Annotated in this window: 42 protein-coding genes (1 of these 42 running past the window's edge); 16 read left to right on the top strand and 26 right to left on the bottom strand. The window is 41.8% G+C overall.

The annotated features are described in order from the left end of the window. Together MHN79_RS15355 and MHN79_RS15360 are read right to left on the bottom strand one after the other, a co-directional pair. A protein-coding gene (locus tag MHN79_RS15355; protein WP_239173600.1) for a cation diffusion facilitator family transporter crosses the window boundary here: on the bottom strand, positions 1–232 show its beginning. The gene continues 662 nt to the left of window position 1, outside the view; the window shows 232 of its 894 coding nt (coding positions 1–232); its start codon is at positions 230–232; its stop codon lies off the left edge, out of view. Between the two features lie 244 nt (positions 233–476). Further along, positions 477–1,355 carry a LysR family transcriptional regulator gene (locus MHN79_RS15360; protein ID WP_239173601.1) on the bottom strand — a complete coding sequence of 293 codons (879 nt, stop codon included), beginning with the start codon at positions 1,353–1,355 and terminating at the stop codon, positions 477–479. A gap of 151 nt (positions 1,356–1,506) precedes the next feature. Between MHN79_RS15360 and MHN79_RS15365 the strand changes: the two genes are divergently transcribed. After that, positions 1,507–2,085: a methyltransferase domain-containing protein gene (locus MHN79_RS15365; RefSeq protein ID WP_239173638.1), complete on the top strand. Its 579-nt coding sequence runs from the start codon at positions 1,507–1,509 to the stop codon at positions 2,083–2,085. Between the two features lie 50 nt (positions 2,086–2,135). Here MHN79_RS15365 and MHN79_RS15370 read toward each other — a convergent pair whose 3' ends face one another. Further along, a complete protein-coding gene (locus tag MHN79_RS15370) occupies positions 2,136–4,136 on the bottom strand; it encodes an acetoacetate--CoA ligase (RefSeq protein WP_239173602.1) in 2,001 nt (666 codons plus the stop codon). Positions 4,137–4,364: 228 nt separating this feature from the next. Here MHN79_RS15370 and phhA point away from each other — a divergent pair, with 228 nt between their 5' ends. Beyond that, complete coding sequence (gene phhA / locus MHN79_RS15375) at positions 4,365–5,156, top strand: phenylalanine 4-monooxygenase (protein ID WP_239173603.1); 792 nt, start codon at positions 4,365–4,367, stop codon at positions 5,154–5,156. Further along, a complete protein-coding gene (locus MHN79_RS15380) occupies positions 5,149–5,478 on the top strand; it encodes a 4a-hydroxytetrahydrobiopterin dehydratase (protein ID WP_114783627.1) in 330 nt (109 codons plus the stop codon). The genes phhA and MHN79_RS15380 overlap by 8 nt, the downstream gene beginning before the upstream one ends. Positions 5,479–5,553: 75 nt before the next feature. On the opposite strand, the gene MHN79_RS15385 is transcribed toward MHN79_RS15380, so the two are convergent. The 3 genes from MHN79_RS15385 to MHN79_RS15395 form a co-directional block, all read right to left on the bottom strand. Continuing rightward, positions 5,554–6,726, bottom strand: coding sequence for a hypothetical protein (locus MHN79_RS15385; protein ID WP_239173604.1), 1,173 nt, complete (start codon positions 6,724–6,726; stop codon positions 5,554–5,556). A 253-nt stretch (positions 6,727–6,979) separates the two neighbouring features. Beyond that, positions 6,980–8,185, bottom strand: a complete 1,206-nt coding sequence (locus tag MHN79_RS15390) for a hypothetical protein (RefSeq protein WP_239173605.1) — start codon at positions 8,183–8,185, stop codon at positions 6,980–6,982. Positions 8,186–8,398: 213 nt separating this feature from the next. Next, the gene (locus tag MHN79_RS15395; RefSeq protein WP_239173606.1) at positions 8,399–8,890 is read right to left on the bottom strand and encodes a hypothetical protein; all 492 of its coding nucleotides are present in this window, start codon (positions 8,888–8,890) and stop codon (positions 8,399–8,401) included. A 113-nt stretch (positions 8,891–9,003) separates the two neighbouring features. Here MHN79_RS15395 and MHN79_RS15400 point away from each other — a divergent pair, with 113 nt between their 5' ends. From MHN79_RS15400 to secF, 4 genes are all read left to right on the top strand, one after another. Beyond that, positions 9,004–9,672, top strand: coding sequence for a hypothetical protein (locus MHN79_RS15400; protein ID WP_239173607.1), 669 nt, complete (start codon positions 9,004–9,006; stop codon positions 9,670–9,672). 146 nt (positions 9,673–9,818) lie between these two features. Continuing rightward, entirely contained in the window at positions 9,819–10,292 is a 474-nt protein-coding gene (locus MHN79_RS15405; RefSeq protein ID WP_239173608.1) for a hypothetical protein, read from the top strand. Positions 10,293–10,479: 187 nt separating this feature from the next. After that, positions 10,480–12,318: a protein translocase subunit SecD gene (gene secD / locus MHN79_RS15410; protein ID WP_239173609.1), complete on the top strand. Its 1,839-nt coding sequence runs from the start codon at positions 10,480–10,482 to the stop codon at positions 12,316–12,318. A gap of 2 nt (positions 12,319–12,320) precedes the next feature. After that, positions 12,321–13,223, top strand: coding sequence for a protein translocase subunit SecF (gene secF, locus MHN79_RS15415; protein ID WP_239173610.1), 903 nt, complete (start codon positions 12,321–12,323; stop codon positions 13,221–13,223). A gap of 45 nt (positions 13,224–13,268) precedes the next feature. On the opposite strand, the gene MHN79_RS15420 is transcribed toward secF, so the two are convergent. Together MHN79_RS15420 and MHN79_RS15425 are read right to left on the bottom strand one after the other, a co-directional pair. Beyond that, positions 13,269–14,003 (bottom strand): dienelactone hydrolase family protein, encoded by a 735-nt coding sequence (locus tag MHN79_RS15420; RefSeq protein WP_239173611.1) that lies wholly within the window; start codon positions 14,001–14,003, stop codon positions 13,269–13,271. Positions 14,004–14,092: 89 nt separating this feature from the next. Continuing rightward, positions 14,093–15,007: a 2-dehydropantoate 2-reductase N-terminal domain-containing protein gene (locus MHN79_RS15425; protein WP_239173612.1), complete on the bottom strand. Its 915-nt coding sequence runs from the start codon at positions 15,005–15,007 to the stop codon at positions 14,093–14,095. A 200-nt stretch (positions 15,008–15,207) separates the two neighbouring features. Between MHN79_RS15425 and MHN79_RS15430 the strand changes: the two genes are divergently transcribed. After that, on the top strand, positions 15,208–15,693 hold the full coding sequence (locus MHN79_RS15430) for a hypothetical protein (RefSeq protein WP_239173613.1): 486 nt from the start codon (positions 15,208–15,210) through the stop codon (positions 15,691–15,693). Between the two features lie 83 nt (positions 15,694–15,776). Here MHN79_RS15430 and elbB read toward each other — a convergent pair whose 3' ends face one another. Both elbB and MHN79_RS15440 read right to left on the bottom strand, forming a co-directional pair. Beyond that, on the bottom strand, positions 15,777–16,427 hold the full coding sequence (gene elbB / locus MHN79_RS15435; RefSeq protein WP_239173614.1) for an isoprenoid biosynthesis glyoxalase ElbB: 651 nt from the start codon (positions 16,425–16,427) through the stop codon (positions 15,777–15,779). Positions 16,428–16,570: 143 nt separating this feature from the next. Further along, entirely contained in the window at positions 16,571–17,491 is a 921-nt protein-coding gene (locus MHN79_RS15440) for a LysR family transcriptional regulator (RefSeq protein WP_239173639.1), read from the bottom strand. 96 nt (positions 17,492–17,587) lie between these two features. Between MHN79_RS15440 and yjjG the strand changes: the two genes are divergently transcribed. Beyond that, positions 17,588–18,262 carry a pyrimidine 5'-nucleotidase gene (yjjG, locus tag MHN79_RS15445; RefSeq protein WP_239173615.1) on the top strand — a complete coding sequence of 225 codons (675 nt, stop codon included), beginning with the start codon at positions 17,588–17,590 and terminating at the stop codon, positions 18,260–18,262. A gap of 293 nt (positions 18,263–18,555) precedes the next feature. Here the strand turns inward: yjjG and MHN79_RS15450 are convergent, their stop codons facing one another. From MHN79_RS15450 to MHN79_RS15460, 3 genes are all read right to left on the bottom strand, one after another. After that, the gene (locus MHN79_RS15450) at positions 18,556–19,236 is read right to left on the bottom strand and encodes a YafY family protein (protein WP_239173616.1); all 681 of its coding nucleotides are present in this window, start codon (positions 19,234–19,236) and stop codon (positions 18,556–18,558) included. A gap of 249 nt (positions 19,237–19,485) precedes the next feature. Further along, complete coding sequence (locus MHN79_RS15455; protein WP_239173617.1) at positions 19,486–20,856, bottom strand: L-serine ammonia-lyase; 1,371 nt, start codon at positions 20,854–20,856, stop codon at positions 19,486–19,488. A 172-nt stretch (positions 20,857–21,028) separates the two neighbouring features. Then, the gene (locus MHN79_RS15460; RefSeq protein ID WP_239173618.1) at positions 21,029–21,700 is read right to left on the bottom strand and encodes a hypothetical protein; all 672 of its coding nucleotides are present in this window, start codon (positions 21,698–21,700) and stop codon (positions 21,029–21,031) included. Positions 21,701–21,990: 290 nt separating this feature from the next. Here MHN79_RS15460 and MHN79_RS15465 point away from each other — a divergent pair, with 290 nt between their 5' ends. Further along, positions 21,991–22,923: an exopolyphosphatase gene (locus MHN79_RS15465; RefSeq protein ID WP_239173619.1), complete on the top strand. Its 933-nt coding sequence runs from the start codon at positions 21,991–21,993 to the stop codon at positions 22,921–22,923. A 43-nt stretch (positions 22,924–22,966) separates the two neighbouring features. Here MHN79_RS15465 and MHN79_RS15470 read toward each other — a convergent pair whose 3' ends face one another. From MHN79_RS15470 to MHN79_RS15480, 3 genes are all read right to left on the bottom strand, one after another. Next, positions 22,967–23,971, bottom strand: coding sequence for a hypothetical protein (locus MHN79_RS15470; protein WP_239173620.1), 1,005 nt, complete (start codon positions 23,969–23,971; stop codon positions 22,967–22,969). Between the two features lie 322 nt (positions 23,972–24,293). Next, positions 24,294–25,310 (bottom strand): GGDEF domain-containing protein, encoded by a 1,017-nt coding sequence (locus MHN79_RS15475; RefSeq protein WP_160928190.1) that lies wholly within the window; start codon positions 25,308–25,310, stop codon positions 24,294–24,296. Between the two features lie 138 nt (positions 25,311–25,448). Next, positions 25,449–26,384, bottom strand: a complete 936-nt coding sequence (locus MHN79_RS15480) for a chemotaxis protein (RefSeq protein ID WP_239173621.1) — start codon at positions 26,382–26,384, stop codon at positions 25,449–25,451. Between the two features lie 192 nt (positions 26,385–26,576). Between MHN79_RS15480 and MHN79_RS15485 the strand changes: the two genes are divergently transcribed. Next, on the top strand, positions 26,577–26,855 hold the full coding sequence (locus MHN79_RS15485; protein ID WP_239173622.1) for a peptidylprolyl isomerase: 279 nt from the start codon (positions 26,577–26,579) through the stop codon (positions 26,853–26,855). Between the two features lie 99 nt (positions 26,856–26,954). Here MHN79_RS15485 and MHN79_RS15490 read toward each other — a convergent pair whose 3' ends face one another. The 3 genes from MHN79_RS15490 to MHN79_RS15500 form a co-directional block, all read right to left on the bottom strand. After that, positions 26,955–29,672: a glycosyl hydrolase family 18 protein gene (locus MHN79_RS15490; protein WP_239173623.1), complete on the bottom strand. Its 2,718-nt coding sequence runs from the start codon at positions 29,670–29,672 to the stop codon at positions 26,955–26,957. A 774-nt stretch (positions 29,673–30,446) separates the two neighbouring features. Next, positions 30,447–31,454: a low-specificity L-threonine aldolase gene (gene ltaE, locus MHN79_RS15495; protein ID WP_239173624.1), complete on the bottom strand. Its 1,008-nt coding sequence runs from the start codon at positions 31,452–31,454 to the stop codon at positions 30,447–30,449. Between the two features lie 10 nt (positions 31,455–31,464). Beyond that, on the bottom strand, positions 31,465–31,989 hold the full coding sequence (locus MHN79_RS15500; protein ID WP_239173625.1) for an NUDIX hydrolase: 525 nt from the start codon (positions 31,987–31,989) through the stop codon (positions 31,465–31,467). 271 nt (positions 31,990–32,260) lie between these two features. On the opposite strand from MHN79_RS15500, the gene MHN79_RS15505 reads away from it, so the two are divergent. Both MHN79_RS15505 and viaA read left to right on the top strand, forming a co-directional pair. Then, entirely contained in the window at positions 32,261–33,919 is a 1,659-nt protein-coding gene (locus MHN79_RS15505) for an ATPase RavA domain-containing protein (protein WP_239173626.1), read from the top strand. A 12-nt stretch (positions 33,920–33,931) separates the two neighbouring features. Beyond that, the gene (gene viaA, locus MHN79_RS15510) at positions 33,932–35,377 is read left to right on the top strand and encodes an ATPase RavA stimulator ViaA (RefSeq protein WP_239173627.1); all 1,446 of its coding nucleotides are present in this window, start codon (positions 33,932–33,934) and stop codon (positions 35,375–35,377) included. 2 nt (positions 35,378–35,379) lie between these two features. Here viaA and emrD read toward each other — a convergent pair whose 3' ends face one another. The 4 genes from emrD to MHN79_RS15530 form a co-directional block, all read right to left on the bottom strand. Continuing rightward, a complete protein-coding gene (gene emrD, locus MHN79_RS15515; protein ID WP_239173628.1) occupies positions 35,380–36,585 on the bottom strand; it encodes a multidrug efflux MFS transporter EmrD in 1,206 nt (401 codons plus the stop codon). A 187-nt stretch (positions 36,586–36,772) separates the two neighbouring features. After that, entirely contained in the window at positions 36,773–37,081 is a 309-nt protein-coding gene (locus MHN79_RS15520; RefSeq protein WP_239173629.1) for a cysteine-rich CWC family protein, read from the bottom strand. Positions 37,082–37,229: 148 nt separating this feature from the next. Continuing rightward, positions 37,230–38,276: a GGDEF domain-containing protein gene (locus tag MHN79_RS15525; protein ID WP_239173630.1), complete on the bottom strand. Its 1,047-nt coding sequence runs from the start codon at positions 38,274–38,276 to the stop codon at positions 37,230–37,232. A 74-nt stretch (positions 38,277–38,350) separates the two neighbouring features. Beyond that, positions 38,351–38,827 carry a MarR family transcriptional regulator gene (locus MHN79_RS15530; RefSeq protein WP_239173631.1) on the bottom strand — a complete coding sequence of 159 codons (477 nt, stop codon included), beginning with the start codon at positions 38,825–38,827 and terminating at the stop codon, positions 38,351–38,353. A gap of 412 nt (positions 38,828–39,239) precedes the next feature. On the opposite strand from MHN79_RS15530, the gene MHN79_RS15535 reads away from it, so the two are divergent. Both MHN79_RS15535 and MHN79_RS15540 read left to right on the top strand, forming a co-directional pair. Then, on the top strand, positions 39,240–40,811 hold the full coding sequence (locus tag MHN79_RS15535) for a BCCT family transporter (protein WP_160928168.1): 1,572 nt from the start codon (positions 39,240–39,242) through the stop codon (positions 40,809–40,811). A 267-nt stretch (positions 40,812–41,078) separates the two neighbouring features. Next, on the top strand, positions 41,079–42,404 hold the full coding sequence (locus tag MHN79_RS15540; RefSeq protein ID WP_239173632.1) for a hypothetical protein: 1,326 nt from the start codon (positions 41,079–41,081) through the stop codon (positions 42,402–42,404). A 37-nt stretch (positions 42,405–42,441) separates the two neighbouring features. Here the strand turns inward: MHN79_RS15540 and MHN79_RS15545 are convergent, their stop codons facing one another. From MHN79_RS15545 to cueR, 3 genes are all read right to left on the bottom strand, one after another. Continuing rightward, positions 42,442–43,161: a 3'-5' exonuclease gene (locus MHN79_RS15545; protein WP_239173633.1), complete on the bottom strand. Its 720-nt coding sequence runs from the start codon at positions 43,159–43,161 to the stop codon at positions 42,442–42,444. 6 nt (positions 43,162–43,167) lie between these two features. Continuing rightward, on the bottom strand, positions 43,168–45,057 hold the full coding sequence (locus MHN79_RS15550) for a DUF294 nucleotidyltransferase-like domain-containing protein (RefSeq protein ID WP_239173634.1): 1,890 nt from the start codon (positions 45,055–45,057) through the stop codon (positions 43,168–43,170). A gap of 104 nt (positions 45,058–45,161) precedes the next feature. Then, positions 45,162–45,548 (bottom strand): Cu(I)-responsive transcriptional regulator, encoded by a 387-nt coding sequence (cueR, locus tag MHN79_RS15555; RefSeq protein WP_239173635.1) that lies wholly within the window; start codon positions 45,546–45,548, stop codon positions 45,162–45,164. A gap of 263 nt (positions 45,549–45,811) precedes the next feature. On the opposite strand from cueR, the gene MHN79_RS15560 reads away from it, so the two are divergent. Next, entirely contained in the window at positions 45,812–47,005 is a 1,194-nt protein-coding gene (locus MHN79_RS15560; RefSeq protein WP_239173636.1) for an acetate/propionate family kinase, read from the top strand. Positions 47,006–47,038: the final 33 nt, after the last annotated feature.

Here is a 47,038-nt window from a genome sequence, read left to right on the forward strand (position 1 = left end):
GAACCGCTTTCCCGAATGGAAAATGTTGGCGAGATGGATTTTGAATATATTTTGATACCGCGAGCGACAATAAAGTTAGCACCAAACTGACAGAAGAATAGACACCATCAAACACTATCACAAGAGACCCAACAAGCACCCCAAGAATGAGTCCACCCATGGCAAAGCCTGACGCTAAAAGCGCTGAAAAAATCAGAATGCGTTTTTCGTTCAAGCTTGTTTTGACACACATAGAGTGATCTCGGTTATATTCACTCTATTATTTTTCTCACTAAAGCTCGATTTTACAAATGTTATTTGTGTTAATAACGCCCAGTTATCGGCCGGCCTAGTTTTTTTGTAATAAAATTCAATGATATAAAACAAATTTCTAGTGTCAATTTTTTTGACTATGAGTGTCTGGTTTGTGATTTGTGCATCAATTGTGGGTGAATGCTGTACTAGTAAAGCCTTATTTTGTTGCGCTAGGAGAATGGCTAGAAATCAAATAAGTATTCATTCAGTCTATCAGCTAGCCATGACATACCAGGGTGCTCAGTCATACCAGCAGCCGTAAACATACAATAATCTTCTTGGGTCAATCCATAGGTATGTTTGATAACCGCTAGCTCTTGTTTACGGAGATAATGACGTATAAGTGGTTCTGGCAGCACGCCCCAAGCATCTTCAGTCAGAATTGTGCTTAATATGTTATCAAAGCTTGAAAACCCTATGTGTCGCAGGGAAAAAGGCTGAAGTTCCGGGTTATCTTTCTCATTGAGATAAACCATGACGGCTTGCATTGCGTGGCGTAATTGCTCGTCTGATACGCGACGCATTTTACTGAGCTGGTGATCAGCTTTACATACAGACATTAGGCGAATCTTGCCTAATGGGTGATAGCTAATCAAAGGATCATCAACTCTCTCGTAGTCGACACCAAATGCAAAGTCGACCTGTTGAGTGGCGACTAAATTTGTCAGATCTCCGCTCGATGCTAGCACAATATTAAAGGAGGTAGCAGGAAACATATTATTGAGTTTGTGTGAGAACTCTTGCCACATGTCGTCAGGAAGTGAATCATCTCTCGCTATCCACACCTCTGCATTAAACTCTCCTGAGACCTGAGCACAAGTTTGTCTTATTCGCGACAGCGTAACCAATAGGCTCTGACAATCTTTATAAATTGCCTTGCCAGCTTCAGATAAAGTGAGATGATTACCAGTACGGTTAAATAACTCAATTTGGAGCTCTTTCTCTAGTGCTTTTATCGACATACTAAGCTTGGTACGATTGCAGTTTAGCTGTCTGGCGGCTCCTGAAACTGAACCCGTATCCGCGACCATGCAAAAAGCTTCAATTTGAGATTGGTTCATCTTGATCCGTCACTTCTCTGGTGAGTATTCATATCTATGTTACTAGGATACACAAATCTTACGTATTTTATGAAGCGAAAAGCTATGAATTTAATGTAGTTTTGGTAATCTTGTTCAGCGCCAAATTGAATGAAGTTATAGGGAGATCATGATGGCTAAGAGCTGGGACGAATACGCAGCAGACTGGGATAATGAACCTTCTGCATTATTGTATGCGGATAAAGCCTTTGAATCTCTTCAAAAAATTGTTGATATTCAAGATTTAAGAGTTCTGGATTTTGGTTGTGGTACTGGTTTGCTAAGTCAAAAGTTGTCTCCACTTGTGAAGGATATTGTGGCACTAGACAGTTCAGAAGCAATGATTGAACAACTTGATGGCAAGCAGCTCCATAACGTAGAACCGGTTGTCGATATTTTAACTCGCGGATTAGTAGCTATGCACCCTGCGTTTCGCCATCAATTTGATTTGGTCGTCGCGTCATCAGTATGCAGCTTTTTACCAAATTATTCAGACGTGGCTGATATTGTCTTTAGCTTACTGGACAAAGGGAAGTATTTCGTCCACTGGGATTGGTTTGCTGAGCACAATGAAGCCGGTGCAATGACCCCGACACATGTCTTGCAAGTTCTGAGTAGCGTCGGTTTTGATGAAGTTGAAGTAACGACACCATTCAGTATTGAGACGCCGAGAGGCAAATCAACAGTGTTAATGGCGGTTGCCAAAAAATAAATCCTATTGAAAAGATTTAGGGCCCGAGTTGTTTCACTCGGGCTTCAGAGCTATATCGTCGTTTGGATAGAGTATTGCGCAATTTCTTCAAGCACCTCAGGATTCGCTATTGCTCCTTTATTTTTGACTTCTTTGCCATGCAGTACTTGTTTTACGGCCAGCTCGACAAGCTTTCCTGACTTAGTTTTGGGGATGTCGCTGATGGCATATATCTCAGCGGGAACATGTCTAGGCGAGCATTTGGTCTTAAGCTGTAATTTGATGTTTGCAATAAGATCTTCATCAAGTTCAACATTACCAATTAATTGAACGAATAAGACCACCTTTTCATCACCATCTACGACTCGACCCACAGCAATAGAATCTTTTACCTTGGTAAGTTGGTTGACTTGCTGATAGATTTCAGCCGTTCCTATTCTCACTCCTCCGGGGTTGAGAGTAGCGTCACTCCTACCGTAAAATATCATTCCACCGCAGGTTGTTTTCTCGACATCGTCACCATGATGCCAGGCGTTTGGATATTTGTCCCAATAGGCGTTATGGTAACGCTCGCCATTATCTTTCCAAAAACCGATAGGTTGATTGGGAAAACTGTTTAGGCAAACCAGTTCACCGCGCTGTTTGACAACAGTTTGGCCTTGTTCATTAAATACTTGTACATTCAAAGCAAGAGCTGGTGCCTGACATTCGCCGCGATATACTGGTGCAATGGGATTTCCTAATACAAAGCAGCCACATATATCGGTACCACCAGAAATAGAAGCTAAATGTAGATCTGTTTTTATTTGCTTGTATACATAATCAAATTGACTCGGATACAAGACTGATCCTGTAGAGCATAAGGTTTTAAGGTGACTCAAGTTATGCTGTTGAATAGGTGAATACTGAGCCTTTTCAAGTGCTTCCAAATATTTGGCTGAAGTTCCGAACAAGGAAACATTATATTTTTCAGCTATGTCCCAAAGAGCACTTTCAGATGGGTACATTGGACTACCATCAAAAATAACTAGGGTTGCGCCGCTAGCCAATGCCGAGACGTGCCAATTCCACATCATCCAACCACAGGTGGTGTAATAAAATATCCGGTCGCGTGGCTGCACATCGCAATGCAGTTGATGCTCTTTTAGATGGTTTAATGTTGTTCCTCCAACTGAGTGAACAATACACTTTGGTTTTCCTGTCGTTCCCGAAGAGTAGAGAATGAAAAGAGGTTCGTTAAACCCGATACGTTGATACTCGATAGGCTGCGGAATGAAGCTGGAAACCAGAGACTCCCAGTCAATGACTCGATCATTTCCGACATAGTTATCATTGGTTTTTTTCAGGTAATTGATACAGCACACATGTTGGATACTCGTTATATGATCAGTAATCTGAGTATTTTTATCTTCCATATGAAAGACTTTTCCATTGAAGCTGTAGCCATTGCAGCAAAACAACACTTTTGGCTGCACTTGACCGAAACGTTCTTTGACACTTTCTGCGCCAAAGTCTGGAGAAGTTGAGGTCCAAATAGCACCAAGACTGGTTGTAGCCAGCATAGCGATAACGGCTTCGGGCATATGAGGTAAGTAACCTGCAACCACATCACCAGATCCGACCCCAGATTGTTTTAGCCACTGTTGCACAAGAGACACTTCATCACACAGTTGTTGCCAAGTGATTTCGGTTTCTTCACCCAGCTCGTTACTAAATAATATAGCGACGGCGTTCGGCTCCTTAAAAGCGTAGGCGAGCAGGTTTTCAGCATAATTCATTCTGGCTTGTGGAAACCATATGGTATCCCGGCTTGGCAAGAGTTGGTTCCATTTCGGCACGCCTTCACCATAAATGCAGTCACCCTTGAAGCCGATAACATCGCAGAATTGCCATAGGTTTGCCCAAAATTGCTTTGGATTTTCTATTGACCATTGATGCAAGTCAGAATAGGACTCTAAAGCTTCACCCTGCATGTTGATATGCTTTATAAACTGATGCAGATTGGATGCCTCTATACGCTGACTAGTGGGTACCCAGATAGGGGCAGGTATGGTGATATCTTGAATAGACATGACTTCCTCGTCTCAAGTAGTTTCCTTTCAAACATGGCTAAGTCTTGTGTTAAAAGCGTCTAAAGTCAAACAAACAGCAAACAATCATATGATTGATAATTAAGAAGAAAGTTTATCTTTGTAAAGAAAATGTTACACAACTCTGTATGGAGGATCTATGAGCGCCGATTGTCACCGATTTAGTCAGGCGATAGGCTTTATGTAAAGGACTTGTTAAAGAGCGTTGCCATGAGTGATTACGTTTCTAAACCTATTAATAATCAAGGGCTTGTGGATTGGAGCCGAGAAGAAGACCAGATTTGGCATGACTTAGTTTCACGCCAACTATCGCTGGTAACTGATAGCGCCTGTAAAGAATATTTACGTGGCTTGGAGTTGTTGGACTTACCTGTCGATAGAGTTCCTCAATTGCCGGAAATTAATCGTGTTTTACAAAGAGAGACAGGATGGGCAGTCGAACCTGTCCCAGCTCTAATTAACTTTGACCGCTTTTTTTCTTTGCTTGCAGACAAAAAGTTCCCCGTCGCGACTTTCTTACGCTCAAGAGAAGAGTTTGACTATCTACAGGAGCCTGACTTCTTTCATGAAATATTTGGCCATTGTGCGATGTTGACTAATCCTGAGTTCGCTCGTTTTACTCAGACCTATGGTCAATTGGGGCGTGATGCTGACAGCAAAGAGCGAGTTTATCTAGCTAGGCTCTACTGGTTTACTGTTGAATTTGGCTTGGTTAAGGAAGGTGAAGATTTTAAAATCTATGGTGGAGGTATTCTATCCTCGCCTGGAGAAACAGTATATGCGCTGAATGACCAGAGACCGGTAAGAGAAATATTTGATATTCATACCGTGCTACGTACACCTTATCGTATTGATATTATGCAGCCAGCATACTTCTATCTGAACAACATCGAACAGCTTTACCAACTCAGCCAAGAGGACTTAATGTCTCACGTCCATAGGGCTATGAAGGCTGGATTACTGTCCCCACTATTTGAACCAAAGGAAAAACAACATGCTTAATGAATTGCGCTGTGAAGCGTGCAGCCCCGAGTCGATCGCATTAACACAAGAAGAACAAAGACTTCTGCTGACGGAGCTGGATAACTGGCAAATTATCATTCGTGATGATATTCCTCAGTTAGAAAAAGTATATAAATTCAAGAACTTTCAACTTGCATGGGATTTTTCAAACAATATTGCTCAGCTTGCTGAAGATGAATTCCACCACCCAGCGATACTTTTAGAGTGGGGTAAAGTGACAGTAACATGGTGGAGTCATGCCATAAAAGGACTGCATCGTAACGATTTTATTTGTGCTGCTAAATGTGACAGCCTAAGTTAATTTTTAACGGCCTGAAGCGACACTTCCCCCAGTACTTCAGGCCTTTTTTATTCCGATTTATCCAATTAGTTTTTCTTAACTAATATTTCGGGCAATGGACATTTGTTCATCACGGCATATTTGAAGCCAGTATTTTAGCGTTTGTTGCAACATTTTTACTTGGTCACCGATTCGGTTAATTTCCTCAATATCTTCGTCGGTTAGGTCTCTTGGTTTGAAGTTGGTATACAGGTCGACCAAATCATTATTGTCTATACCATCGCCTTTCCAATCAATCTGGGTAGTTTTGCCATCTGGGTAATTATACCCTGTTTGGATTTGCCAAGTGGTGTTATCGCACAAGAACTCAAGTGCGGTGCCAGAGCCGAACGTCTTTTTAATTAGATTATCAATTTCAGTTAAGGATCCCGTTAATATCAGCTCAACATCCTCTTGCGACATTTTAGGGTTGTTGGATAACACTTCACTAAGAAGAAATAAGCGTAGCATAGGGCTTAGATCGTCAGCTGTACCCTCTGTCCACCAACCATAGTCATCATAATAGTGGTCGTTGATTTGTGAATATAAGGCATCCGAACCACCTGCATCTTCTAATGCTGACATCACCTCATACAGTAAAGAGCCTTCAGGGATAGTTGCGTTATTCATAATGCCTTCATATAGGCTTTTGGTGACCTCAGCAAGTTCTTCTGGCGTATCATAATCTGATTCATGCAAACCGTGGCTGCCGCTTCCAGTGCTTTCAAGAATATGGCTGATGTCTTCTTTGTTCGCTGCGTACCAGTTTTCCAACCCGTACTTTTCTGGATGAATCATTATTTCTAGTAGTGCGATCTGAAAAAGATCTTCCAGCTCTTCTGGTTGGACACCATCTGCTTCAATGCCTTCTAACATTAGCCACAAAGCCGACTCAAACATTTCTACACCGCCATTTGTCCAACCGTAGATTATTTCTAACTGTTGGCTGTAAGCCTCAATACTAGAGGCTAATGCGAGAGCAATCGCATCCTCGGGATTACTACTCACCATAGACTGGACAACTTGTTTTTGGTGGGCTGCCACCATGGCCAGAACTTCGGAATCTACGGGTTGTTTGTCGAGTAACGCGATGGCGGGGTCTATTTTCTCAAGGTCTCTTTGGGCTTTCTCAATGGTTGCAAGATAGGCTTCAACGTTTTCTGGTGCGACCTTTGGGGTTGTATGCTCAATGCTGCCAAGAAGCGTATTAGTAATTTTGTTGGTTATCATTCCAAAAATTCCTGAAGTAGTGAGGTAAAGTAGGACGACTTAGAGCAATTATAAAGTTGTATTCTAAGTAGTTAGACGGATTTAACCTGAGTTTTTGTGAATCTATGAATGACTTGGGTTGGAGAATCTCAGCATGAGAGCTATAAGTGCTGTGATTTGATGGTTGTCGAAAAATTCAATGCTTTTGACGATCTGTTAAGCTAGATAGAGAGTCAGAAAAGAAAATCCTGACTCTCTATCAAAGATTTAATAATTAGATGTTACGAGCGATAGCCATTTGCTCATCACGACATATCTGTAACCAGTATTTAAGAGTCTGTTGCAGCATTTTTACCTGATCGCCGATTCGGTTCACTTCTTCTAACTCTTCGTCGGTGAGTTGTCTATCTGGGAAGTTTAGAAACAGATTAAAAAAGTAGTCTGAGGGCACTCCATTACCTTGTATATCCCAGCCAAGATCAGGGTTATCATTGAAGCTATCATCTGTTGCCACAAGATACTCAAATACGTCGTCATAAGCACCACTTGTGGTTTCGCTGATAACATTATCAATTTTACTCATATCGCCTGAAAGGACGGCTTCCCAGCTCTCAGGGTCTAGTTCACTATTGATCGCCAGATTGGCTAAGACTGTTAAAGTAAGAAAAGGAGATAAATGCGTAGCGGTGTCAGTGAGTGTAGGGTAATTGCCATTTTGGTTTTGGGGCCAGTTTACAAAACCATCCGGATCTGTATAGTATTCATCCAACTCCATAGAGTCTACTAAGCGATCAATTCCACCGTTGTCATCAATAATACTAAAAACATTAGCGGCTAAACTGTTTGGTGGGATAGTGACATTGTCACTGATTTTTTGCCAGATGACACGATAGGAGTCTCCGACTTGAGTTGTATCACCGCCATATTTTCCTGGATGTTTATGGGCGCCACTACCCGTGAATTCAAATATATCACCACACGCTTCTAAAAAAGCTGGATCAGACAACAAACTGTCCATACCCGGGTATTCATCTGGGTTAGTCATCATATCTATCAGAGCAACTTGAAAGAGATCTTGAAGTAAGCAGTCTGTTAATGGTTGATTGGACATTATACTATCAAACATAATGTCCAACGCTGGCCCAATCACGGCGGCTCCCCCCTCAGTCCATGCTTGTATGTCCTCCAACTGTTTACCATAAGCTTCAATACTTGCAGCAAGAGTCAACGCAATCGCATCTTCAGGATTGCTACTCACCATAGATTGGACCACTTGTTTTTGGTGGGCGGCAACCATGGCGAGAATTTCGGAATCTGCTGGTTGGTTGTCGAGCAAAGCGATGGCGGGTTCTATTTTTTCAAGGTCTCTTTGAGCTTTCTCAATTGTTGCAAGATAAGCTTCAGCGTTTTCTGGCGCTACTTGTGGGTTAATATGTTCAATGCTGCCAAGAAGCGCATTAGTAATATTGTTGGTTATCATTCCAAAGTCCAAATTTATAGAAAGGTTTTTATCGACAATTGCGAGTGATTATAAAATGTTCGAACTAACTATTGGGTGGATATAATCTGAGTTGTTGTGATTGTTTGAGTGTTGAGAAATATAAGTGTCTTTTTTCAGTAATTTTCTGTTTCTTCTGGTCGGTGTTTTTACCTAACCATCTGTTATTAATGACAAAATTTAATTAGTAGTCACTTAATGCATTTTTAACGCTTTAACTTCCTGATTATAAAGGCCAATAAGAAATTTATATTTACTAAGCAAAATTTTTGTATCTGAGAGTATTTCTTGATTGAGCTGCATATAGCGTTGACTTGAGGAACTGTTGATTGCCAAGCCTGCTTGGTTACAGTGATCGTATATACTGGCCCAATTCGCGTAGGCGACCTTAACCTGATCGGATTGTTCGCTTATTCGCTTGGCCTCGCCTTGGAGCATAGCGACAGTTTGCTCAGAGGTCTTGAGCTGCTGACGAATCTGCTTTTGCTCAGAATCACTACTTGATTGAGCCAAAGCGACAAGTTCATTTTGAGTATATTTTTTGTGTAAGAGGGTGGTTTGTCGATGTGAATTTAAAAAATCATTGAAGTTTCTAGCTTTTTCGTTGTACCAGACCTCGATCTCTTGTTGCAAAATGAGTGCTTTGTTCCATGTCGTTTCAACACAGTGACTCGCTGTGCTTTTCATTGGTAAAGTGAACACTAAAGTTGCCGCTATAGTGATATATAGCCTGTTAAATATCATATTAGCTATAGTATTGGTGAAATATGATTTAAGTATAGAAAAGACGCCAAACCTATATGAAAAAGATATTAATGTTTGTTGTACTGCTACTTGGTCTAGCTTGCGCGGGGGGAGGGTATTACATCTTTTACTTTAAGCCGCAGCAAGATGCCGAAGCAGCAGCGGAAAGAGAAAGGAATAAGAAGCCTCCCAAACCTATTATTGGTAAACAAAAAGAGCATAGACATCCTGAGCCCGAAGTAACAGATTACTATGTGAGCCCGGATAAATTGGGTGTGAGAGAGGCACCTATGTATGACGCTTTTGTCGAAAGCTTGGTTTATCGAGGAGAAAAACTGCATATTTTAGAGAAAAAGAATGGCTGGGGTCGCATCTCTCGTTACTATGTTTATGAAGAAGGTGGTGAAGAAATTGCCGAGTGGGTTCCTATGGAAGCCTTAGTTGAAGTTGCCCCGACAATCACAAAGGAGGAGAGAGTAAATACCGTAAGCAGTTATATCGAAAAGTCAGATGATTTCAAACAGCATTTTGAAATGTTTGTGAAAATTTCCGATGAATTGCTAAAAGAAAAGACATGCACCCCAGAAGACTTTGAAGAAACTAATGGATGGATACGCTCACTGACTTTTAAATATCGAGATGTGTATTTTATCTATTGCGGAGGCATTAAACAGGCTAACAAGATTTACCTAGATGTTCGGACCGGAGAAATCTTTTATCGATAGATCAGGTGTTTTACTGATTTTTCTTTACCTAAATTGATGTTTCAATTGGAATTGAGAGGCTAACGTCCATCATTTTAGATTTTTTTATTTGTCCATAATGTCACTAGACATTAGGATGTCAGAGTTCCATTTTATTGGTTTTGTGAATGATTAAGCGCTTTTTTGCATCGTTTTGTTGGATTGTATTGGTTGCCTTGGCATTACCATCGCAAGCATTGTCGTATCTAACAAAGTGCACGAGTGCAGCGAGCCAACCGCTTACTCATAACACCAGCTACGATCCTACTGTTGATTCGGTAGGAAGTAGCCCGATATTCACAAAGTCATCAGAAATCGATGGGCCTAATACACCTGTCTCGAAGTCTGGGGTTGACGCAGACCTGCTAGCCACCGGTCAGTTTGTACGCCTAAGCTCATTGACTCGAGATGGTAACGATACTAAACAAGACTTTCCTTTTGATGGGGACAGTTTTGATAAATCATCCCCAAGTATCACTACAGATACACTTTTTTCTAGCAGTCCAATAAACCATTGGTCAGGGTTTCATTCTCAATACCGAATTTCTGGTTGGAAAGAGTCTAACGCATTGTATGTAGCTCTTAATGGCCACTTCTCATAATCATTCCATTTAAACTAGGAAGTTATTCCTGATTTCTCGCGCTTCTATTTTTGAAGCATATAAAAGCACAATGCATTGTCATTAATGATATTTCTGTTTCTATCAAATGCATTGTTCACTCGGACTATACAAACTTATATAGCTTAAGCATGACTTTGGCTCGGTAAAAAATAACTAAGATATCAATATGAAGAATAGTCACCCGAACAAAAAACAATCTAGAGTGATAAATCGCTATTCCGGATGGAAGTATGCGGTATTAATTGTGACAGTCGTCATCCTGACATTGAGTGCAATACCCACTTGGTATGGGGAGCAACCCTCTATTCAAGTGACAACGTCACATGAAAACAAGGTTGTAGATAATCCACTAGAACTGAATCGAATTTTTGAGCAAAACAATATTCACGTTAAAGAAGTTCGTCAAGAGCAGGGCGGAACGACAGTCGTATTCAATAATGAGACAGACCAAACGAATGCGAGAGAAATGCTAAATACTCTGCTTGATAAGCAAGACTCTATTTCTTTTTCTTACGTGTCTGTAGCGCCCAAATGGTTGAGTGAACTTGGGTTCAACCCAATAAAGCTTGGCTTAGATTTACGAGGCGGCGTTCAATTTCTACTTAATGTTGATGTAGATAAAGCATTTGAAGAGCAGCGCAACACCATTATCGATGAAATCAGAGATATGCTACGTCAAGAGCATTTGCGAGGAGTGAAACTCTCTCAGGTCGGTGTCGATGGGTTTGACCTTAAGAGTAACTCTGGCGACGCCTTGACAAAGTCGGCAAATTATATCCGCCAAAACTATCCGGGTTGGGATGTTAAACGTCACTCTGGTCACTTAGCTGTGAAGCCAACAGTCCAGAATAAGTCGGAATTTCAATCGGTGACCATAAAGCAGAACTTAAAAATTATGCGTGATCGAATTGAAGAGCTGGGTATTACAGAAGCTATGGTCCAGCGTCAAGGTGAGCATAGTATCCGTATTGAACTTCCTGGTGTTCAAGATCCGTCACAAGCTAAGAATGTTATTGGCGCGACCGCCACTCTTGCATTTCATGAAGCTAAATCAGGCTCAGAACCATCGTCTTATGGAGATATTGTTTTAAAAGACAATAGTGGGCGTGATGTTACTTTGTCGAAGCGTCCCGTTCTAACTGGTGAGCATATTGTGAATGCTCGAGCTGGAATGGATAAGATGGGCTTTTCTGAAGTGAATATCTCTCTAGATCATGCTGGTGGCAAGATAATGAGTGACTTCTCTGGAAAGCACATCGGTAAGCCAATGGCAACGGTATATCGTGAGTACACAACTAATGCTAATGGCGAGACAGAAAGGACTGAGAAGGTCATTAGTGTTGCAACCATTCAGTCTCAATTAGGTAGTCAGTTTCGGATCACAGGTGCAGGGTCATTAGATGACGCGCAAAATTTAGCTTTATTGCTAAGAGCAGGTTCATTAACTGCTCCTGTGACTATCGTAGAAGAGCGCACGATAGGGGCCTCTCTTGGAGCTGAAAACATTGAAAATGGCTTTGCTGCCTTGGCTCTTGGAATGGCAATGACTTTGACTTTCATGGCACTGTGGTACCGCCGCTTAGGTTGGGTGGCCAATGTGGCATTGCTGATCAACATGGTAAGCTTATTAGGGCTTATTGCTCTACTTCCCGGTGCAGTCCTCACTTTGCCCGGAATTGCTGGGCTGGTTTTGACAGTAGGTATGGCCGTAGATACTAATGTACTGATATTTGAGAGAATAAAAGACAAAATGGCAGAAGGCCGCACTTTTGCTCAGTCCATTGATCAAGGTTTTGATAGTGCACTAAGTACAATACTCGATGCCAACATTACCACTATGATCACAGCTGTCGTTCTTTATTCAATTGGCAACGGTCCAATTCAAGGTTTCGCATTGACGTTAGGCTTGGGTCTGTTGACCAGTATGTTTACTGGTATTTTCGCTTCACGAGCGATCATTAATTTGGTTTGGGGTCGTGATGGCCGCCGCAATGTAAAGGTGTAATCATGGTTCACTATCTTAAGAATAATATTCGTCGAATTCGTTATATCACCAGCTTCGTTTCAGTCGCCTTGATGGTTGTGTCTCTGGCTGCATTTGTAACTAAAGGCCTAAATATGGGGCTTGATTTTACTGGCGGTATGGTGACAGAAGTTCAAGTAGATAAAAATTTGGGCAATAATGATTTACTTGAGCATCTTAAACCTAACTTAGGTGAATTTACTTCGGTAACCCACTCTGACCAAGAAGGGCGTTGGATTATACGCTATCCAGTACCGGATGAAGGTGTGGAATCTCCTGATATAGCGACGTTATTGACAGATATTTCGCATAAGGTCGATGTAATTAGTAACAGTATGGTTGGGTCGCAAGTCGGTCAAGATTTGGTTGACCAAGGTGGTTTAGCATTACTTATATCTATGATGTGTATTCTTGGCTACTTGTGCTTCCGCTTTGAGTGGAGGCTGGCTAGTGGTTCTTTACTCGCACTTATTCATGATGTCGTTTTGGTATTAGGTTTTTTTGCACTGACTCAGATGGAATTTAACTTAACCGTGTTTGCCGCTATTTTGGCTATCTTGGGCTACTCACTCAACGATTCAATCATCATTGCTGACCGAATTCGAGAGTTGTTAGTTGCAAAGCAGTCAACACCGATAGAAGATATTAATGATCAAGCAGTGATAGCGACGTTTTCTCGGACCATGGTTACATCAGGTACTACCTTACTTACCGTGACCGCTTTATGGATCATGGGAGGTAATGCACTTGAAGGGTTTGCTATTGCAATGTTTATAGGCATTCTTTCAGGCACTTGGTCATCAATTTCAATAGGGACTGTGTTACCAGAATGGCTGAAGCTCGAGCCTAAGCACTACCTTCCCGCAGAAGTAGATTCTGCCCCTTAGCATAGCGTTAAAGCCCCATGATGTTGTTCATGGGGCATATATTGACTACTGAGTGGTAGATTCAAGAAACTCAGTAAAGCGCAGCCATGATTTTTTGTCCGCTTTTTCTCTATAGCGTTCACTATTGAACACAGTGAAAGCATGTGGAGCACCACTGTAAGTGATCATTTCATGGTCTACGTTTTCATTTTCTAGTTCATTAGCTAAGGTTGCAAACTGATCCATAGTAATCGCACTGTCAGCAGTACCATGAAGCACCAATATTGGCGCTGAGGTATCTTTATATGATTGGCCCTCTGGTGTTTTCAGGCCGCCGTGAAAGGTGACAAAACCTTTCGCTTTCATACCTGAACGCGCAGCTTCAAGTGTCGCTGCACCGCCAAAGCAATATCCCATTACTACAACATTATTCGAATCTGCACCAAGACTTTTAGCATAATTTAAGCTGCCTAGTACTAAGGCTCTCAACTTCTCTCGATCCTTGTATAGCTCACCTGTATGTTGTTTTTTATCCTTCACTTCTGTAGGACGAATGCCTTTACCAAAAAGATCCGCTGCGAAGACGTTATAGCCTAAATCATTCAGCATTTTAGCTCTTTTTTCCTCATAGTCCGTGAGGCCATCCCAATCATGAATGAGTAATACCAGTGGCGCTTTCTCGCTCGTTTTTGCCCAGTATCCCTCGTATTCTTGACCATTTACATTGTAAATTTTGTTCTCACCTGCCATAGCTGTGCTTGTCGATAATAGAGCAGTTAAGGTTAATAGTCGTATGTTCATAAATCCCTCCATTCAACCAATGAAGTGTAGTTGCAATGGTATAGTCAGGAAATATTCGACGTCGTATGTATAAAAGAATATCGAACATGTCACATTAAGAGTGTTCTAGGTGTAGCGATTAAATTTTCTATGTTTTGGCTTACGGTCAAGCTTTTGGTAAATGGAATATTATGTAAAGCAGCGAAATCGCAAGTCGCTTTGAATATTGCGTCGAATTCAACTTTTCTTCCCTCGTTGTAATCCTCCTTCATACTGAAGTAACTGCCCTTATATGAAGGGTTGTCCAGTATGGATATGAGCCTAGTTATGTCAAACTCTGGGCGAGGTATGTCGTGGTATTCAAATAAATTTAAAAATTCCTCCTCTATGTTGAGCATAAGTTCTCGGCATAGCGAGCTTTGAGCCAAGCCTTGCATATCTGAGTCGTACACAAATGATGCAGCATTTGCCGCAAAACTTATCAGTAGTTTGGGAAGTCTAACGTGGTGAGCGGTTGGTAGTGGTGTTACTTCATCAAAGACGTATTTGAATACAGCCTCTAGGTGCTTGCTTGGCTGACCTTGATAAATTGTATACAGGCAGTCTTTTAGTTCGTTATGGAGAGTAACGGTATACGGGGAGGAAGTATAGGAGGCTTTTATGTGAGTTGTTGCGCTGACGATACAGTTACTCGAATCTAAACACTTTGCCAGTTTCTCATCTTCCCCAATCCCATTTTGTAATAATACAATGGTTTTATTTTTGAAACCTTTTAGCTGATGAAATACTTTTTTGTTGTGGTAGGTCTTTATGGTTAAAAAGACGATCTCACCATTTATATCCTTGATACTATGAGAAATGCTGTCGGCTTGAGCCAATACAGGAACCTTACAGTCTAATTGTACCTCTCCACTTCGTTCAGATGAACCAAGTATCCACTGGATCTGTGCTTTGGGTAAACTTGATAACCTTGCTGCCACGAATCCACCTAGGCTTCCCAATCCGATAATACTGACTGTTGGCATAATTTCGTCCCTCAAGGTCATTAGTGGTTGATGCGATTAATTGATTGTTTGATTCTAACAGTTTGTAACTATGAATATAAAGTCCTAGAAACCTAATTGAAATTTCAAATTAACATGATATTAACTTAGGTGTTATTGACATCATTAATGCAAGTGATAGCCTGATTGCCCGTTTCGTACCACAACCCATGGAGTGAATAATGATGGTCCGTAATTTATGTGTCTTGGTATTACTGTTAAGTTCTTTTACGAGTTTAGCGGCTTGGAATGACGATAAGGTGGACCTGAGTAATATCGAAGATAGCCTTGAGGGAATTAAAAAGTCACAGCAAAAATCACAAGATAGTATGCACTATGTAAGGACTATTGATGGCTCACAATATGTTCCTGAGCCTAAAAGCAGTCGAGATAAACCTGCATACAGCTACTTCAGTTTAGAGTCATACGACATTTATAGTAGTCAAGGTGGTAAACGCATGGTACAAGCCACGATAACAAACCATTCTGGTAGTGGTGTGTCACTTAAGCCAAGTCAAATAAAAGCCTATTTTGGTAACGAGCAATACGCCTCACCTACACGAATTGTGCAGGATGGAAGTTTTGCGCAGGAAGAGACAAAATCAGTAACTTTGTATTTTGGTGAGTCTAGAGAATCTATTTTAGGGTTACTGACTCGTTCTTATTAAAGTTTTTGCCCATTAAATCTTAGATGACGGTTTGATTGATGTGATTGATAGATGGGGCTTAAATACCCCATCTAAATATTAATTTAAGCCAGTTTAACTAACTTCTCGACGAGCTTTTCTATACCACTTGCTGCTTCACTTATCGTTGAAGCTAACATATAAGCTGGCGTTGACAGAACTTTATGCTCTTCGTCAAAAACGATTTCATCAACAGGGCAGTTGATATGCAGACCGCCCAATGCATTATAGGCTGCAGCAGTGCCTTCATCATTACCAATTGTAGCTTTGACACCATTATCGTAGATCATAGGAATAATGGTTGGAGCGATACACAAGTAACCCGCAGGTTTGTTCGCTTGTGCGAAATCGCGGCAAGCGGATTTGACATGGGTATTTATTCTGCATTCAGCGCCACTAACGGCAAAGTCAGTAAGATTCTTAGCAGCGCCGAAACCTCCGGGGACTAACAGTGCATCAAAGTCGTCAGCTTTTAGGTTTGCTACGTCTTCAATATTCCCGCGGGCGATACGAGCAGCTTCAGTGAGGACATTGCGTTTTTCTGGCATTTCTTCGCCAGTTAAGTGATTAATCACATGTAGTTGTTCAATATTGGGAGCAAAACAATGCCAGCTCGCTCCTTGTTTTTCAAGGGCGTGCAAGGCTAATACCGATTCGTGAATTTCTGCACCATCGTAAACGCCGGAACCACTGAGAATTACTGCTACTTTTGTCATTATTATCTCCTAAGTTTTTACATGGTTATAAGCTGGATTCAGATTACACGATCTAAGTGAAATTGGAATTCGTTAAGGAGCTTTTTTGATAATTTTTATCATTAGCTCCGAGTTGGTACCTAGTGATCGCTAATTGACTTAAATTAGCTGTCAAATATAGCTTGATCCCAATAAGGGATATTCGGACATAGTTTTTCTACCATAAAGTCAATAAAAACCCGGGCCTTTAGTGGCAGGTGTTTTCTTTCAGGGTAGACAACATACACCGCATGAACAGGTAAGGAGTAGTTGGTCATGATAGGCTTTAAGTTTCCGGATACAATATCTTTAGATATAAGAAATGTTGGCATTTGCGCAATACCGAGACCGTCGAGCAATACTCTGCGTATTGCTTCACTGTTGTTTATCGTCAAATTGCCTTGCGGTAAGACACTCGATACTCCTGCAGAGTTCTTAAACTCCCAGTTTTGCCCGCCTTTGAAATAAGCATACCGTAAGCAATTGTGCTGACTGAGATCCTTGGGCTTTTGTGGCTCCCCATAGTGTTCAAGGTAATGTTTTGAAGCGCATAGTATACTTCGGCATATCGTCAGTCGCTTTGCAACTAGGTTTGATGTCGGTAAATGGCCAATTCGGATCCCTAGATCGAAGCCTCCTTGAACCAAATCTACCATTTTGTCCTCAAGTTCCATATCGACCTCTAGGTCGGGATATTTGGTCATAAATTCAGAAAGAAAAGGCGTAATATGGTTTACACCAAATGACATAGGTACTGTTATTTTTAATTTACCTCGTGGCTTCCCTTGTAGTTCAATAACGGTATTGATCCCTTGCTCAGCCAGTGCGAGAGATTGAGATGCATAGTCATAATATTGCTGACCTGCTTCGGTAAGACTCAGCTTTCGCGTGGTTCTATTAAGTAAACGACAACCGAGCTCCTCTTCTAGTAGAGTTATGCGTTTACTTACCGCTGATTTGGTAATCAACAATTTCTTCGCGGCTAACGAGAAGCTTCCGCTTTCGACTACAGCAATAAAAACGGGTATAGACGTATATGAATACATTGGTTGAGAAAAAGTAAACAATTAGTTTCTCGATGAGAGTATTATCATGTATTGGAAAACAATCTACAATGCCTGCTGAAGATCGAGGAGAATAAAATGAAGTACGATTGGATATTATTTGATGCAGATGAAACACTGTTTCATTTTGATGCATTCAAAGGCATGCAACTGATGTTTTCGCGCAAAGGTGTGGACTTTACCCAAGCAGATTACAACCATTACCAAGAGGTCAACAAACCTCTGTGGATAGCCTACCAAAATGGTAAGATTGATGCCCATGAACTTAAACACTCCCGATTTTTACAGTGGGCCGAAAAGCTTGGCACTACAACTATGGAGTTAAATAGTGCTTTTCTGAATGCCATGGCAGACATTTGTACTTTATTGCCAGGAGCACGAGATTTGATTGACTCTTTATCTGAGCGAGCAAAACTTGGGATCATTACCAATGGTTTTGAAGAGTTACAGGATGTTCGGCTTGAAAAAACAGGATTGAAGAAGTTCTTTGAGCAAGTAATTATTTCAGAACAAGTCGGGGTTGCTAAACCAGATAAAAAGATCTTCGATTATGCTCTGGGAAAAATGAATTACCCATGTAAAAGTAGGGTTTTGATGGTGGGGGACACGCTCCAATCTGATATTGTAGGCGGTATCAATTTTGGTATCGAAACCTGTTGGTTAAATAGGTATAACGCAGAGAAAGAAGAGGGTCTTGAGCCTACCTACATTGTAAACTCACTTGTAGAATTGAAAAAGATTCTCATTCCTTAACATGTTGTGATCCCCAGTCTATAATTTCGAGTATAAGTGTTGTAATTAATTTACTAGGATGTAGCACTGTGTTAGGCGTAATAATTCAATGGGACGAGAAACATGGCTATGGATTGATCTCAACCAAGAACCCGCCAGCCCAAAAAGTTTTCTTCCATGTCAGAGACATGAATACTCAAGAAGGGCCTCCTTACGTATCGGAACAAGTAGAGTTCGATGTTCTCAGGGACATGAACGGGTGTAAGATGGCAACAAATATTACACCCAGTGATTATCAAATTTATACAATAACATTAGTGAGCACGTGTCATGACATAGTGCTCCAAGCTTTTGTCCTCTGAAACCTCAAATTTCTCACATAGAACAAGTATTTCATCCATTCGATCCAACCTGAATTGGCGATAACCTTTCCTGAGCTCACACCAAGACACTAACGTCCAAGAGTGTGCCCAGAATATCAGACCCAAAGGCTGAATCGTTCGTATTGTCTGTTCATTGGCTTCAGTCGTATAGGTCAATAGGACTTTGCGATGGTCATTTATTGCATGGAGTAATATCTTTGCGGATTTTGTGGCGAGTCTTTTTGTATGTACATCAGGTACACGCATAGGAAAATTCTCAACCTGCTTTTTAAGTTTATCAGGCAAGACGGACATAATTTTGGCAGAAGCAGTCGTAGAAGCTTCTGCAAGCTCTTTGTCGGATAAACTTCGAACCATTCGCATTCCCAGTTCCAATGCTATCATTTCTTGCTGGGTGAACATTAATGGAGGCAGATGGGAGCCACGCTCTAAGACATAGCCAATACCGGCTTCGCCTGCTATCGGCACTCCAGAATGTAACAATGACTTTATATCCCGGTATATGGTGCGCTCACTGACCGACAAGGTTTGAGCAAGCTCACTTGCCGTTACCGCATAGCGCTTTGAACGTAATAGAGTCAGTAGAGCAAGTAGTCTTTCATGTTTGGCCATTAGAGCCCTCAATTACCAAATAATGAGATTTGTTATCGAGTCCTGTCAATAATTTTCTACCTATCAATATGTTAAATCAATGAATGGTGAGCAATTAGAGGGAAAACTAGCAAATATGGATGTTTATATCAATAAATGTGAGCCTGATCAGATAGATAATATAGAAATAATAGGTCGTACTGAATCTAACTCAAGTGGCAATTAAAAAGCCCCACTGTATCAGTAAGGCTTTGTTTGTTTTATAGTCGTCTACTCACAAGGCGGAGCTATATGAATTACAGCCAACCCGCCAAGGGATGTTTCACGATACTTTTTATTCATATCTTTACCGGTTTGATACATAGTAGCGATAACCTTATCTAGAGATATTAGACACTTACTAGTCCTTTTTAGCGCCATTCTTGATGCATTGATGGCTTTCATTGCGCCCATTGCATTACGCTCGATACAAGGCACTTGAACGAGTCCACCAATTGGGTCACATGTCATCCCCAATGAGTGTTCCATTGCTATTTCTGCTGCAATACAGATTTGCTCGTTGCTTCCACCACGCAGTGCGGTAAGACCAGCCGCTGCCATTGAAGAAGAAACACCAATTTCCCCTTGGCAACCGACTTCAGCACCTGAAATTGATGCATTGGTTTTGTATAAAATACCAATTGCACCAGCAACTGCTAGGAAGTCTTTAATTTGCTTAGTATCGAGAGCCTTAACAAACCGATGATAATACATAAGTACAGCAGGTATAACGCCAGCGGCGCCATTGGTGGGAGAGGTGACCACTTGACCTCCTGCTGCATTTTCTTCACTGACTGCAAAAGCGAAAAGGTTGATCCAATCCATAACTTCCATCGGATCGTTTTCAACGGCTTGATTAGCCTCTAGCTTTTTAAGCAAATTTGGTGCTCTTCGGGTGACTTCTAGACCGCCTTCGAGTATGCCTTCGGTTTCAAATCCTCTCTCCATACATAGAGACATCACCTTCCATATTTGCTCTGCCTTTTGGTCAATCTGTTTTGTGTTGAAAAAGCAAACTTCATTTTGCAGTATCATACCACCTAAACTAAGCCCTTTTTTCTCCGCCATTTCAAGCATTTGTTCAGCAGAAGTAAATGGGAAAGGCACTTCAACCGATTCGTCTGAACTGCCATTTTCTAGCTCATCAGCAGTGAGAATAAATCCACCACCTATGGAGTAGTAAGTCTCCATTTTCAGTTGGGAGCCAGAAGAGTCGTAGGCGGTTACAGTCATTCCATTTTCGTGCAGAGGGAGGTTCGTGGTATGAAAAATAATGTCTCTTTCATATTCAAACCTGATCTCTTGTTTGTTTGCTAACAGTAATGTGTGGTTCTCAAAAGTGTCTTGCAGTGCTTGTTTGGCACTGGTCATCTTTATGGTGTCAGGTTTATTACCCATCAAACCAAGTATGATTGCACGATCCGTATGGTGGCCCTTACCCGTAAGAGACAATGAGCCGTATAAGTCGACTTGGATTCTGTCTACTTTGGATATTGATTCGCTTAGCAGGTCTGTGAAATGGTAGCCAGCTACCATGGGCCCATTGGTGTGAGAACTTGATGGCCCAACTCCAATTTTGAAGATATCAAAAATCGACAGCATATGTTTACTTCCTGTTTAAATGGTCTGTTATCCAGACTCTCGTTAAATATAGTTAACAATTTGGTAACCTTGTTGACACTATAGATAAACAGGGGCTTTGTACAGGAATTATGGAAAAATCAGGTAATAATTGAGAGGAAAAAAAGATAAGGGCACAATCAGTGCCCTCGTTTTAAACTATTTGATTTTTAAGAGTTAAACGTGTTTTAACAGCGCCAAGAGCAATAAGGCAGTAACACAGAAGCTCCATCGCCTCTTCAGATACGTTTTTAACTTCGCGTATGTAATATTCATGCATCACGCTATGCCAGAAGCTTCCCATGCCATACAAACGTGAAAATACGATCAGTAATACGACGCCACCAATCAAGGTATTCATGTGGCGAACATCCAAGATAGTAGCCATTTGATTAATCGTGTTTTTTTGTCCCTTGAATCCATATGTACAGCTTGCGATTGTGACAAGAAGAGCGGGAAACACCCATGCTCCGTGGAAGATCATGTCAAACCAAGCGTCCATTTCTCTGATGGTCAATACGACTAAAAAACCGAAAATTAGTGTTGCCGCATGACTGAGCTCTTTACGCTCGCGGATCACAAGGAAGAAGGAACTAACGGATATTATCAGCATAAGCGATTGAAGTGCTTCAGTGATCGATGTCTCCCCCAAGCCATGTTTTAAAATGGAAAAGTCTACACGGATGGCTAAATTTACTAAAAGCCCAATTGCAAGTATCACCAAGGCATTGAGCGAAGATCGGTATAGAATCTTTTTTGACTTATCTGAAATACTAACTTGTGCATCCAAATGGCGTTCGTTAAAAGTGGATTGCTTGTGCTTCATTGTGACAACCAGTTCATAAGAAATTATTTGAGATATTTGTCACACTTTAATGTGATTATAATGTCAATTGTCATGATAATGTCAAAATAAAACGCTGTTCAATTGTGGTGTTTGAGAGACTATTGTATCCCTCTTCAAGTTTAAAGAGGGGAAAAAACAAGTGTAAGTTTGTTAAACGATCGAAGGTGTCTAAACTAAAGGTAAGACAAAATCATCATTCTATTCGTCGGATATTAAAGCTGGTGTTGGCTGGTGCGTTAGGCTAAACACTGGGAGATAAGGATTTACAGATGCCGGAAAAGAAACATCGTTTAGTAACGCGTAGCGACTTTGATGGGTTAGTATGCGCAGTTCTGCTCAAGCAACTCGGTCTTATTGACGATATAAAATTTGTCCATCCTAAAGACATGCAAGACGGGCTGGTTGATATCACCTCTTTAGATATTGTGACTAACCTTCCTTACGTTAAGCATGCTCATCTTGTTTTTGACCATCACCTCTCTGAAACCATTCGTAATCCGGGTGAAAGACCTAATCATATTATTGATCCAAATGCTCCCTCTGCGGCAAGGGTTGTGTGGGAGCATTATGGTGGTGAGAAAGTCTTCCCTCAAGCTTGGCTGGGTATGATGGAAGCGGTCGATAAAGGTGACTCAGCACAGTTCACACGAGACGAAGTGTTAGACTCGACAGGATGGAATCTACTCAATTTCCTCATGGACGCAAGAACTGGGCTTGGACGCTTCAAAAACTTTAGGATCTCTAATTACAATTTGATGATGGATCTGATCGATTATTGTACTACCCATACTATTGAGGAAATTCTTGAGCATCCTGATGTTGCAGAGCGCATAGAACTCTATAAAGAGCATGAGAATTTGTTTAAGCAGCAAATTCAGCGATGCGCGACGGTTCATAGTAATCTAGTCGTACTGGATCTTACGGGCGAGGATACCATTTATGCGGGTAATCGCTTTATGATCTACGCGCTCTACCCCCAGTGTAATATTTCAATCCACAAGCTGTGGGGTTTTCAGAAGAAAAAAACAGTATTTGCGACCGGAAAATCCATATTTGATAGGAGCTCTAAGACAAATGTCGGCGAGTTAATGTTAAAATATGGGGGAGGTGGTCACAAAGCTGCAGGAACTTGTCAGATTGAAAATGAAAAAGCTGATCAGGTATTGCAAGACCTCATCGATGCTATAACTTCTGATGGTTGAAAATATTGGATTTTATGTTAATACAATCAGTTGAACTTTAATGTTAGCCCCAGAAAAAGTTTGTGAATGCTTTTGAAAACTTCTCAAATGTGATTTCACTTGTAGCATCGCTCACGGCTTTAGTCGCGGAGCTTAACGTCATAGTGATGTCATCTACTTGGTCACCAAAAGAGTTGGTTAAAGCCTGATTCAGATTAGTTAACTTCACTGTGCTTTGAGCTGTCCTCATTGCATCACCAACATCAAATACTTGATTGGCTAAATTTACGCGCTGAACTACCCCTGGTGTTCGCTCTCTTAATACTGCGATAAAACCAGCAGTGATAGCGTAACCGAGCTTGTGACGTTTAGATTTTCCATAATCTTTATCTATAAACAAACTAGAGTTTGCGACGAAAGCATCCGCACTTTGATTAAATTTGGAGCTTACCATTTCCTTTAGGTGAACATTCTTCAATTCTGGTTGATCCAGTATTGAGTTTTTGATGCCAGCAGTCACTTTATGAAGCCTTCTGGATTTCCAACCTTTTATCGGCTGATCGGAACTTGGCGGTTGAGATAAGCACGTTTTAATTTTTCGATACGTTTTTCTATAAATAAACCGCTTTCTTTTTGATAGTTTTTGATAAAATTCATCTTTATTCCGAGGTTGTGAATCAATCTTACCTAAAAGTGCAAACTCTATAAGTGGCTGTAATAATTTATTGTTTATACCAGTAATATTCAGACTTTCATCACCGATGCTATCTATCACTGCGTGAGCAACTATACGACCGATGAACTCACCAATACTGTTCGTTTTGGAATGTTGTGCGAGTAGATCTAATCTTGATGTGGCTAAAATAGAATTTTGTGACTGTCGAGCTGATGCTGTAGGAGGATCATTTCTGCATGTGTGATGGCTTTGATGAAGATGTGTTGCTGGTCGATTATTTTTATGGGATGGTCTGAGTTTAATGGTCGAGGAAGATTTCATACTGTGGCGAGAAAAAACTTTTCTCTTCGCTATATGGTCTTTGTTAATCTGATCTTGATTAACACGACGCACACTACGCGCAAAATCAGTTCCACTGGCATTATCACTAAGTGAAGATAGCGAATACTTGGATCTGCTCGTTTCAATACTACTCAGTAGAGACATAAATACACACATTAATTATTAAAACTTCTGCTAATAACGTTACCCTTTGGTGCGTGCGGTGTCTTAAGATAATTTGTGAAATCTTGCGCCTCTCACAGTCTATCGGAATTGATGTTATTTTGAGGTATTTTGAGGTTTTAAGTTGCGGTGGGGGCTTATTGAGTTTTCGTATGTAGCTAGCGGGTATTAGTTATGGCTAGACACGCCCAGCTTATATGACGTGTCTATTCTATATTGGCATTACGCGGTTGCGCCCAAGCTGTTTAGCTTCATAGAGAAGCTTATCCACTCTTTCTATCAGTGACTCTGGGGATTCACCAGGTTGTAATTCGGCTACACCAAATGAAGCCGTTATGCTGCCTATGGATTCTCCTGAACGTCTATCTTTCACCGACAACTTTTCTATGGAGCGTCGCAAACTGTCTGCAAATTGCCTAGCAATTCGGAGTTGTTTATTTGGAACAATGAATGCAAATTCTTCCCCACCATATCGGTAAGCATGAATACCATCTCTACTACTGAGCTGGAATCGCTTAGCAATCCCTTTTAGCACTGCATCCCCGAAGAGATGTCCATAAGTATCGTTTAGATTTTTAAAGTGATCCACGTCAGCGAGTATTAGACACATAGTTTGTTCCGCTTCACACAACACACTGATATCATTATCGAAAGACCGTCTATTATATAAACTTGTCAACCCATCAAAAAGAGCGTCTTGTTGCACTTCTGCGAGTTGCTCTTTGAGCCTTTGGATTTCATTTGCTGCCGTTTCGAGTTGAGTGTTTAAAAAACTTGTAGAGTTTCTGATTTCTTTCGATTCGGAGATCAATTGACGAACGACTTTAGTTACGTCCTCAATAGACATAGCTTGGTCCTCAAACCGTTCTAGGTTTTCAAAGCTTTTATCTATTACGTCAGAAAAATGAGATGTATCAGAAAGAGTATCCGTCATAGAGGAGGCCACTTGGTTGACCAATACTTCAACATTGGCTTTCAACTCTTTCATATCCGTCTCTGAACGGCTTGCTACAAAGCTATCGTAGAGTTGTTTTCCTGCTGCTGGCGGACACAATCCGTAATTCTCGATAATATCATCCAACTCCTGATTCATCTCAGGAATCGCATTATCAACATAGGTGTACCACAAAGCGTAATTAGCTGGCGTTGCCGCCACATGGTTTTGCATCATGAGTGGGACAGCTTTTTTTAAGTTAGCAGTCGATTTTTTGAAATCGTCGTCTAGCATCTTCTGATTAATATTCTTCGTTAACTACCCAATAGAATAAGATTAGCGGATTTCAGCACGGGCTGCTCGAGTTAATATGTATAAAAAATTGATGTTGCTTGGATATTAATAAGTTAGCCGATCACTTTTATCCACATACTAAACTAGCAACTCAGTTGCCTGACCTTTATCCTTACTTTCTAGCAGTTCAGCGCCACGTAGCATTGCTTTAATCAAGTCGCCAGCATTAAACTTTTCTAGTGCTTCGTGTGCGCCAACTTGAAGGGCTCTGTCTGTACAAATCTCACTCGATAGTGAAGTGTGCAGTATGATATAGGCTTTGCTCAAACTATGATCATTTTGAACTTCGAAAGCGAGCTCGTAGCCATCTAAACCAGGCATTTCAATATCACTCACCAATAGCTGAATGGGTTGGTCTTTATTGGCTTGCTCTCGCATTAAAGTGAGGGCTTCAACACCATTGTTACAAATTTGGTAGCCAATATTAATACTGTCTAGAGCGTCCGATAACTGCTTTCGCGCAATTGAAGAGTCGTCGACCAAAAGGATCTTCAATGCTTTTAACCTCTCTCTCTCGATGTCGGTAAGCATAGGTATAGTATTAGATTCGTATTGAGGGTAAATTTTTGACAATAGAAGTTCAACATCCAGCATCTGAACAATTTGATCCTCGAATCGTGTAATACCAGTAACGAAAACATTTTTACCGGTTGCTTGAGGTGAAGATTCAATCGACTTCCAATTGCATTCGATTATTTTTTCGATAGAACGAACCATAAAGGCAACAACGGTTCTCAAGCAATCCGTTACAATCAAATAGCATGAAGAATACTCTTCAGGTTGAATGGGACGTAACCCAATGGCCGCCGGCATATTAATAACTGGAATTGTGTTATTACGAATCGTCACTGTACCTATAACATGGTGGTGCGAATACGGGATTTGGGTAGTTGGCTGGTACGGTACAATCTCGCGAACTTTTAATGTACCAATAGCAAAAAGCTGCTTACTGTGGGTAAGCGTAAACATCAACATCCCTTGTGATTGATTTGCTTTACTGACTGTCTTTGCCATATTCAGAAATACTCGTCTTTTCTATTTGCCCACATCGATGTTATATCATTTATAAATCTTATCAATCTAGAGCGGATACTTTAGGTGATAAATTAAATTTCTGTTCGTTTTTTGACCTTTTGCTGTGGTGTTTTCACTTCATTTAGTTACAATGTTTGTCAATTTGATGTGATGACTTAGCGAGAGCAGTACATGGCTAACTCTGCCGCAGCTTTACATATCCTGGTAAAGCACAAAGAACAAGCTGAAGACATAATTAAACAGCTTAAAAAAGGTGCAAAGTTTCAGACTTTGGCAAAAAAGTACTCTACTTGCCCTTCAGGAAAGAAGGGAGGAGATCTGGGTGAGTTTCGTAAAGGTCAAATGGTGCCACAATTTGACAAAATTTGTTTTCAGGGAGAGACACTCGTCCCTCACTTGGTGAAAACCAAGTTTGGATGGCATGTAGTGAAGGTTTTGTATCGAACTTAGCTTTGTTACTAAATAGAAAGGTTGTTAGGTATATCATCTCATTAAATGAAAAAGCTCATCTATTTAGAGATGAGCTTTTAATTTAGAGGGTTTTATATCTTATTGGCAATGCGCGCCGCCAACATTTACCCAAACATCTGATGAAGAACTTGGTTCATTACCTTGTGTCCACCATTTAGCTTCCCAGCGCGAACCGTTATGGTCAACTTGGTCACCACCGTTGTAAACCGCATCAGCTGTCCAAGGAAGTTCGACTTCAGAGTCTAAATTCCAAGCAGAAGCCGTAGGTGTTGGTTCATCTGTGTTCCACCATTTTGCTGTATACACTAAGCCGTTGTGGCTGACGGTTTCGGTTGTATAGGCTTGACCTCTCACCCAAGCCGGAACATTGCTAGCCTCTGGGTCCGTTTGTGAGCATGAGCCGCCTGTGCCACCATCTTCTTTCGCTTTGACCAAGATAGTAAGGCTTTTTGTATCTGTTGCTGAACCGTCTGAAACGGTTACAGATACAGTGATATTGGTATCTTGAGTAAACTCAGGCGCAATAAAGCTTGCTGAACTTCCATTCGCATTGAGGGTTACATCGGCAGATGACCAAGAGTAAGTTAGACTATCACCGTCAGGATCTGAACTACCAGAAGCATCTAAAGTGACTTCTTCGCCAGCATTAGCTTCTGAAGGACCAGTAATAACCGCTACTGGTGGGTTATTTTCTGGGCTAGTACTAAATTCAGTCGTCACCTTCATAGTATCATATGCAGATGCACCATCTTGATCCGTTACAGTCAGTTTGAAACTGTATACATTATTTGAACCGTCATCTTCAATCGTGATCGTTGCTACTGCATTGTTGGCATTGTTAACTGCGATTGTGGGCCCAGCTATTTGTTCCCAAAGATATGATACTTCACCTTCTGCATCATGAGATTGTGAGCCATCCAAATTGACCACGCCAGCTTCAGTAACCAATTTATCCTCACCGGCATCAGCTACAGGTGGGTGATTTACACCTTCTCCGCCATTTAGAAGTCCATTTTGCATAGCGTTTAGAATATCACCATTGTCCCCATCTATTTCCCATGAGAACAAGCCTGCAAATCCATGTGAACGAGCATAAGCCGCTTTAGCCTCCACAGATTGTGCATTGTCGTAGGTGATCAGTTCACCAGTGGACTCTTTGTAAATGTATGGAGCCTGAGCTTGTTGGTCGTAGTGGTATTCTACACCTGGTTGGCCTAAGTAGTCGGTAACAATATCCTTATAGTCAATAACACCCTTTTCCCAACTGCCGTCAATGGTTTCAACGGCATCGCCTGCCATAACACCAGTACCTGTCATTGGATTTTGCGGGTCGGTCATGCTGTCTCGGGTGACACCCTTCCAACCACGTCCATACATGGCCGCGCCTAAAACAAGTTTGCTTGGTGAAACACCTTGCTCAAGTAATTGAGTTGCTGCATTGTGCGTTGTGTACTCTGGACCTCCATCAGGATCTTCAGTTCCATCACATTGTCCTTGTGAAATATGAGAACCACACTCAAGAGCGGCTTGATGGCCTAGATCGGTACTCCATGCACCATAAAAGTCGTAGGACATAACGAAGATGTAGTCCATGTACTGTTGAGCATCTGAATAATCAACATCTTCAATTTTGTCCCAGCCAGCACCAATAGCGGAAGTTAGCTCATAAGTTTTGCCGGTTTGAGCTGATAACTGATCCAGCATATCACGCAGTTCTTTCATTAGCTCTACGTATGCTTGACCATCCAGATCTGGGTTACCCAACTCTGTGTTGGCACCATCTCCGCCGGGATATTCCCAGTCAAGATCGACACCATCATAGAATTTCCATGTAAGAAGGAATTCTTTAACTGAAGCAACGAAGGTGTCACGGTTTGCTTTATCGGTAAATCCATAGAAGGGGTCTGATAATGTCCACCCACCAATTGAAGGCAAAATTTTAAGATCTGGGTAACGTTGCTTGAGTGCCATCATCTGGCCGTAGGTGCCTTTGATTGAGGAATTCTCAGTGCCAGGTAGGCTTGAACCAAAGGCACCCCATTGGTCATGTACGACAACCTCATAATCTTTAGAATCTCCACACGCAAGCTTAAGCGCAGTTTGAGCACCATTATCTGTAAGTGAAGCATTTGGGCCACACATAGGGATAAAACCATAGATGATGTGCGTAAGGTTTTCGGCTGGAATGTTATCTACGCTGAACTTACGATCATATTGACTCCATTCAACAAAGTAGCTACCCACAACCGTGCCGTCAGGCTGAGGTGGGAAAGATTGATTGTTACTATCAACATTCATTGTAAGTGGAGCCATGCCACTACCATCTGTATCACTGACTGTAATTTTGTGAACGGGTGATGAAGAGCAATCGCCGTTAGCATCACACACATTAACCGTCATATCGTATTGACCAGCTTTGTCGACTTGAATGGTGGTTGTGCCTGAAAATGCAGAGCCTTGAGGCCCATTAATAGCTTCGGTATAAACGACCTTATCGTCGAGTTTCACTTGCCATTGTGTTGCTGGAGTCCCGCTATTATACCAAACATCCCAATCTACAGGAAAGGAAACACTGTCGCGTCTGATCACGGCCTTTTTGTATGATTGTGTACCTGCCTCGCCATTTATTTCTACAAAAGACTGGTTTTTCACACTGGTCATGTCGTAACTTAGTTGGGGCTTAGACGGTGCTGCTTGTACAGTTAAGCATGCGGTACCAAGAGTTAGGGCTATTATAGTTGAAAGGGGAGTTCTTCTATTTTTCAACTGACGTCGGCATTTAAATCTAATATCCATTGCTTTTTCCTTTTTTCAAAACCTTTTAAGCGGCCTACAAATATATACAGATGAATACTTCCGATTGGCAGGCACTTAAAATTTAGCTTTTATTTTTATTAACGAGAAAAAGAGTGTTTTTTTATGCGATTGATATATGTTTTGGATTAAATTTCATTAATTTTTTAGGATTTGTGAAACTTTTTATGATTGGTTTTATTAGAGTGAATGCTTTAAATTACGTTGATTTTGTAAAAATAATGAATGGTAAGAAATAACACTAGTGACGATGTTAAATAAATACGCTTACTCTTTCTTATCTTATATCATAACACTATGCTTTTGTGCTTACCTATTGACTTAATTTAATTGTCTCTGATTATTAAAAATCAGTATAGCATTTTGTGTTTTGTATACATAATATCTATGTAATCATTGAAATAATAAAAGCATAGAGAATTTATCTATAAATCGATGATGAGTAATCCAAACTGGATATAAGCATCATCTTGAATCTTAAGTTTCATATTTAGCTTTCTAAAAACCTCATTTTTTCATATCAATATTCTTCGGAAAAATAATAGTATAACGCATAAAAATAATTATTATTTATAGATTGATAAAATGCATAAGCTTTTAGAGCTTAAAATAGATTCGTGATTTGGTTGAGATATTTAATCTAGGCCAGTAAATTATAAATATAGTCAATGTGGTGAAAAGGGTTATGGGTGGGAATTATTGATACGTTGATAATAAAATTTGGCCATCAATGCTGAGGGCCAAGTTATTATTCATTTAAGATAAGTGTGTTTTTAACTTTTCTACTAGCTCGTTTATACCGTCTACAGATATGTCTTTGTGAGTGGCGAATCTGACAGGGTTACCCGGGCTAATAAGAATGCCATCATGACTTAGCTTTTCAGCGATAGTGTGTATGTCAATGTTGGAGTCCAGTTTAGCAAACACGAGATTAGTTTGAACAAAGTCTGGGTTGACATGAAAGCCTGGTAGTTGACTGAGTTTGACTGCAAGTGTCTTTGCGTTTTTGTGGTCGGTCTCAAGCTTGCTGACTTGTTCAGTCAGTGCCAGTTTACCAGCGGCTGCCAGAATCCCTGCTTGTCTCATCCCGCCACCAACCATTTTTCGTAAACGACGCGCTTTTGCAATGAATTCCTTGCTTCCCATAAGCAGCGAGCCTATTGGTGCAGCGAGCCCTTTAGACAGACATACCGTCATAGAGTCAAAATACTGAGCAATTTCTTTAATATCAACGTTAAGAGCAACCGCAGCATTGTAAGCTCTTGCCCCATCTAAGTGAAGTCCAAGCTTGTGGTGGTCACAAAATTTGCGAGCTTCCGCCATATAGGAAAGTGGTAACACCTTTCCGTTAATGGTGTTTTCAAGGCTTAGTAATTTTGTTCGAGCGAAGTGACTATCATCTGGTTTAATTGCCGCTCTAAGTTTGTCAAAATCAAGCGTGCCATCTGGATTATTTTCAATTGGTTGTGGCTGAATTGAGCCTAATACCGCAGCACCGCCAGCTTCATATTTGTAGTTGTGTGCTTGCTGACCACACAAATATTCATCCCCTCGCTCACAATGAGCCATTAAGCCGAGTAAGTTAGCCTGTGTTCCTGAACTTGTAAAAAGAGCCGCTTCAAAGCCATGCCTTTCTGCTGCCCATGTCTCTAGTTCATTTACGGTCGGATCGTCACCATAGACATCATCCCCTACTGGGGCATTTGCCATAGCTTGTCGCATTGCTTGGGTAGGTCGAGTGACGGTATCCGAACGGAAGTCCATGTTTTATCTCCTATAAGTATCCACATAATTTTGCTTTGCTGATACATGCGATAGTCTTAGTATCCGTAATTTCACCTTCGATGATTTTTTGTTCTATTTCAGAGAAAGGTAAGGAAATTACTTCTATGATTTCGTCATCATCGCACATAAGTTGGTGAGCTTTTGATAGGCCTTTAGCAACGTATAGATATTGAATTTCGTCACAAAAGCCAGGCAAAGGCGTCACTTTCCCAAGAGATATCATAGTTTCAGCATGATAACCAGTTTCTTCTGATAATTCTCTCACAGCACAAAGTTCGGGAGGTTCACTGTTTTCGATCGTACCCGCAGGCAATTCAAGTAGCCATTTCTTTAATGATGGCCGGTATTGGTTTACCAGTACTATGTCACCGTTAGGGAGTATTGGAAGTATCACCGCAGCACCAGGGTGAGAGATCGTTGTATGGGTAATAACTCTACCATTAGGTAGTGTGGTTTTCAGTTCTTGGAGAGAAATGCCTTTCCAAGTGTGGAGAGTTTTCAAAGGTGAGTCCATATAATCTATAATTAAGTCATTATTGAGTGATGATATAATGCAAATCATCAACGATTGAAAAAAGGTTATTAGACATTATGTCTCAAACCTTAGACACTGTTACAGTGATTTACGTCCCAATTTTGAAATCAAAGTTTTCAATACGTTACGTAAAAAGCGCTTCTGATATAAAGGCTGATCAAAACGAAAAAATCCACTTGTAACAGGGTTATAACAAATGTATAAAGCTATGCAGATTACACATGCTAGTTAATATTCAGAGGAACACACTATGATTAGCCCTACTAGAGTGTCCCATGCGCAAAAAGCGTTGCTCTCTGAACGAATCAATAAACTCGCTCAAGCCTTGTCTGACGGTGTTTATGAACGAGAAGATACGATAAAAATGTGTTTGCTTGCTGCCTTAGCTGGTGAAAGTGTATTTTTACTGGGTCCTCCCGGAATTGCCAAGAGTCTGATTGCCAAGAGGCTGATTCAAGCATTCGACAACTCCTCTTATTTTGAATACTTAATGACACGTTTTTCAACCCCTGAAGAAGTGTTCGGACCACTTAGTATTCAAGAACTTAAAGATAATGGCCGCTATGTGCGCTTGACCGAAGGCTACTTACCAACCGCTGAGGTAGTATTTCTTGATGAGATTTGGAAAGCGGGCCCCGCTATTTTAAATACCTTGCTGACAGTAGTGAACGAGAAAACGTTCAAAAATGGTAACAATATAGCCAAAGTCCCGATGCGTTTGCTCATTTCAGCCTCTAATGAACTGCCTGATGAAGATAGTGGCTTAGAAGCCTTATACGATAGGATGCTCGTACGTATTTTTGTTAATCGAATTCAGAACAAGCAGAACTTCAAATCTATGCTGACGGTGGGGACAATACAAGAAGCGATTATACCTGAAGGCTTAGCGATTACTGAGCAGGAGTACCATCAATGGCAATCAGAGCTTGAGCAACTGGAATTGAGCGACGCTACTTTTGAAAAGTTGTATGTGCTGAAGCAGATGTTAGAAAACGCAGCCGCTCAATGTAGTGAAATCGATGAGTCAGAGATGTATATTTCAGATCGGCGTTGGAAAAAAGCGGTCAAACTGCTTAAAGCCAGTGCTTACTTCAATGGTCGCGACGAGGTTAATCCACTTGATTTGTTATTGCTGCAAGATTGTCTGTGGAATAGCCCTGGGTCTCGTGAAATGGTCCAGAGTGTCATCAAGCAGTTTGCCCTAACCTGTGCTTTTGATCAGCAAGATGTCGAGCAGCAAATCATTTTATGTCGAGATGAATTGGCTGAGGTTCAGGCAGAGTTGGAATCTCAGTTTGGGATGCTGTTGTCAACGGAGTCCACAACGGGTCTTAGAAAAAAGCAAATCCACAGTTACAACATATCAGATGCAAACCTCTATGAAGTGGGTAACGCGTCTGGCTTAGTTAAGCTTGCTTTATTGCAAAGTAACTTGTCGGTTTCAGAATCTGAAAAAGGTGACAGCCGTTGGGTATATGTACCCAAGGGCGACCTAGAAAAAGTCATCAAAGAAGGTCACGGTGACGTATATGGCTATGTAAATAAAAATACCAACTTGTGCCGTATACGATTTGATCTTGATGCAGAGAGTAATCTGGTAATTAAAGATATAGCCAATCGTGCCGTGCTGGTATCTGTAGTGACAAAAGCAGGGTTGGATAAGAGCTTATACCAAGCTTGGCTAGGTAAGTCTGAGCAAGCGCTTGATCAGCTCAATCAAGCAGAGCATCACCTACTTAAAGTACGTTCTGATTTTCATGGCGCTTTACCACACCTCTTTGTTGACCAAGATCTTCCCAGAATCATGGAATCGAGTCTGCAAACACTTCAGCAAACGCTGGAGTCAACAAAGACCGAATGTGAGCGCACAGTACTGCGTTTTCGGCAGTTAAATCAGTTCTTTGCATGAGAGGTGATCTAGATGTTGGGCGCTGATGGTTTAAACTTGGCTTTAATGATCGCTGATTCAGGGATCATAGATTCGGCGGTAAACGACTTGATGGCCCGCTCTCAAGTCATGTCTTTGACTGAGAACAGGGGCGTAAGAGCAAAAGTAAAAAATCATCTTCTTAAATGGCGAGGCACAGTTAAAAAGCGCATCACCAATGTCTGTGAGACAGAGCGATTTCAGCAAGAGCTCGCTTTGTATCAGGATGTCATCCATTGGGATGAGCAAACCTTTTTCGATAATATCCCAGAGGTCATTAAAAAGCTCGAATGGCACTCTGCTTTTTATCTCAAAGCACGTAGGTTAATTGAAAAGAATAAAGGGCTTTATAACCCTATGTTTCCTCATTACTTTTGCGACCAGTGGTATCAAAGCTTGTCTGATGCAATTCGTCAGGCTCAAGTTTCCGAACTCGAAGCGAGTAAAGAGAAACTCCTCCAAGATTTATATCAACGTATGGAAACGATGAAAAACATGGATGGAGTGACTCAAGAAGGCGATGAAAGCAGTTTGGGTCGGCTATGGGATATGGCTGCGGCCAAATTGAGTAAAACCGATCTTTCAGCGATGAAACGCCATGCAGAGTTTTTGAAAAAAAATAAAGGCTTACAAGATATCGCTCAACAACTGGGTCGCATGGCTAGTGAAGTTAATGATCCTGAACTAAACCGAGCACCGACAGAAGATATACAGATGGTGGAGGAAAAGTCAGATGAAGCGACAGATGATATTGTTGGCATATATGAGAGTGATGATTTAAATAAGCTTCTGCCAAATGAAACCATGTTCTTGGCCTACCCAGAGCTGGAAGTCATATTCTATAAACACTTGGTTGATAAGCGATTAATGAACTATAGAATGCAAGGTAAATCCAGAACCTTGCGTAAAGTCAAAGCTCATCGGCCTGATAACATGCAAGCCGATGTGGAAAAGGGACCATTCATAGTATGTGTTGACTCCTCTGGCTCTATGAGTGGTTTCCCTGAGCAATGTGCTAAAGCGATTGCTTATGCGCTTATGCAGATTGCGCTCGCTGAAGATAGAGACTGTTTTGTAATTTTATTTTCGACTGAACAAATCACCTATCAGCTGACTCGGCAAGATGGTTTAAGAGATGCGAGTGACTTTTTAACCTATAGCTTTCACGGCGGTACTGACTTGGAGCCTGTTCTTGTCAAGTCAATCGACTTAATGAAAGGGGAAAGATATCGAAATGCTGATTTGGTTGTCATTTCAGATTTTATTGCGCCCAAACAGTCGCAAGAGCTACAACAGCAAGTTACGAACTTAAAAAAACAACACAATCGCTTCCACGCCATTAGTTTATCCAAGTACGGAAACCCCGAACTTATGTCTCTGTTTGATCATTGCTGGGCATATCACCCCAATTGGGTGGGGCGGGTGATGAAAAAGTGGTAAACCTAGACTGTCGCTGAGCTCTCTTTGACAGGATCTTGGTTACGATACCCCCTTGTTAACCCAACGACGGCAAGGATTGACATCAAAAGCATCAGACACCCAAGTGGCATCTGGTTGGGCGACGGTATCATAGAGGCAAGCAGAGTTGCCATTCCAGCCCCTAAGTTTTGGATGCCTCCTAACAGCGCGCCGCCTGTTCCTGCATGATAAGGGAAAGGGGAGAGGGCCCCCGTTGTTGCTGCAGGGAACAAAACACCAGCTCCGAGAAAGTAGATCGTGGCGCCTCCTACCAGCGTTAGAGCATCAGTTAGTCCCATTAGACCGGGAATAAAGACCACCAGCGAACCTACGGTAATAGCGATTAATCCAACTTGCAGTGCAGACTTCTCGCTCTTTCTTGTTGCGATTACACCAGATATAGCGGCCCCTATCAGGTAACCAGGAATGGGTATGACAAATAGTATGCTTACTACGGTTGCAGGAAGCCCTAATACTCCTCCGAGAAGCACGCCCGCTGCTGCTTCAAAAATTGCGACTCCGGAAAAGGTGGCTACTAAGCAGAGTAAGTAACCTTGAAACTTTGAATTGGACAGAACATAACGATAGCTATGGATAACGGCTTCGCTGCGGCGCTTAGACGGTGGCAGAGTTTCATCGAACCGAGTCATTATCGCGATGACGACCACAAGGCTAAACAGAGATAAAAAGAGATAGCTCGCTCGCCAGCCAAAGCTTTCGGTTAAGTAGCCTCCTAGTACAGGGGCTAGGAGAGGGCAAAAGATAATACACATGCTGATTAAGCTATTTACTTTGTGAAGGTCGTTTCCAGAGAATACATCTCGTGAGAGTGTACGGCACATTGCGCCTCCACTCCCTATACCTAGCCCTTGAATAAAGCTACCAGCTAAAAATGCTTCGAAGCTTTCAGCGTACAATGCTACCACGCTACCGATAATGTATATGCCAAGGCCAAAAATGATTATTGGTTTGCGCCCAAAGCGATCGGAGAGGGGACCATAAGCAAACTGTGATACGCCATATGGAATGAGGTAGCAGGCCATCACTGCTTGTAACTTAGTTGGTGAGACAAGAAACTCACTAGCCATATAGCCAATTGAAGGCACATACATTGTTTGCGTCATTTGGCCAACGGCGGCTAAAAGCGCGATAAACAATGTAAGTTTAATAACTTTATATGATGCGTTCATTTCAATTAACAAAAGGCTTATAAGTAAATGATATAACTAGTCTATTTATGCTAAAGCCATATAAAATAGAGACTTCTAGCTGTGAATGTGAGAGATGTTAGAATTATGTTGACGGTTTTGCAACAGTAAATGTGATTTTAAGCAAGATATTATTCTATGATTTGGATTAGAAAATATAATCAATAATCTAGGCAGTTTCAAGTTTGCTTAGACATGTTCTACACAAGCATAAGCCGGAAGAAAGTTCGGTCGGAAGAATGCGTTTCTCAAGTGAGAAGCACCAACATGTCTGCTTTCCTTGGGCTAAATCACAGCTAGCTGGCCCGTTGCAAGAAGGGCAACTATGGTCAGAAGTGTCACCTGATAATACATCGATGATTTCATTTCTCTTTGTGTCCGAGAAGGTTCTCCATTCTAAGATCTCTTCCATGGTTCTCAAGCATCCACTACAGATACCGCGATCATTTTTGCATGCTGCTATGCAGGGCGTTTTCAAGTTTAGCTCCCTATGCCTGTATACAATTTTTTAGTGTCGGACAATGCTATACCTTACAGTTAAAACTGCAATCATTATTAGAAATTTCTACTTTTGAGGATCTTAGAGTAAGCGATGGCTAAAACGGGTATTTATCACAATCGAATAACTATATAAGAAACTTTGAGGTTTCTTTTTCTTTGTTTGATGGGAGGGGGCCACTGTAGAGCGATACTTTATTTCTGCCGTTATGCTTTGACTGATAAAGGGCTATGTCGGCACGTTTTACCCAATCTTCCACACTTTCTTTGTTAACAAGTTGGGCGACACCAGAGCTAATAGTGACTTTCGCTTCTTCGGGATACTCACTTTGCTCTATATGTTGGCCCGTGTATATCATGGTATTTTTTGCGGCAAACTGGTCTCTTTCTGGCAACACCAGTAGGAACTCGTCTCCGCCTAGTCGGAACAGTAGGTCGGACTCTTCCATATGACGATACATGACCCCCACTACTTGTTTGATAACTTTGTCACCGAAATCATGCCCATATTGGTCATTGATTTTCTTAAAGTTATCAATATCAATCAGGGCGACTGATGAGATTGGGTAATTAGCGCAGACGTTCTCTAAGTGTTCTTGAAGCTCGTGCCGATTGAGAGCACCAGTCAAGCTATCACGTTCTGAAAGATATCGGAGTTCTTTTTGCAGCCTCTTGATTGCTTGAACAATCACATGAGCAATAACCGCTGTAGCAAGCAGAGAAAAAGCGTATCTGGAAGTAGTCGCTAGATGTTGATGAGGAAGTGCTGCTAAGGTACACCCTATTAAAAGAACGACATTAGCGCTTAATGCAAGTTTTATGGGTAACAGGAAAACCACACTGATGATAATGGGGAACACCCAATATGTGGCTAACGTACCAAATATGTGAATGGCCATAATCATGGACGTCACAAGCAAGATAAGGGGAAGGGTATGGCCGAAAAAGCCTTTACGCTTGTATACAATGGCGCTCACTTCGAGCAAAAGAGTGATTTCGAAAGTAAGTAGAATAGCGCCCAGCATTACTTCACCGATCAGGATATTGTTAATCCCAATAGGTACAAAGAATATTAATGTTGTTGCTGCGACAAACTTCAGTACTTGCTTTTGCCTACGTATGTCTAGGATAGCATCGGTATGATCAGCCTGAAGTTTGTATTTTTTTCCCATCATACTTTGTGAGTTTACGTTTAGCCCTGTATAAAACGTAAGCCCTAAGTATGGCTAAATCAATTTTGCAGGCAGAGTTATTCAGGCGTCGTGATACTTCCTATCTCTAAAACAGGGGCCACATCGATATCCTCAGCGTTCATCATCGAGGAAATCCGTTGAACTGAGGATAAAAGTAGTGATTGCTCCCACTCTTCAAGTCGCTGAAACTTATTAATAAAATTCTGCTGAAGCGGTGTAGGAGCTTGTTCTAAGACCAGTTTGCCTTTGTCAGTCAAATGAGCATGAACTTTACGCTTGTCTTGTACGCTACGAACACGTTTGACAAGCTCATTGCGCTCGAGGCGATCCAAGATAGTCGTCGCAGTTGCTTGACTCATGTTGGTATGGTTTGAAAGCTCACGAATAGTGACTTCTCCGAGCTCTCTTATTGAACGCATTAAAATCAATTGTGGCCCAGTTAAGCCAGATTCTTTACTTAGCCTTTTCGAGTGCAGATCAATGGCACGGATGATCTGTCGAATTGAGATAAGAACTTCTTCGTGCTTTTCCAATCTTGTTCCTTATATTAGTAAAGCGGTGGAGGCGAGAAAATACATCAAATTTTGCAGTATTTGAAGCCTTGCAAATGATAAATATCAAACTGGACTATCATCTTAGTGGATAGCATGGTGTTTATGAAACGTCATTTCAGTATTTTAGCTGTAAATGTGATGTGGTCAAATGTTTAGAAGTCAAACGTAATCTCGATGTTTAGATTTTTCATTATTGATTAAACTATCTTCTGTTAGTGTCTTTTTTGTTTGAAAATACTACAAATGGTACGAAAGTACTGGAATGATGCGTATCTGTGCGTACAATGATAGCGGATTGATTGAGCCTTGATATAGAGAAATTTGTTTTTATCACTAACGATTTTTCTATCTGAGGGTTTGGTCAGGGAAGAAAACCAACAAGAGAGGAATAATGACTAAAGGTATAGATAAGTACAGTATCGACAGTACTGACTACACGGTCGGTCAAGATAATGTCCAAAAGTGGGGGTTTGATGTACATAACCCTGTATTTGGAATTAGTGCAGGCCTGATTGGCTTGTTTTTACTCATGACAGCGCTCATGGATGCAGAATCAGCAAAAGCGCTGCTTGATGGAGTAAAATGGAAGATTATTGGCAGCTTTGATTGGTTGTTCATCTGGTCAGGTAATATATTTGTCCTATTTTGTATCGCTCTTATTGTTACGCCGCTAGGCAAGATTCGTTTGGGTGGGCAAGATGCCACAGCCGACTACTCCTATGTCTCTTGGCTTTCTATGCTATTTGCTGCAGGAATGGGTATCGGCCTTATGTTCTGGAGTGTTGCAGAACCTGTCGCTTATTTTACTGGTTGGTACAAAACGCCATTAGGTGTTGAAGCCAATACAGCAGAAGCAGCGAAACTGGCCATGGGCGCAACTATGTATCACTGGGGTCTTCACCCTTGGGCGATTTATGGTGTGGTTGCTTTATCTCTCGCCTTTTTTGCCTACAACAAAGGTCTTCCGCTATCAATTCGTTCTATTTTCTACCCAATACTCGGCGATAGAGCTTGGGGCTGGGCTGGGCATATTGTTGATATTCTGGCTGTATTAGCGACACTATTTGGTTTGGCGACCTCGTTAGGGCTAGGAGCGCAGCAAGCTGCCAGTGGTATTCATCATGTATTTGGCTTTGAAGCCAACATGGGGTTACAAGTTGCCGTTATTACGATTGTGACTCTGCTTGCGGTGGTATCTGTTATTCGTGGTATTGATGGTGGTGTTAAGGTCATTAGTAATATCAATATGATCGTCGCTTTCTTATTGCTTATTATGGTGGCTTTGATTGGTTACGCCGTAGCGTTTGGTAACATAGGTACGACCTTGATGGCCTATGTTGAAAATATTATCCCGCTCAGCAACCCTCACGGCCGCGAAGATGAGGCCTGGTTCCAAGGTTGGACTGTTTTCTATTGGGCATGGTGGATTTCATGGTCACCATTTGTTGGTATGTTTATCGCTCGTGTGTCTAAGGGTAGAACGGTGAGAGAATTCATGACAGCTGTGCTAATTGTTCCTTCAGTCGTCACTCTACTTTGGATGTCAGTCTTTGGTGGTATAGCTATCGATCAGGTGGTGAATAACGTAGGTGAGTTGGGCGCAAACGGGCTTACCGATGTCTCTTTAGCTATGTTCCAGATGTTTGACGTACTACCATTTGGCACTGTGCTATCTGTGATTGCCGTCGTGTTGGTTCTGGTATTCTTTATTACCTCATCGGACTCTGGTTCTTTGGTTATCGATAGCATTACGGCTGGTGGTAAAGTGGATGCTCCAGTTCTACAACGTGTTTTCTGGGCATTTATGGAAGGGGCGATCGCTGTTGCGCTACTTTGGATCGGTGGTACTGAAGCCGTTCAAGGCTTACAAGCTGGCGCTATCTCTACTGCGTTACCCTTTACCTTTATCCTGCTACTTATGTGTGTGAGCTTACTTATGGGTATGCGCACAGAAAAATACTAGCGTTAAGTAATAGAACTACTAACTATAACAAAGGGCGATTAATCGCCCTTTTTTAGTTTTTACCTATTGCTCACGTAGTAAACTGGACCAAAAAGCACCTTATTTCAATCCTATAGCGATAGGCCTAAAAAAAGATAAAAAACTACTGGCTGCTATTTATCTTTTTTCCCTGCATTTCCGCGTATTTCGTTTCACTCCTTATATCGCTTTTCGATAGAGTTCGCTGCAACTTATCGATATTAATAGCTTTATAAATGGTGACTATAAATGAATATTCCAAATAAAGGGTTTTCATTGAAGCTTTTATGCTTAGCAAGCTTGCCCGTAATACTTATCGGGTGTGGTGGTGGTAGTAGTAGCAGTGGTCCTGAGTTTGTTGCTAAAAAAGATGCTTTTGATGTTTTAGAAGCGAGGCAGGTTACATTAAAGGGCCTTAGCGTTGGAGGTGATCTCTATACTGAGATCGACTGGGGGGATGGGACGGTCGAAGAAATACGGTATTCTTACGATCATTATAGCCATGATTATGACGGAAGTTATACTGGTGAGATTTTGTTAACATCACATTGCTATGAGCCATGTAAAACGACGATTGATATCTCAGGAAATGTAAAGATCGACACGTCAGGTTTGACAAATGCTTCGCCGACAAGATTGAAAGTTGAGCAAGTAACCGAATTTACCGGCTCTCTATCAAATTTACCAAACAGTGTTAAGGAGCTAGATATTGATGCCGAGTTGCTGGAAGGAGATTTAGCGGACTTACCACCTAATCTTACTTCGTTAAACTTAAGAAATCGCGACAATCGTGGGACTATATCAGGCAGTATTGCCTCTCTGCCTAGTTCAATCAACGACTTAAGCCTCGGCTCTACGGCAGACTTCATCGGTAGTCTTGCGGATCTGCCTTCATCAATTAAGTCTGTCCACATTTACAAGAACACACTTAATGGTAGGTTGTCTGAGCTTAATCGCTCGCTTGAGTGGGTGCGTATCGATAATGATAGTCTCACATATCAAGGCGATGAGCTCGGTGATTTACCGCCTAATCTGAAGAGCCTAGACTTATACAATTGGACAGTCACTGGGGATATATCTGCACTTCCACGTACTCTATACTATCTTAGCATCAAAGATGGAAATGCAGTTTACGGTACAATATCTGAACTGCCTGCTAGCCTAACCACTCTGACCCTTGGCAATGGTTTTAACCTTATTGGCATGTATTCAGAGCTACCAAGAAAGCTAACCTCAATGTCATTTGGGCAAGATGTGACGATTAGCGGGTCTATGGGTGATTTGCCTAATGGGTTAACATCATTTAGTTGGGATGATGCCACTCCTCCAGACCAATTGGTAACTAAATTACCCAATGGACTAGGCCGGATATTGCTGGATTCTAAGACGGAAACATTCACATCTGATTATGTTGACTCAATTCTAAATGTACTCGACGCTAATGGATTATCTTCGAGTAACTCACAGAGCAGTTTAAATGTACATTTAACGGGGAATACGATGGAACCTGCGACAAATACAGGTGCAATTGATTCGTTAACAAGTAAAGGTTGGACTGTTAACGTTAAGAGCTAAATAAGTAGCAAGTGCATGATTATTTGGGGAAGTCTGGTTATATCCAGACTTCCCCGAGTTTTGTGGTGCGCTTGTAGTGATGGGCTATTTGAGCTTGCAGTAATTCTGCGGTTGCGACGGCATCAGTCAGTGCATGATGTGGCGTGTAATTGGGCAGGCCATAGCGGGTTCTGCTTGCCCCAAGGCGTACGGATTCAGGCTTTTTGCCTATCAATCGCTTTAAAAAACTGCCATTGGCTTGCTGCTGGTAAAGAGTTTCTAGATGCATGGTATCAATAACCGGAAACTCAATACCTTCGTTGATGCGATCGGTCAGCGCTCGGTCAAAAAACTCCCGCTCGATTCTCTGATAATGCACGACCATGACTTTGCCTGCCATTTGCTCTAACACTTGTCCGTAAATCTCAATTAAATCGGGTGCATCGAGTATGTCACTATGGGTAATGCCGTGAATAACCACAGATTCTTCCGCAAGTTGTTGGCGAGGTCTTACTGTCCAATGACGAGCTTGATTAAGGAAAATGCGATTAAGAGTAAAGGGGACTGTCCCTATGGTGATGATGTCATCATGGTTAGAGTCTAATCCCGTGGTTTCAAAATCCATCGCCAAAAAAGTCGTCTCCTCAATAGGAGTCATAGAGCTAGGTACACTGGCGGCATAATACTCTTTCAGTGCTGAATCTTTGCTTTGCTTATGTTTGATATCAAATGCTTTTTGCCAGTTGATATGAGAAGCATTGATGAGATTATTGATCATTTGCACCTACTTGAAATTATTACTGGCTTGGTAACGATACTTGAGAAAGTTTTGCGCGTTACTCAAAATTTGGAAGGCATCTTTAAGGTTACGACGCTCAAAGTCAGACAAGTTTTCTGGTTCTATGTTGTTATCTGGCTCAATCTCGTTTTCGACGTCGTAGGCTTGGTGGCGTATCCGTACCATGGAGATAAACTCAAGCGCATCTTTGAGATCTCGCGCCTTGCCTTTGGGTAAAATGCCGGCTTCATGAATATCATCTAAGCGCTCGAATGAGTTTGTTGACCGAGAACCCACCGCAAGGGCATGGACTCGAATCAGATCGGCAAGTGGGGCTGTGCCTCTGCGCTTGAGGTTGATCGAATTCTTATGCTGGCCGTCTTGTTCCATCACAAAGGCTTTAAAGAAGCCAAGCGGAGGAGTGCGGTTCATGGCGTTGCGTGCGAGACAGGCAAGAAAACGGTTATTTTTCCGTGCTCGCCGAACAATAAAACCATTGAGTTGCTCAGCCCATTTTAGCCGGCCATAGACACCCACAAGATCAAAGAAGATAGAAGCATTAAGTAGAGCTTTAGGGTTGGGATCATCAATCCAGTCAGAGAAACATTCTTCCCATTCGCTGCGCGTCATGCGCCAAACTGGATTGGTCGCCATAATATCACCCGTACAATAGGTATAGCCGCAGCGATCCAAACCGTCGCAGATTTTCTTGGCCAAGTCGGCAAAATACTGGCCGTGCTGTTTACTGTCATAGCTATTATCAAGGATGATGGCGTTGTCTTGGTCTGTGACCAATATTTGTTCATCGCGCCCCATAGAGCCAAGGGCCAGAAAACAATAGGGAATTGGCGGCTCTCCAAGCTCTTCTTCTGCCAGCTCTATGATTCTTTGCTTAAAGCTTTTACCAATCACCGACATGGCGCTGCCAACCATATGTGAGTTAGCATCTTCATTAACCAGTCTTACAAAGCTGTCTTTGACTTGCTCGGCGAGTGAAGCCAGCTCTTCGATGGATTGCTGCTGATAAATACTGCTCACCAAGAGTAAAGAGTTTTGCGACTCATAGCGGACGATATCGGTCGTTTCGACAATGCCGATCGGCTTTTTATCTTTTAATACCGGCAGGTGATGCACATTGTACCTAAGCATAGTGAGCATGGCTTCATACACATAGGCATTGTGATCAAGTGAGATGACTTCAGTGGTCATCACGTTAGAAACTGGGTCGTTTGGGTCCAAGCCTTCAGCCAATACACGAGTACATAAGTCTCGGTCTGTGATAATGCCGACCAAAGGAGATTGATCTTCTTCGTTGTCTTCAAGAATATTTGGGTCGATAACCAGCAAGGAGGACACATTCTCATCGGCCATTTTTATCGCAGCATTTTGAATGGTTTCATCTTTTTCAAGAAAAGGTGTTTCGCCTTTTAACAGGGTGCGAACTTTAGAAGTGGTGAGATCGTTTTGCTCATTACTGCTGGAGACAGCTTGGCGCAGACGAGCCGTGTCTTCTACTTCAACAAAATCGGCGAAAGTCTCATGGTTATCGTAGAGCTCCTGAAAAGCAGATTCAGGTATACAGTAGAGCAGAGTATCTTTAATGGCTTTGGCTGGAAAGCGCACTTTATTATTGGTTAACAACCCCATTTGGCCAAATAGGGCGCCTTCATCTAAGCGGTTATACAGCTCGCCTTTGCGCCGATAGACTTCGACCACACCGCTGCGCACCATGTAAAGATCATGGATTTCATCACCAAAATGGATAACCGGCGTATCTTCACGAAAATAAGAAATCTCAACATTACTCGCGACGAAGTTAAGCACGTCATCGTCGAGCTCATCAAACGGTGGGTGTTGAGACAGGAAATTCTTTATGTCCAGTAGTTCTGCTTCCATGAAGGTGTCCGATGTAACTGTGTTATTTTACATGTTACATGATCTTATGAGGGACTTCATGGTAGGCGCCTAAAAACTCACAGAAAAATGCTGTGATTAGCAAACTACTTGGTGAGATCCTCAATAATAGGGCACTGGCTTCCTTCATCGCCTGGGCATGCATTGATCCACGAAGTAAGCTGCTGCTGTATTTCTTGTAGCTGGCTAATTTTCACTTCTACTTCATTAAGCTTTTGCTGCGCTTTTTGTTTAACTGCGCGGCTGGTGCGCTTGGGGTTTTGGGCCAGTTGGACAAATTCCTTACATTCTTGAAGCGAAAAGCCTGCATTTTTAGCACGAGAGACCAAATTAAGTTCTTGTATGTGTTGGTCATGATACTCGCGATAGCCCGCATCACTGCGACTAGGCGGGCTGATCACTCCTTTCTCCTCGTAAAGGCGAATAGACTTACTTGATAAGCCAGTAAGTTTGGATACCGCTCCTATATTCATGCTGACCTCTTTGCGTGTTCACTCACAAGGTGACTATGACTGATCTTTTTTCGCACCTCAAGTCCCTTTGCTTGCTTTGCCTGTCTACTGACAGCATAAATTTCGCTGACAAATTAAAGCCTAGCTTGTGCTTGATCAACGAAAATGGGTTTGCATACTTCTAAGACTTTAAAAAAGTTGAAGCATTAAAAAAATATTGAGTAAGATTATGGTAGACGAGGGAGAAGTTACTCCCACTTATGCTCTATTACAGGATATCGCTCATGCCCAAATCGTTTGTTTTAGTGATTAATTCAGGGAGTTCTTCCCTTAAGTTTGCCGTTATTGATTCCTCGACAGGCGAAGAAGTTATTTCTGGCTTGGGCGAGTGCTTCGGCCTAGCGGAAGCCGTTATTAGCTGGAAACACCAAGGCGCCAAAACGCAACACAAGATTAAAGCAAAAGATAACCATCATGAGTATGCGATTGAGCAAATTGTAAGCCTGATAGAATCCTTAGGGCTTTCAAAACAATTGGTTGCAGTAGGGCATAGAATTGTCCACGGCGGTGAAAAGTTTACCTCCACAGTTCGCATTGATGATAAGGTACTGGCTGAAATTGACGCTTTATCTGCCCTTGCTCCGCTGCACAATCCTGCGGGCGTTAAGGGAATTAAGGCAGCGTTAAATAAATTTCCAAGTTTGCCGCAATTTGCCGTTTTTGATACTGCGTTTCACCAGAGTATGCCAGATAAAGCCTTTACTTACGGCATTCCACAGCAGCTATACAAAGAGCATGGCATTCGCCGTTATGGTTTTCATGGCACTAGCCATTATTATGTCAGCCGTGAAGCGGCGAAAATGCTTGGTCAGACGGTTGAAGAGTCAAATATTATATCGGTGCACTTAGGTAATGGAGCCTCGGTGTGCGCCGTGAGTGCAGGCCGCTCTGTTGATACCTCTATGGGCTTTACGCCATTGGCTGGGCTTATGATGGGCACGCGCTGCGGGGATTTAGATTCAGGGATCATCGAATTTTTGATCAAGAAGGGTTGGAGCCAAGAAAGCGTGTTTGAAACCCTAAATAAGAAATCGGGTTTTCTCGGGGTTTCTGGGCTAACTTCAGATGCCAGAGGCATACTTGAGGCCATGGAAGAAGGGCACAAAGGCGCGAAATTGGCCTTTGATGTCTTTACTTACCGAGTCGCAAAATATATAGCCGCCTACCTTGTGCCGCTCGATAAGCTGGATGCAATCGTCTTTACCGGCGGCATTGGTGAAAATGCATTGCCGATTCGCAGCGAAATCATTAAAAACCTTAAACTGCTCGGTTTTGTGGAAGACGCAGTAGCCAACCAAGCCGCTCGCTTTGGTCAATCTGGTATTATCGCCAAATCCGAGTTACTTGGCGCCGTGGCCATGGTGATCCCAACCAATGAAGAATACGTGATCGCCAAGCAATCGGTTGAGCTGCTTTAAACGATAAAACAGACAGTCAAAAGCGAGCGTTAG

It is taken from the genome of Vibrio sp. Of14-4, from assembly GCF_022347625.1.
Classification (GTDB): Bacteria; Pseudomonadota; Gammaproteobacteria; order Enterobacterales; family Vibrionaceae; genus Vibrio; species Vibrio pristinus.

What these genes read in the sequence shown, in the direction of transcription:
- MHN79_RS15390 (WP_239173605.1), bottom strand. Translation starts at nt 8,185, where the DNA reads ATGATAACCAACAATATTACTAATGCGCTTCTTGGCAGCATTGAACAT.
- cueR (WP_239173635.1), bottom strand. Translation starts at nt 45,548, where the DNA reads ATGAATATAGGAGCGGTATCCAAACTTACTGGCTTATCAAGTAAGTCT.
- MHN79_RS15485 (WP_239173622.1), top strand. Translation starts at nt 26,577, where the DNA reads ATGGCTAACTCTGCCGCAGCTTTACATATCCTGGTAAAGCACAAAGAA.
- phhA (WP_239173603.1), top strand. Translation starts at nt 4,365, where the DNA reads ATGAGTGATTACGTTTCTAAACCTATTAATAATCAAGGGCTTGTGGAT.
- secF (WP_239173610.1), top strand. Translation starts at nt 12,321, where the DNA reads ATGGTTCACTATCTTAAGAATAATATTCGTCGAATTCGTTATATCACC.
- MHN79_RS15360 (WP_239173601.1), bottom strand. Translation starts at nt 1,355, where the DNA reads ATGAACCAATCTCAAATTGAAGCTTTTTGCATGGTCGCGGATACGGGT.
- MHN79_RS15420 (WP_239173611.1), bottom strand. Translation starts at nt 14,003, where the DNA reads ATGAACATACGACTATTAACCTTAACTGCTCTATTATCGACAAGCACA.
- MHN79_RS15395 (WP_239173606.1), bottom strand. Translation starts at nt 8,890, where the DNA reads ATGAAAAGCACAGCGAGTCACTGTGTTGAAACGACATGGAACAAAGCA.
- MHN79_RS15540 (WP_239173632.1), top strand. Translation starts at nt 41,079, where the DNA reads ATGAATATTCCAAATAAAGGGTTTTCATTGAAGCTTTTATGCTTAGCA.
- MHN79_RS15440 (WP_239173639.1), bottom strand. Translation starts at nt 17,491, where the DNA reads ATGTATTCATATACGTCTATACCCGTTTTTATTGCTGTAGTCGAAAGC.
- MHN79_RS15425 (WP_239173612.1), bottom strand. Translation starts at nt 15,007, where the DNA reads ATGCCAACAGTCAGTATTATCGGATTGGGAAGCCTAGGTGGATTCGTG.
- MHN79_RS15545 (WP_239173633.1), bottom strand. Translation starts at nt 43,161, where the DNA reads ATGATCAATAATCTCATCAATGCTTCTCATATCAACTGGCAAAAAGCA.
- MHN79_RS15430 (WP_239173613.1), top strand. Translation starts at nt 15,208, where the DNA reads ATGATGGTCCGTAATTTATGTGTCTTGGTATTACTGTTAAGTTCTTTT.
- secD (WP_239173609.1), top strand. Translation starts at nt 10,480, where the DNA reads ATGAAGAATAGTCACCCGAACAAAAAACAATCTAGAGTGATAAATCGC.
- yjjG (WP_239173615.1), top strand. Translation starts at nt 17,588, where the DNA reads ATGAAGTACGATTGGATATTATTTGATGCAGATGAAACACTGTTTCAT.
- MHN79_RS15560 (WP_239173636.1), top strand. Translation starts at nt 45,812, where the DNA reads ATGCCCAAATCGTTTGTTTTAGTGATTAATTCAGGGAGTTCTTCCCTT.
- MHN79_RS15465 (WP_239173619.1), top strand. Translation starts at nt 21,991, where the DNA reads ATGCCGGAAAAGAAACATCGTTTAGTAACGCGTAGCGACTTTGATGGG.
- MHN79_RS15500 (WP_239173625.1), bottom strand. Translation starts at nt 31,989, where the DNA reads ATGGACTCACCTTTGAAAACTCTCCACACTTGGAAAGGCATTTCTCTC.
- MHN79_RS15370 (WP_239173602.1), bottom strand. Translation starts at nt 4,136, where the DNA reads ATGTCTATTCAAGATATCACCATACCTGCCCCTATCTGGGTACCCACT.
- ltaE (WP_239173624.1), bottom strand. Translation starts at nt 31,454, where the DNA reads ATGGACTTCCGTTCGGATACCGTCACTCGACCTACCCAAGCAATGCGA.
- MHN79_RS15480 (WP_239173621.1), bottom strand. Translation starts at nt 26,384, where the DNA reads ATGGCAAAGACAGTCAGTAAAGCAAATCAATCACAAGGGATGTTGATG.
- MHN79_RS15400 (WP_239173607.1), top strand. Translation starts at nt 9,004, where the DNA reads ATGAAAAAGATATTAATGTTTGTTGTACTGCTACTTGGTCTAGCTTGC.
- MHN79_RS15490 (WP_239173623.1), bottom strand. Translation starts at nt 29,672, where the DNA reads ATGGATATTAGATTTAAATGCCGACGTCAGTTGAAAAATAGAAGAACT.
- MHN79_RS15525 (WP_239173630.1), bottom strand. Translation starts at nt 38,276, where the DNA reads ATGATGGGAAAAAAATACAAACTTCAGGCTGATCATACCGATGCTATC.
- MHN79_RS15475 (WP_160928190.1), bottom strand. Translation starts at nt 25,310, where the DNA reads ATGCTAGACGACGATTTCAAAAAATCGACTGCTAACTTAAAAAAAGCT.
- MHN79_RS15380 (WP_114783627.1), top strand. Translation starts at nt 5,149, where the DNA reads ATGCTTAATGAATTGCGCTGTGAAGCGTGCAGCCCCGAGTCGATCGCA.
- MHN79_RS15535 (WP_160928168.1), top strand. Translation starts at nt 39,240, where the DNA reads ATGACTAAAGGTATAGATAAGTACAGTATCGACAGTACTGACTACACG.
- MHN79_RS15450 (WP_239173616.1), bottom strand. Translation starts at nt 19,236, where the DNA reads ATGGCCAAACATGAAAGACTACTTGCTCTACTGACTCTATTACGTTCA.
- MHN79_RS15455 (WP_239173617.1), bottom strand. Translation starts at nt 20,856, where the DNA reads ATGCTGTCGATTTTTGATATCTTCAAAATTGGAGTTGGGCCATCAAGT.
- elbB (WP_239173614.1), bottom strand. Translation starts at nt 16,427, where the DNA reads ATGACAAAAGTAGCAGTAATTCTCAGTGGTTCCGGCGTTTACGATGGT.
- MHN79_RS15460 (WP_239173618.1), bottom strand. Translation starts at nt 21,700, where the DNA reads ATGAAGCACAAGCAATCCACTTTTAACGAACGCCATTTGGATGCACAA.
- MHN79_RS15505 (WP_239173626.1), top strand. Translation starts at nt 32,261, where the DNA reads ATGATTAGCCCTACTAGAGTGTCCCATGCGCAAAAAGCGTTGCTCTCT.
- MHN79_RS15550 (WP_239173634.1), bottom strand. Translation starts at nt 45,057, where the DNA reads ATGGAAGCAGAACTACTGGACATAAAGAATTTCCTGTCTCAACACCCA.
- emrD (WP_239173628.1), bottom strand. Translation starts at nt 36,585, where the DNA reads ATGAACGCATCATATAAAGTTATTAAACTTACATTGTTTATCGCGCTT.
- MHN79_RS15365 (WP_239173638.1), top strand. Translation starts at nt 1,507, where the DNA reads ATGGCTAAGAGCTGGGACGAATACGCAGCAGACTGGGATAATGAACCT.
- MHN79_RS15385 (WP_239173604.1), bottom strand. Translation starts at nt 6,726, where the DNA reads ATGATAACCAACAAAATTACTAATACGCTTCTTGGCAGCATTGAGCAT.
- MHN79_RS15405 (WP_239173608.1), top strand. Translation starts at nt 9,819, where the DNA reads ATGATTAAGCGCTTTTTTGCATCGTTTTGTTGGATTGTATTGGTTGCC.
- viaA (WP_239173627.1), top strand. Translation starts at nt 33,932, where the DNA reads ATGTTGGGCGCTGATGGTTTAAACTTGGCTTTAATGATCGCTGATTCA.